We start from the raw sequence: 56,858 nt of genomic DNA, 5'->3' as shown, positions 1-56,858 counted from the left end.
CGCTGTCCTACTACCGCATCACCTTCCTGCGCGAGCTGCCCGGGCTGTACGACGACATCGAGGCCGACATCGCCGCCCAGTACCGGCCGGCGGGGGCCGATGGTGCGGACGGCGCGGACGGCGCGGACGGCGGGCCGCAGCTGCATGCCATCGCCGCGCCCTATGTGCAGATGGGCAGCTGGATCGGTGGCGACCGCGACGGCAACCCCAACGTCAACGCCGCCACCGCGCGCCACGCGCTGGCGCGCCAGGCCACCACCATCCTCGACTTCTACCTCGACGAAACGCACGCGCTGGGCGCCGAGCTGTCGGTGTCGACGCTGATGGTCAAGTGCACGCCGGCCCTGCAGCTGCTGGCCGATTCCTCCACCGACACCTCCGACCACCGCAGCGACGAACCGTACCGGCGCGCGCTGATCGGCATCTACGCGCGCCTGGCCGGCACGGCGCGCGCGCTGGGCGCGGCCAACATCCTGCGCAAGGAAGTGGGCCACGCCGAGCCGTACGAGAACGCCGCCGCCTTCGCGGCCGACCTGCAGATCCTGATCGATTCGCTGAACGCCAACCACGGCGCCATGCTGGTGCAGCCGCGCCTGTCCACGCTGCGCCGCGCGGCCGACATTTTCGGCTTCCACCTGGCCTCGCTGGACATGCGCCAGAGTTCGGACGTGCACGAGCGCGTGCTGGCCGAGCTGTTCGCCAAGGCCGGCGCCGCGCCCGACTACGCGGGCCTGGACGAGGAAGCCAAGGTGGAACTGCTGCTGGCCGAACTGGCCCAGCCCCGGCTGCTGTACTCGCCCTATATCACCTACTCGGCCGAAACCGGCTCCGAACTGGCCGTGCTGGGCGCGGCGCGCGAAATCCGCCAGCGCTACGGCGCGCGCGCCATCCGCAACTACATCATCTCGCACACGGAAACCGTGTCCGACCTGCTGGAGGTGCTGGTGCTGCAACAGGAGACCGGGCTGCTGCGCAGGACCGCGGGCCAAGGCACAGGCGGCAGCGCAGCCGACCTGATGGTGGTGCCGCTGTTCGAGACCATTCCCGACCTGCAGCGCGCGGCCGGCATCATGGAGCGCCTGATGGCGCTGCCGCTGGTGCGCCAGCTGATCGACGCGCAAGGCGGGCTGCAGGAAGTCATGCTGGGCTATTCCGACTCCAACAAGGACGGCGGCTTCCTCACCTCGAACTGGGAGCTGTACAAGGCCGAACTGGGACTGGTGGAGGTATTCGCCAGGGCCGGGGTGAAGCTGCGCCTGTTCCACGGCCGGGGCGGCACCGTGGGCCGGGGCGGCGGCCCCAGCTACGAGGCCATCCTGGCGCAGCCCAAGGGCACGGTGAACGGACAGATCCGCCTCACCGAGCAGGGCGAAATCATCGCCTCCAAGTTCTCCAACGCGGAAATCGGGCGGCGCAACCTGGAACTGCTGGTGGCCGCCACGCTGGAGGCCAGCCTGATGCCGCCGGCGGCGGACGACGCCCAGCGCGCGCAGCTGGCCGGCTTCGAAGCCGTCATGGCGGAGATCTCCGGGCGCGCCTACCAGGCCTACCGCAACCTGGTGTACGAAACGCCCGGCTTCACCGACTACTTCTTCTCGGCCACGCCGATTGCCGAAATCGCCGAACTGAACCTGGGCTCGCGGCCCGCCTCGCGCAAGTCCACCCGCCGCATCGAGGACTTGCGCGCCATCCCGTGGGGCTTTTCCTGGGGCCAGTGCCGTTTGCTGCTGCCCGGCTGGTACGGCTTCGGCAGCGCCATCGGCTCGTGGATCGCGGACGGCGATGAGACGGAACGCGTGGCGCAGCTGCGCGCCATGTTCCAGCACTGGCCCTTCTTCGCCACCCTGCTGTCCAATATGGACATGGTGCTGGCCAAGACCGACCTGGCGATCGCCTCGCGCTATTCGCTGCTGGTGCAGGACGCGGAACTGCGCGCGCGCATCTTCAAGCGCATCACCGACGAGCATGCGGCCACGCTGGCCTGCCTGGAGCGCATCACCGGCGCCAGCGAGCGCCTGGCCGGCAATCCGCTGCTGGCGCGCTCGATCCAGAACCGCTTCGCCTACCTGGACCCGCTGAACCACCTGCAGGTGGAGCTGATCAAGCGCCACCGCTCGGTGGCCCACGAGCCCGGCAAGGTCGACGAGCGCGTGCACCGCGGCATCCACTTGTCGATCAACGGGGTGGCGGCGGGATTGCGCAATACGGGCTAAAGCCGCTGAATTATTGCCAATCAATAATACACATTCCCCAACCGTATTTATTATTTCCCCACAATATATTTTATTGCTTTAAATAAGTTGAATAAAATACTGTCGAATTTCTTTACAGATTTTTTCTTATCAAACGAGGCCAAAATTAAAACATGAGCATATTCAAGCTTTTATGATGCTAGGCTCGCTTTATGCTTATATCCCGATCAGTGAACGGTTGGTTTCAAATCACAAGGAGGGTATAAAAATGAAGCGATACTTAGGGGTTCTGCTGCTTACTGCGATGTGGACCGCCACCACTCAGGCGGCCGTCCTCTCCCTTACAACGGCAAACAGCTCAGGCACAATTAACAGCGCCACGTTTACACAAGTGGCGCCCCAGCCAACCGGTTCCGGCGTCATCGATTCCTTTGTCCGCATCAGGGATAACCAGGACATTGTCCAGGGCTATAACACGACGGTATCCAATACATATCAGAACGATGGCACCAACACCTTTAATCACGAAATTACCGTGGGGCAAGTAGGCCTGATTGATACCAATGGGGCTGCGGCGGGCGGCGAGGTCATGAGATTCCTTTTGGACATCAACCAGACGGGCGCCAATCCGTTCTTGACCTTGGACGAAGTGCAGATTTTCCTTTCCACCACGGCGAATCAATCCATCGAACCGATACTGGCGGACGGCGCCTTGCTGCCACTGGCCAATGCGACCACCGTGTATCAGATGGATGCCGGCGGCGACAACCGCGTTGAACTCGACTACAGCCTTAACAGCGGTAGCGGCAGCGGGGACATGACGCTGGATATACCGCTCTTCATGCTCACCTCCGCATTCGCGACGGGAGGCTACAACACGCTGGAAGCCCAGAATGGCGCGTTTATTTACCTGTACTCAAGGTTCGGCAGCGTCAACGAGAATAACGACGGGTACGAGGAATGGGCGCACTTCCAGGGCAATCCGATCGGCGAACCGCCTTGCGACCCGGCAGTCCAGGATTGCGGACCACGGGAGCTTCCTGAACCGGACAGCCTCGCGTTGATGTCGTTGGGCATGCTTGGCGCGGCCTTTGCCGCCAATCGCAGCCGCCGCCGGGGTGGCCGGCGCGGATGACGGCCCAGAATGAAAAAACGCCGGTCACAGACCGGCGTTTCATTGCTTGCGTGTTGAATGTTACTTATTGACCTGGATCGACTTGCTGCTGGTGTTGCCAGCCGCGTCACGGGCTACGGCCTGGATGGTATGCGCGCCACCCGATGCCTTGCGGCTGTTCCAGGTGTAGTTCACCGTGCCATTGCCGGTTGCTTTGAGCTGGCCATCGATATACAGGTTGACGACCGACAAGGCAACGTTGTCGCTGGCGCTGATGCTGATGCTCACATTGCCGTTCACCGTCGCGCCGTTGACCGGGTTGTTGATATTGACCACCGGTGCGGTCAAGTCGACCGAACCGGCCGTGTTGGCCACGGTGACGTTGATGGTGCTCGATGCGGAGTTGCCTGCCGCGTCATATGCCTTGGCCACCAGGGTGGTGGCGCCGTCGGCGCGGGTGGTGGAATCCCAGCTGAAACCGTAAGGCGCCGCGATGTCCGTGGCCACCAGGTTGCCGCCGGCGTACAGTTCGACGCGGGTCACGCCGACATTGTCCGACGCCGTGACGTTCAGCGCGATCAGGCCTGTCACCGTGCCGCCAGACGTGGTGAACGCAACCGTAGGCGCCTGGTTGTCGGTGGTGGCGGCTGCTTTTGCCGCTGCCACGGCGCGGGCGGCGTTAATGCGGCCATAGCCGTAGTAGTCGTCGCGGCCGGCCGCACCCTTGTCATCGGCGGTCGAGGTCAGGATCGAATCCACCTGGGCGGGCTGCAGCGCCGGGTTGGCCGACAGCATCAGCGCAACCACGCCGGCGGTCAGCGGGCTGGAGAACGAGGTGCCGTTGACGGCAGCGTAGCCGCCACCCACGGTGGTGGTCCAGATCCCGGCGCCGGGCGCGGCGACGTCGATGTACGGGCCATAGCTCGACCAGCTGGCACGCTGGTCCGAACCATCGGTGGCGGCGACGGTGATCATCGTGTTGGTGTTCGGGCTGGCATCGTAGGTGCCGGCATTGCCGCCGGCGGTGACAACCACGCCGCCTTTGTTGCGCATGTATTGCGCGGCGCTCTGGACAGCGGCCACGTCGTCCACGCCGTAGCTGATGTTGGCCACGCGCGCGCCATGGTCGGCAGCCCAGATCAGCGCGTTTGCCACGATGCTGTAGTAGGTAATATAGCCGGACGGGTCGCTGATGCGCATCGGCATGACTTTGGCGTTCCAGGCAGCGCCGGCCACGCCGGCCGAGTTGTTGCCGATGGCGCCTGCGACACCCGCCACCTTGGTGCCGTGGCCGTAGACGTCGGCCGTATTGCTGCTGTTGTCATAGAAATTCCAGCCAGGAACGATGCGCGCGGCCAGGTCCGGATGCGAAGCTTCCACGCCGGTGTCCAGAATGGCGATCGTGATGCCGCTGCCGGTTGCAACGTCCCAGGCTGCCGGGGCCTGCACCATCGGCAGGTGCCATTCGTTGCCGTAGTACGGATCGGCCGGGGTTTGGCGCATTTTGAGCACGCCGTCGAGCTCGGCGGATTTCACGTGCGGGTTGCGGGCCAGCGCCTGCATCAACGCCTGCTCGCGTCCCGGCGGCATTTCCACCACATAAATATTCGGTCCGCTGCCGTCCGCTGCGCTGTCCTTCGCCGGCTTCCCGCCGGTCAGCTTGCGGCTGCCATTGCCGCCGTGCGTCTTGATGATCTTGTCGAATTCCGCTGCCGGCAGGCCGGCACGGGTGGTCACCAGAATGCGGCCGCTGGCCCACTGCTCCGGCGGAGCTGCTTGTGCGGTGACAGGAAGTGCTGCCAGGCTGCTCAGTGCAACGGCGGCGGCGATGGCGAAGCGCGATTTTGCGAATTTGAAGGCGGTGTTGGAGGCGGCGATGGTCATGGTGGTTGTCCTGATTTCAAATTAAGGCTGAAACAGGACTGCTGGTACACCCGCTGAACCCACTGCGCCGCCGAGACCGGGTCTCGGGCGCACACTAGCTCCCACCCTCCGTGGCGAACACGGAGAAGTTGCGTTTGTTCTGGCAGTCCTGCCGTCATAGGGACCGGAATCCCTTTAGACCGTAGACTTTGCGTGCCATGCTTTCGCATGGTTTGCCCTTTTCAGATTGCTGCTTAGATACGAGTGCACGATTTGCTGGTAAGCAACCGCTTGCACCAAAGTACTTTTTTTATGCTGCAAATTGGTCTGAAGTCTTGCAAAGTAGGGTTTGCGTGATTTTACCCAAAAGAAAAAAATAACCGATTGCAAGAGGCTCACAATTATGCAAAGCAACTTTCAAGATAAAAGTTATATTATTAATTAATTGATTAGTTTGACTTGCCAAAGCGGTGCTGAAGCCGGCATGCGAAGGCGGGCCTGAACGCGGCTGCGAAGATATTCTGGGGAGAGGGCGGCGTGCTTCATGGCTATCTTCCTGTGCTTGAATATTTTCAAAGACAGGGCTGCACAACCATGCGGTAACACGGCCCGGCGGCCCGATGGGCGCGAGGGGAACGATCTTACACCACACTGCCTGGCAGCCCTGCCGTCATGGGGTCATAAACCCGTTAGACCGATGGCTTTGCGCCCCCCGTTTTCGCGGGGTTTGCCGTTTTTCAGACTTCGAAACGAATAGTAAACCAGAAGTTTATGTGTGGCAATTGAATATATGCACGAATACTTTCAAATGGATAGTCACAGTTAATTAGGATATGAGTATCTTTACCATATTAATTTCCGGAGAAAAATAAAGATGACCATTCTATAAAACATTGGAGGGGAATTTAATAATGACCGATTATCCATGAATATTTCCCGTTAGAAATATAAATCAAAACGTTGGAATGGGATTGGCGCCGCTGGCCCGCTTGTAAGACGTGCCGTCGAACACGTAACGCGCCGCCGATGCGTTTGGTGATGCGCACCACGTTGTCCTCATCGGCGGCGGCTTCAGCGGCCGCCAGGCTGGCGGGGGGTAGCCACACGCTCCTCGCCCTCAAAGTCCATCGCCAGGTCGGCGTAGCGCGCCCCGGCCTCAGGCGGCAAGACGCGCCAGCGAGCGCGCACGTCCCAGCATTCGGCCACGCGGCCGCCGCAGGTACCTTCGGTGTCCGCCAGCACTTGCCCGTCCGGCCCCATCAGCTCGCGCGGCTGCGGGTCCGCGACGTCGAACAGCGACAGGAACATGGAGGTGTAGCCCTGCCATGTGCCGCCGCTTTCGGCCGCCAATCCAACCCTGCCCGGCGCCAGTGTTACCCAGCTCAGCGTACCGACGTTGCCGAACACCCCCAGAGCCGCGAAGTTTTCATGGCGGCGCAGCACGCGCCAGGCGCCCTGCCCTTGCCCGGCCCCCTCCTGCTTCAGCACGAAAATGCTGAGCAGGCCCGGGGTGGCGTGCGCGGTCTGGGCCTCGCCTGCATCGTTGCACGCCTCGCCGTTAAACACCAGCACGGTTTCACCGCCGGGCAGCACGGTGGAGGCGACGCGCGACAGCAGGTACAGGCCTTGCGATCCGGGCTGGTCGGGATCGTTCAGCGCGGCCACCACGCCGCCGTCCTTGGCCGTGGCATAGTCGCCGAACAGCGCCTTGAGCAGCGGCGCGGCGTCAACGCCTGCCATGGCCAGGTCGGGCGAAACAGGCCCGGGGCTTGGCGGCGCGGCGGCCGGGATGGCTACCGCTGCGGTGGCGGTGGCCGGCACCTCCCGCCGCGCGACTGTCACCTGCGCCTCGGTGCCCCTGGCGGCGCCGCCCCAGCTGGCGTGCATGTAATTGGACAGGGCCGCCACTTCCTTGCCGGACAGTTTGCCGGCGAAGCCGGGCATCTCCTGCATGCTCTCCTTCTGCCCGAAATGCTGGGCCCGGATGCCGTCCAGCGTGACGGCGATCAGGTTGTGCGCGTCGGCGCTGCGCACCGAGGTGTTGCCCTTCATCGCCACCGCCGCGTGCGGCTTTATTGATGACGAGTTCCAAGCCGAAGAAACTCCAGTAGGACTGGCGTCGAATATGCAGGAAACTATGGCATGCCTCGCCCGCGATAGAAAAATAATAAGAAGGTATAATTTAACGATGTTTGCAGAGGGCATCTTCTTTCAGGCGTTTCCCATCGCCGCCGGCATCGCCGGCCTGGCGCTGTGGCGCCACGCTGCGCGCGCGCGCCGGGCCGCCGAAACCGAACTGGCCAGCGTGCGGCAGCGCCTGGCCGCCAGCGAGCGCGACGCGGCCGTGGTGGCGCACAGCGAGCGCCAGTTGCGCGACATCCTGGCCCGGCTGCCGCTGGCGCTGTTTGTGAAGGATGCCGATTCCCGTTTCGTGATGATGAACGCGGCCTGCGAGGAGGCCTTCGGCCAGACTTTCGCCACCCTGGCTGGCACCCACGGCGGCGAGCATTACCCGGCCGAGCAGCAAGCCGGCTTCCTGGCCGCCGACCGCGCCGCTTTCGCCTCGCGCAAGCTGTGGACCGACGAGGAGTGGGTGTGGCACGCCGGCCTGCGCCAGGACCGCCGCCTGCTGACCTACAAGCAGCCGCTGTACGGCGAGGACGGCCAGCCGGCGCTGCTGATCGGCATGTGCGTCGATGTGACCGAACGGCGCGCCGCCGAGGAGGCGCTGCAGTCGAGCCTGCGCCAGCTGCGCGAACTGAGCGACCAGCAGGAAACCGCGCGCGAACGCGAGCGGCGGCGCCAGGCGCAATGCCTGCACGACGACCTGGGCCAGAGCCTGATGGCGCTCAAGCTGGACGCCACCCTGCTCGGCAGCGCGTCGCAGGCGCGCCATCCGCGCCTGCACGCCCACAGCATGCGCGTGCTGGCCACGCTGGACTGCGCCATCGGCGCGGTGCGCACCCTGATCAACGACTTGCACCCCAGCACGCTGGAACTGGGCCTGCCGGCAGCCACCGACTGGCTGCTGAAGCAGCAGGAACGGCGCAGCGGCATACACTGCCAGCTGCACCTGATCAGCGACAGCGCCGCGCTGGCGCCGCCGCAAACATGGGCCATCTTCCGCATGATCCAGGAGGCGCTGTTCAGCATTGAAACCTGCGCCAAGGCCACCCGGCTGGACGTGTCGCTGGACCTGCGCCCCGGCACGCTGCTGATCGTCATCAGCGACAACGGCCTGGGCCGCCAGGCAAACGGCAGCCGCAGCGCCACGCTGGCCATGCTGGCGCTGCGCGAGCGCGTGGCAGCCTACGGCGGCGAGCTGGGCGAAGACAGCGCGCCCGGGCGCGGCACCACCCTCACCATCATGCTGCCCAATCATGAAAAACGGGAGGCCGCAGCCTCCCGTCCGGGTCCATCCGTGCGCGCCTGACGGCGCATCCCGCCGGCTTAATGCGTGGTCAGGAAAGTCTTCAGCTTGTCCGAGCGCGACGGCTGGCGCAGCTTGCTCATGGCCTTCGCTTCGATCTGGCGGATGCGTTCGCGCGTCACGTCGAACTGCTTGCCCACTTCTTCCAGCGTGTGGTCGTTCGACATTTCCACGCCATAACGCATGCGCAACACCTTCGCTTCGCGCGGGGTCAGCGAGTCCAGCACTTCCTTGATCACGTTGCGCATCGACGCGTGCAGCGCGGCGTCCAGCGGGGCCAGCGTGGTGTTGTCTTCGATGAAGTCGCCCAGTTGCGAATCGCCGTCCTCGCCCATCGGCGTTTCCATCGAAATCGGCTCTTTGGCGATCTTCATGATCTCGCGCACCTTGTTCTCCGGCATTTCCATCTTGACCGCCAGCGTCGCCAGGTCCGGCTCGCTGCCGGTTTCCTGCATGATCTGGCGCGAGATGCGGTTCATCTTGTTGATGGTCTCGATCATGTGCACCGGCACGCGGATGGTGCGCGCCATGTCGGCGATGGAACGCGTGATGGCCTGGCGGATCCACCAGGTGGCGTAGGTCGAGAACTTGTAGCCGCGGCGGTATTCAAACTTGTCCACCGCCTTCAGCAGGCCGATATTGCCTTCCTGGATCAGGTCGAGGAACTGCAGGCCGCGGTTGATGTACTTCTTGGCGATGGAAATCACCAGGCGCAAGTTGGCCACCGTCATTTCGCGCTTGGCGGTGCGGGCGCGCTTCTCGCCGGCCGCCATCTGCTTGTTGATCTTGCGCAGGTCGGCCAGCGGCAGCGCCACGCGCGCCTGCAGGTCGATCATTTTCGATTGCAGCTCTTTCACGGCCGGCACGTTGCGGCCCAGCACCGCGCTGTACGGATAGCCCGCATCGACTTCGCCGTCCACCCAGTCCAGGTCCGTCTCGTTGCCCGGGAAGACCTTGATGAAGTGGGCGCGCGGCATGCCGCAGCGGTTCACGCACAGTTCCAGCACGGCGCGCTCGATGGAACGCACTTGCTCCATCTGGCCGCGCAGCGTGTCGCACAGCTTTTCCACCACCTTGGCGGTGAAGCGGATGCCCAGCAGCTCGGCGGAAATGACTTCCTGCGCCTTGTTGTAGGCCGGCGAACCGTAGCCGCCGGCGGCCTTGCGCATTTTCTCGAACTGCACTTCGATCACTTCGAACTTCTCCAGCGCGCCCTTCTTCAGCTGCACCAGCTGCTCGGTGGAGAAGCCGGCCGCGCCGCCGTTGGCGTCGCCGTCTTCTTCTTCGACTTCTTCCTCTTCTTCCTCGTCCTCGTCCGACGCGGCGGCATGCGCATTGGCAGCAGCGGCCGGCGCCGGCGCGTTGCTGGCTTCGTTCAGGTCGACGAAACCGTCCACCACTTCGTCAACCTTGGCTTCGTCGTTCTCGATCTTCTTGGCCAGCGCGATGATTTCCGCGATGGTGGTCGGGCAGGCCGAGATGGCCTGGATCATGTCCTTCAGGCCGCCCTCGATGCGCTTGGCGATCTCGATCTCGCCTTCGCGCGTCAGCAGCGCCACGGCGCCCATTTCGCGCATATACATGCGCACCGGGTCGGTGGTGCGGCCGAAGTCGGAGTCCACGGTCGACAGCGCGGTGGCGGCGGCGGCCTCCACTTCGTCGTCGCTGGTGACGGCGGCCACGTTGTCGGTCAGCAGCAGGCTTTCCGCGTCGGGGGCGCGCTCGTAGACCGCGATGCCCATGTCGTTGAAGGTGGCGATGATGCCTTCGATCGCCTCCGGATCGATGATGTTTTCCGGCAGCTGGTCGTTGATCTCGGCATAGGTCAGGAAGCCGCGGTCCTTGCCCATGTTGATCAGGTTCTTGATCTGCAGGCGGCGGCGTTCCAGGTCCTCGGCGGTCACGCCTTCGGTGCTCAGCGCGTCCAGCCCCTTGGCCTTGCGCTCGCGCGCTTTCGACACAGCCTTCAGCTCGGCGCGCTCGACGGCGTTCAGCGCCGCCACTTCATCGTTTTCCGGCGTGAATTCGCTCGGCTTGCGGCCACGGCGGCCCGGCACTTTCACGCCCGGCAGCAGGTAGCCGGAGGTGTCGATGGTGGCCAGGGTGGCGGCATCGGTCACCTGGCTCACGGCCGGGGCGGCGCCCGGCGCCACCACCACCACCGGGGCCGGCTCGGCCTTGGCCTTGGCGGCGCGGGTCTTCACCACCACCGGCTTGGGGCCGGCCGGCGCGGCCAGCGACACGGCGGCCGAAGCGGCGCCGGCCTTGCGCGCCACCTTGACGGTGGCTTTCTTCTCTTCCGCAACCACGTCGGCCACGGCATCGACGGCCGACGTGCTCATTTCAGCCAGCTCGGCCACGTCGGCGGCGGCGTTGTCGGCACCGGCCACGGCGGCCAGGCGCGAACGCGTCTTTTTTACAACGGTAACTTTGCCGGCAGCCTCTTGCGCATTGTCGATGACATAAGATAAAGTGGTCTTAGGTACAGCCAGTTCCGCCGTTTTAGCGCGGGGGGCTTTAGTGGACAGCGTGAGGGTTTTCGGCGTTTTCGTCATTACAAATATCTCTCAATGGCAGACCCGGGGGCCGGCGGCGCGTAGTGAAAACAATGCCACCCGGGCCGGCAAGGGTCCGATGGCGCGTAGGGGTGCTGGAATGAAAAAAGCCCGTTCGGACGGGCTGGCAACTACGTACAGTGCAGAGCGGGAAAAGGCAGAGTAACTCCTGTTTCAACCTGACGGGCACGGTGCTTCATTTGGTGCGTCGGCAATTATAGCGCGTTTCGGGCCGGCGCGCACGCGCAAAATTGTGGTTAAAATAACATTTTAGCGGATTTGGCAATGCACTCCCCTGCCCAGCGTGATATGCTGGCGGCTCTCTGCTTAACCTGTGATGTCGATGAACACTAGCCTTACCCCTGAGCCAGCGGCTGAAGTTGCCACCCCGGTTGTAATCAATCCGGTCGTTGCCGCCCCGGCCAATCCTGCTGCGGCAAGCCCGGACGCCGGCGCGCCGGCGCTGACCGCCCGCACCCTGCTGAAACAGCTGCAGCAGCAGTTCCCCCCATTCCGCGATTGCCTGCCCCTGTCGATCGGCATCGACAAGCAGATCCTGGCGCAAGTGCCGGGCATCGACAAGAAGCTGATGCGCACCGCGCTGGGCATCCACACCGGTTCGCAGCGCTACCTGCGCGTGATGGAAAAAGCCACCGTGCGCTACGACCTGGACGGTACCGCCGGCGCCGAAGTGACCGATGTGCACCGCAAGCACGCCAAGGAAGTCTTGAAGGAGCGCCTGAAGAAGGAAGCCGACCGCAAGAAGGCCGAGCGCGATGCCGCCGCCGCCGAGGAAGCGGCCCGCGTGCGCCAGGACAAGCTGGCCCAGCTGACGGCCAAGTTCTCCAAAAAAGGCTGATGAGCGACACCGCTGCGGTCTCCGCCGAGTCCGCGCCCGAGCTGCCGCCTTATGTCGGCATTACGCTGGCCGAAGTGCGGCTGGTGAAGACCGCCGCCGACGCGGAGGAAGCGCAGGCGGCGCTGCTGGCGGCCGACGCGGTGGGCTTCGACACCGAATCCAAGCCGACCTTCCAGAAGGGCCAGAGTTCCGACGGCCCGCACCTGATCCAGCTGGCCACCGACCGCCTGGCCTACCTGTTCCAGATCGGCGCCGCGCCCTCGCCGGCGCTGCCGGCGCTGAAAGCGGTGCTGGAATCCGAACTGACGCTGAAGGTGGGCTTCGGCCTGTCCGACGACGTGCGGCGGCTGCGCGCCAAGCTCGGCATCGAGCCGGCGCGCGTGGTCGACCTGTCGGTGGCGCTGCGCGGCGGCCAGCGCAACGACCTGGGCGCGAAAAGCGCGGTGGCCAAGTTCTTTGGCCAGAAGCTGCAGAAATCCAAGAAAATCTCCACCACCAACTGGGCCAGCGCCCGCCTCAGCGAGCGCCAGATCCTGTACGCCGCCGACGACGCGCAAGTGGCGCTGCGCGTGTACCGCCACTGGATCGCCGCCGGCAACGTGCTGCCGCCGCAGCGCCCCGCCAAAGCGCGCCGCCCGCAGCGCCGCCGTCCCGTGGCCGACGCATCTCCCGCCGGCGACAGCTAACACCGGATCAAGCTGCCCAGCGTGGCGATGGCCGCTTCGTGCGCGGGCGTCCACGGATGGCCGTAGTTCAGCCGCAGGCAATTGCGGAATTCGCGCTTGGCCGAGAACATCGGCCCCGGCGCGATGCCGATGCCGTGCTCCAGCGCGGCGGCGTGCAGCGCCAGCGCGTCCGCGCCGTCCGGCAGCACCACCCATAAAAAGTAACCGCCCTCCGGATGCGTGACGCGCGTGCCGGCCGGGAAGTGCCGGGCCAGCGCCGCCAGCATCTGCGCCTGCTGCTGCTTCAATGCGCTGCGCAGCTGCCGCAGGTGGCGGTCGTAGCCGCCCTGGCCCAGGTAGTCGGCCAGCGCCAGTTGCGACGGCATGGCGGCCGCCAGGCTGGTGCTCAGCTTGAGCCGCTCCACCGCCTGCGCGTAGCGCCCGGGCGCCGCCCAGCCCACGCGGAAGCCCGGCGCCAGGCATTTCGAGAACGAACTGCAATGCAGCACCAGCCCCTGCCTGCCCGGCGCGTCGTAACGCTTGGCCAGCGCCGGGCGGCGCGCGCCGAAATACAGCTCGCCGTAGACGTCGTCCTCGATCAGCGGCACGCCGTGCGCGGCCAGCAGCGCCACCAGCGCCTGCTTCTTCTGGGCCGGCATCAGGCTGCCCAGCGGATTCTGGAAACTGGTCATCAGCCAGCAGGCGGCGGGACGGTGGCGCTGCAGCGCCTCGGCCAGCGCGCCCAGTTCCATCCCTTCGCGCGGATGGGTGGCCACTTCCACCGCCTTCAGCTCCAGCCGCTCCAGCGCCTGCAGCGCCGCGTAGAAGCTGGGCGACTCCACCAGCACCGTGTCGCCCGGCCTGGCCACCGCCTGCAGGCACAGGTTCAGCGCTTCCAGCGCGCCGTTGGTGACCACGATGTCGGCAGCCGGCACCGCCGCGCCGTCCAGCTGGTAGCGCAGCGCGATCTGGCGCCGCAGCTCGCCGTTGCCGGCGCCCAGGTCGGCCACCGAGCTCCACGGGTCCAGCCGCCGCATGCTGGACGCCACCGCGCGCGCCAGCCTGGGCAGCGGAAACAGCTCGGGACTGGGGAAGGCGGAGCCGAACGGCGCCGCCTGGCGCGCACGCGCCGCCTCCAGCACGCCGAACACCAGCCCGCTGACGTCCACGCTGCGCGGCGCGCCGTCCGGGCGCGAGGGCTCGGGGTCGGGCTGGGGGGCGGGCTGGGGACCAAGCTGAAAGCCGGGCGCAGCGGCCGCGCGGGCCGGCGCCACGTAGTAGCCCGAACGCGGCCGCGACTCGATCACGCCGCGCGCCTCGAGCAGGTAGTAGGCCTGGAACACGGTGCCGGGGCTGGCGCCGCGCCGCGCGTGCTGCTGGCGCACCGACGGCAGCCGCTCGCCCGGCAGCAGCACCTGCCGCGCCACCATGTCTTCGATTTCCTGCGCCAGCGCTTCGTACAGTTTCAAACTGATCCTCGGTTTTATTGCGATTCTGAGCCTGTCAAACTTGGCAACACAGGCGTATCCTGTCCCCTGATTCCCATCCAAAAGCTATTTTAACGGGACACCCATGCACACCACCTTATCGAGCATGCTCGCGCGCTCCTGCGGCGCCGCGCTGCTGGCCTGCGGGCTGGCTGCGGCGGCGCCCGCCGGCGCCGCGCCGGCCGCCCTGAAAACCCTGCCCGACACGCTGGAGCAGCGCGTGGCCGCCTGCACCGCCTGCCATGCCGCCAAGGAGCGCAGCGACGCCTACTTCCCGCGCATCGCCGGCAAGCCTGCCGGCTACCTGTACAACCAGCTGCTCAACTTCCGCGAAGGCCGCCGCCAATATCCGATGATGACGTATATGGTGGACCACCTGCCGGACGCCTACCTGCGCGAGATCGCCCAGTACTTCTCCGAGCTGCACCCGCCCTACCCGGCGCCGGTGCCGAATGCGGCCACGCCGGCCATGCTGGAGCGCGGCCGGGTGCTGGTGCACCAGGGAGACGCGGCCAAAAAGGTGCCGGCCTGCGTGGCCTGCCACGGCGCGCAGCTGACCGGCGTGGCGCCCGCCATCCCTGGCCTGCTCGGCCTGCCGCGCGACTATGTCAACGCGCAGTTCGGCGCCTGGCGCAACAAGGTACGCCGCGCCCACGCACCAGATTGCATGGCCGAGATCACGGCCCGCCTGTCGGACGCCGACGTGGCCGCCGTTTCCGGCTGGCTGGCTTCGCAGCCGGCCGACGCGCAAGCCCGCCCGGCCGCGTCCATCGCCATGCCGCTGCCGCTGGAGTGCGGCAGCGCCGGCGTGGCGCAAGGTTCTCCCGGCGCCCCGGGCATTGCCGGCGCGCCGGCAGCGGAGGCCCGGCCATGAAAAAGCTGCCCATCATCGCCATCGCCGTGCTGGTGCTGGCCACCGGCGCCGGCTTCATGCTGTACCCGGCCGACGATCCGCTGCCGCCGCTGAGCAAAACCGCCGCGCTGCCGCAAGCCGAGCGCGTGGCGCGCGGCGCCTACCTGGCCAGGGCCGGCGACTGCATGGCCTGCCACACGCCGCGCGGCGGCGCGCCTTACGCCGGCGGACGCGCGCTGCAAACGCCGTTCGGCAGCGTGATCTCGCCCAATATCACGCCCGACCGCGAAACCGGCATCGGCCAATGGAACGCGGACGACTTCTGGCGCGCCCTGCACAACGGAAAATCGCGTGGCGGCCGCATGCTTTACCCCGCCTTCCCGTACACCAGCTACACTCACGTCACGCGCGACGATTCGGACGCGCTGTTCGCCTACTTCCAGAGCCTGGCGCCGGTGAAGCAGGCCAACCAGCCGCACCAGCTGCGCTTTCCCTACAATCAGCAGCTCGGCCTGGCGTTCTGGCGCGCGCTGTACTTCCGCCCCGCCGCCTTCCGTTCCGACAGCGCGCAGAGCGCGGACTGGAACCGGGGCGCCTACCTGGTGCAGGGCCTGGGGCATTGCAGCGCCTGCCACAGCACGCGCAACGCGCTGGGCGCGTCCGGCGACGGCCTGTCCGGCGGGCTGATCCCGGTGCTGGGCTGGTACGCGCCGTCGCTCACCTCCGACCGCGAGGCCGGCCTGGGCGACTGGGCGCAGCAGGACGTGGAGCAGTTGCTGAAAACCGGCATCTCGCCGCGCGCGACCGTGTTCGGACCGATGGCCGAGGTGGTGCGCGAGAGCTTGCAGCATCTGAGCGATGCGGACGTGCAGGCGATGGCGGTGTACCTGAAAACGCTGCCGCGCCAGGAGCCGCCGGAGCGCTATGAGCGCAGCACGGCGCCGGAAGCACGCGCCCAGCTGGAGGCCGGCGCGCGGCTGTACACCGCCCATTGCGTGGAATGCCACGGCGTGACCGGCAAGGGGCTGCCGCCGCACTATCCGCCGCTGGCGGGCAACCGCGCGCTGCTGATGGACGAGGCGGTCAATCCGATCCGCATCGTGCTCAACGGCGGCTTCGCGCCCGGCACGGCCGGCAACCCGCGCCCCTACGGCATGCCGCCGTTCAGCCACAAGCTGAACGACAGTGAAGTGGCGGCCGTGGTGTCCTATCTGCGCAGCGACTGGGGCAACAACGCGCCGCCGGTCAGCGGCAACGACGTGAACCGCTACCGCGCCGTGCCGCTGGACTAAGCCGAACCGGATGCCTCAGCCCAGCAGGCCGAGGCGGTCGGTGGTGGCGTTGCGCGCGTCTTCGAGGGCGATCTTGCCCTCGTCCAGCAGCACGCGCAGCGCCGCGTTCATGGTGTGGCAGCCGTCGCCGCCCTTGGTCTCCATCCAGTCGCGGATGCCGGCGATGCTGCCGTTTTCGATCAGGCGCGCCACGTCCGGGTTCATGGTCAGGCACTCGGTGGCCAGGTGGTAGCGGTTGCCCTCCACCGACGGCAGCAGCGCCTGGCACAGCACGCCGCGCAGCGCGTGCGCCAGCGCCTGCTGCTGCGGCTCGCTGTTGCCCAGCATGCGCAGCATCTTCTGCAAACCCAGCTCGGTGGAGCGCGCGTGCAAGGTGGCCAGCACCAGCGGGCCCGATTCGGCCAGCGCCAGCGCTTCCTGCGCCGTCTGCGCGTCGCGGATCTCGCCGATGACGATCACGTCCGGCCGCTCGCGCAGCGCATCCAGCGCGCCCAGGTAGAAGCTTTCCACGTCGCCGTCGAAGCCCACTTCGCGCTGGGTGACGATGCAACGGCGCTGCGGGATCAGGGTCTCGACCGGGTCCTCGATGGTGATGATGTGGCCGGAACGGGTCTTGTTGATCTCGTCCAGCATGGAGGCGATGGTGGTGGACTTGCCCTGGCAGGTGTCGCCGATGATGAGCACCAGGCCGCTGGTCAGCTGGGAAAACTTTTGCTCGTTGGCGCGCAAGCCCAGCTGCGCCAGCGCATGCGGTTCCTTGGGGAAGCGCCGGATCACGCAGCCGAGCCGCTTCTTGCCCTGGAAGGTGAAGCAGTTGGCGCGGATGCGCGCCGTGTGCAGGTCGATGGAACGGTCGAAGGCGCGGTCCTGGATGCGTTCGCGCCAGTTCGGCTCCACCACCTCGAAGAATTCCTCCAGCTCCTCGCGCGTGATGGGCGAATCCGTCACCGCCACCAGGCCTTTGGGCTGGCGCAACAGCAAGGGGCTGTTCTGGTGGATCAGGATGTCGCTGAAGCTCAGCCTGGAATTGAGCAGATGCAGGATCTGCTCGACCAGGGTGCCGAAGACCGGATGGTCTTCGTTTTCTTCATAGCTGAGGGTGCGGATCTGCGAAGACTGGTGATGTTCCATCGTACTCTACTCTCCGGGTAAAAAATGTCGCCTGGAAAGATTATACGGGACGCTTGGGGAATTCAAAGCCTGTTTTGAGGTCCATGTAGACCTTTACGCCACCCTTGTTGACAACCGACTTGGCCGGCGGGGGCACCCCGGCCAGTTCGCGCGTGAACACCGGCAGGCCTTCGCCCTTGCGCAACTCCTCGTCGGCGCGCTGGAACACGTTGGCGCAGCCGGTTTCGGCCAGCAGGGCCTGCACGATGGGCACTTTCCAGGCGTCCACGGCGCCCGATTGGAAGCTGCACAGCAGGAAGCCGGCCGGGCCGCCGTAGTAGTCCACCACCAGGCCGGGCAGGCCGTCCTCCTCGGCGTGAATCAGCTGCATCAGGTCTTCCGGGCCCAGCTTGGCCACGGCTGAGGCGCGCTTGGCGATGGCGGCCTTGACGCGGCGCTTCATCATGGCGTGGTCCACCGGTTCGTCTTCGCGGAAGGTCCAGACACGGGCGCGGATTTGCACCGCGTGGGCATTGTAGGCGGCGCGCGCCAGGAATTTGCGGGACGACGACTGCACGGTGGCGGTGGCGCCGGCCTTGCCTTTTTCCTGCGGCCGGCCTTCGACGCGCTCGATGGCGGTCGGATAAATCCAGGGGTCGCCGGCCAGCAAGCTCTTTTCCTTACCCTGTTTGATGGTGATGATCAGCATGTATTTCCAATGTAGTTACAGCCAGCATGATACCGCATGGCGCGCGCCGCCCCCTGCGGATTGCATTCTGTTCCGCCCTCCGCGCAGTCTGTCGCATGGGGCGGGCGGCGGCGCCGGGCTTTCCCTACTATCCCACCATCGAACAAGATTCACGACAAGATCAACCAGGAGACCACAACATGGCAATCAATCCGACCGTCCGTTCCGCCCTGCGCAAAGCCGCGCGCACCACCCTGCTGGCCGCCAGCGCCCTGGCTGTCATCGTTCCCGCCGCCCAGGTGCAGGCCGGTCCGTTCAGCTGGCTGGGCGGCGGCGAGCGCGTGCAAGGCAGCGGCAAGATCACCAAGCAGACCCGCGACGTCGGTCACTTCACCGGCCTGGCGCTGGCACTGCCGGGCGACGCCGAAGTCCGCCTCGGGAACACCGACAGCATCACTATCGAAACCGACGACAACCTGCAGGCGCTGGTGGAAACCGTGGTGGAGAACGAAACGCTGCGCGTGCGCCCGGTCAAGCGCAACATGCGGCTCGATACGCGCAGCATGAAAATCATCGTGCAGGCCAAGAGCCTGGACCGTATTTCCGTGGGCGGCTCGGGCACGGTGGACGCCGAGAACCTGAAGGGCGCCAACCTGACGTTCGACGTGGGCGGCTCGGGCGCCATCAATGTGCGCGGCATGGAAAGCGAATCGGTGTCGGTGTCGCTGGGCGGCAGCGGCAGCCTGAAGGCGAGCGGCACCACCGAGCGGCTGAAGGTGTCGATCGGCGGTTCCGGCAAGGTGAACATCGGCCAACTGGCCGCGCGCGACGCCTCGGTCAGCATCGGCGGCTCGGGCCAGGCTACGGTGTGGGCCAAGCAGTCGCTCAACCTGAGCGTGGCCGGCTCCGGCGACATCGGCTACTACGGCGATCCGCAGATCAGCAAATCCATCATGGGTTCGGGCAGCGTCAAGCGCCTGGGCGCCAGCCCGCAGTAAGGCAAGACAGGTTACTCCAGCCCGGCAGGCGCACAACCCGCCGGGCTGCGTTATTTGGCGTTGAACAGCTGTTGTACGGAGGCGCCGTCCAGCAGGCGGTTCAGCCACTCTTCCAACTGCCGGGAGTCGGCTGATTCGATCTGTACCGAAACACCGGGCGGCACCGGCAGCTGCTGCCGCTCAAGCAGCCGCTCCAACGTTCGCCGAAGCGCCTCCTGCTTACCCAACTCGCGCCCTTCAGCCTTGCCTTCCGCCTTGCCTAGCGCCTTGCCTTCCGCCTTGCCTTCCGCCTTACCTTCCGCCTTGCCTTGCGCCTTGCCTTCCGCCTTGCCTAGCGCCATTCCTTCGGCCCTGCCTAGCGCCATGCCTCGTGCGCGGCCTTCCGCTTCGGCCTTGGTTTGAATCTCCTGCTCACGTTTTTTCTCACGAGCTTTTCGGTCTTCAATGACCGACTCCATCCACTCATCGAGCGACAGGTTTCCCATAGCAAATTCCTCCTCCAGCGAAAAGTCCGGCGCGCGCTCCTTGCGTTGCATGCAACTGGACAGCCAATGCAAGATGCTTCGGCGCAAGGGCTGTGTACTTCCAGCCTGCAACCATTCCCCCACCGAATTGACGACTTCCGCACAAGCCCGCCTGGAACGCGCTCGTTCCAGGCTGAACAATGCAGCAACGATGTTGCGCTCAGCGACATCCAATCCAGCTCCCACTTTTCTTTGATCTATCAGGAGGTATTTTAGTTCCGGCTGAAAAGGGGCCAGTCCTTCAGGCTGCGGCAGCCTCAGCCCGGACAAGGAATGGCTGGCAGTCCAGCGCCGACTGCCGCTGTACAACACGATGGGCAGCACGGGCGGTAATTTTCCGCGCCGCTTCAGTTTGCGCTGCTTGAGCAGGTCCTGATACAACAAGCCGATGTATACCTGCATCCGCAGGGCCATCCAGCGGTCGCAACTGGACTGGAACTCCAGTAGCAGGTAGACGTAGATGCATTCACCGCCCACGCGCAGACGCCAGACCATGTCATCATGCCTGTGTTCACCATTGTCACCGACATAGCTGGCATTGACGCGCTCAAAAGCAGCAACTTCCAGATCCTTCGCCCACGCATATGGCACAAAGCCGCGCAACAAGTCCCGCATCAGCTCGGGATGCGCAAACAGCTGTTTGTAGCCAGTGTCATGGTCTGCCTTCATGGCCTGATTCTAGGGCGGCGCGCAGGCGCGCGGCGGCCTGCCTGAGCAAGCCTTGAGCGGTCTCAAGCGGCGATGAAAAACGCCCGGCGCGGGGCCGGGCGGGGGAACTTACAGGTCGAACTTCAGTTCCGCGACCAGCGTGCGCTGGGTGTAGGGGTGGAAGGCCCAGTACTTGCGGTTGTTCAGATTGTCGATGCCTAGCGCAGCGCTCCATTGCGTCGTGAAACGGTAGCGCACCCGCAGGTCTGTGACGAAGTAGTCGGACACGCCGGTGTAGGTTGCGCCGTTCGGGTCGCTGTTGTCCAGCGTGCCGTACTGGCGGCCGCTGTAGCGCGCGCCGAAGCTGGCGGTCCACCTGTCGCCCACCCGGTAGGACGCCAGCAGCGTCGCCCGCCAGTCCGGCACGCGCGGCTGACGCTTGCCTACGCTGGCCGGCAGCCTGTCGTTGCGGGCGATCCTGGAGTCGGCATAGGTCATGCTGCCGGTCAGCGACAGGCCGCGCACCAGCACCTGGTCCGCCTGGTAGGCCAGCTCCAGCCCCGTGGTGCGGATCTCGCCCACGTTCTGCACCGTGTTCACGGTTGGCGTCAGCGCTTGCGAATACAGCGCGTCGCGCGTGTTCTCGTGGAACGCGGTGGCGCGCAGGGTGCCGCGCTCCAGCATGCGCTCGGCGGTCAGCTCGCCGGTCCACGACTTCTCGGCGCGCAGCGAGGGATCGGTGTTGACGATCCTGCCGTCCACGATGGAGCCCTGGAACAGCTCCGCCGCCGTCGGGTTGCGCACGGCGCGGCCGGCGGACGCCTTCAGTGTCCACAGGTCCGACGCGCGGTAGGCCAACGCCGCCTTGGGCGACCAGCTGTTCTCGCTACGCGAGGGGAAACCCAGCAGGCCGCTGGTTCCCGGCTGGGCCGCCAGGCTGGCCGCGCTGGAGATCTCGCCGCCGAACGCTTGCCAGCGCTCGAAGCGCAGGCCCAGCGTGGCCTTCCACGGCTCGCCGATGCGCCAGGTGTCCTGCGCGTACACGCTTTCCAGGCGCGTCTCGCCGTTGAAGGTGGAGACGTGCTTGCCATCGCCCGCGCCGATCCAGTCCGGGCTGCTGAAGACATGCGTGCGCAGCTTGGCGCTGTCGCGCTGCAGGCCGAAATCGACCACGTGCGCGGCCGGCCGCCACGTGCCCTTCAGCGCCAGCGTATTCCAGCCGCTGCCGCCCATGTCCGTGACGTTGCCCTGCCCGTTCGTGTCCAGGTCCGGCACCGCCACGGTCGGCGTGCGTACGCGGTCCCTGGCGTAGTCGTACAGGCTGGCCGCCACCTCCCAGCTGAACACGCCCCGGCTGTGCTGCTTGAGCGAGAAGCCGTGCATCACGTGTTCCAGGTCGCCCCGGCTGGGCGCGAAGTCCGACGGCAGCAGGCTGTATCGCACGCCGCCTACGTTGACGTCACCCTTGTAGACCGGGTTGCCGGCGGCGTCGCGCAGGTAGGACCGCGAGGTGCGCTCGGCGTTGTTCTTCCACCATCCCAGCGTATAGCTGGCGCGCAGGATGGGCGACACGTCGTAGGCCAGCTTCACTTTCGCGTGGTCCTGCACGGTATGGATTTGATTGGTGGCGCCCAGTATCAGCCAGTCCCTGTTGACCGGGTTGCGGTCCGCAATGGCGCCCGTCACCGGCACGCCGCCGCCCGGCGCCCCTTGCGACAGCAGCTTGTTGGCGAAACCGATCGGCTGGCCGTTGCTGTCCAGGCGCGACACATCCACCCACCACGACCAGGCGCCCTGCCGGTTGCCGATCGACGCGCTGCCCTGCTTGCCGTAGTGGCGGCTGTCGCTGCCATACTGCTTAAAGCCCTGGCCATAGCCGGACAGCTTCACGTGCGCTTCCAGGCGGGCCGGCATGCGGGTCTGGAAATCCACCACGGCGCCGGCCGAGTTGCCCGGATAGGCCGCCGAGAACGGCCCGTACAGCACATCAACGCGCTCGATTTCCTCCGGCGTCACCATGCCCCAGCGCGGCGTATAGGTGGCGCCATTGCCCAGCAAATTGGACAGCAGGATGCCGTCCGCGTACACCAGCGAGCGCGCGCTGTTGCCGGTGCCGGAAGCGCGGCTTGCCAGCACGGCATGGTCGTAGTCGCCGATATAGCGCTTGCGCACGTTCAGGCTGGGCCGGTACTTCAGCGCATCCTCGCTGTCGCTGGCGTTGATGCGTTCTTCGATCTGCGCGCCGGTGATGCCTTCCATGGTGGTGGGGATCTGCGCCGGCAGCGAGCTTGGGCGGCCGCCGTTGACGGTGACCACTGCATGATCGGCGCGCGCAGGACAAATCACGGACGCAGCAGCGCCCATCACCGCCAGCATCACTGCCAGCGGCTTGCGTTTCAACTTGTTCATGGTGACCTCAGTGCTGGTGGGCGGCGCCTTCGGCCGGAACCACGTCCAGCACGGGTGCCGGCGCCAGTACTTTGACGCCCGCTTCGCCGGGAAGTTCATCCCACGCCATGCTGCCCTTCACGCACTCCTGCACAACCTTGAAATACAGCTTGCCCGGCTCCGCAGGCAGCTTGGCCTGCACGGTGAATTCGTCGAAATGCCCGTCCTCCAGCGGCCCGCCGCGCCACGTCACTTCGCGCACGGCGGCCGTGATCTTGCGGCCGTGCGATTCCACCGGAACCGACAGCTTGCCTTCCATCGTGCGGATTTTCCAGCCCGGCTTGGGCATCGGCTTGGCGCCGGTGACGGACTCGGGCAGCATCACGGTGACGGCCCTGGTTGGGCTGCCGTCGCAGCTGTGGCCGACGCGGAAGGTCAGCTTCTGGTAGCTGGCCGCCAGGCCGGTGGCTTGCTCCAGCGTGACGTGCGCTTGCGCCGGCGCCGCCAGCAATGCGCCCGCGGCAGCAGCCATGAAAACAAGGTTCATCTTCATGGCGGCCCTCACTTGGCGGAATAGGTCAGCGGCCGCACGGCCACATTCAGCTCGATGGTTTCGAGCTTGTTGTCCTTCTTGCGTACCACCAGCGTGAGCGGCACGGTCTCTCCCTCTTTCAGCTGGCGCTTCAGCTGCATCAGCATGATGTGGTAGCCGCCGGACGCCAGCTCCACGGTTTTGCCGGCAGGGAGGTCGATGCCTTCAACCTGCTGCATTTTCATCATATTGTTTTCCATCGCCATCTGATGGATTTCGGCGATGCCGGCCACGCTGGAGCGCACTTCGACCAGGCGCGCGTCCTGCGCCGATTGCAGCTGCATGAAGGCGCCGCTGGCTTTGGCGGCGGGCACGGTGGCGCGCACCCATGGGTCTTTGACGGTGACTTGTGCGTGGACTTGGGCGCAGGCGGCGGCGAACAGCAACGCGGTTGCAAGGAATTTGGTTTTCATATCTACCTCTGAAACGATTACGGGATGCGCCCGGGGCGGGTAAGGCCAAGGGCGCAGATGTAAAGCTGATTCAGACTTGCACGGGCGGCCCGCGCGGGCGCGACGCCGACCAGGCCGCAAGCGGCCGCGGTGCGCGATAGAACAGGAACGGGTGAAGCTGGGACTGTGCCGCGAACGGCAGGCCGGACGCGGTGGACGGCGGCATGCCGAAGGAGCCGGCGTGGGTGACGCAATAACCGCAGTCCTCGCCCATGGACATGGCCTTCTTGCCGGCCTCGTCCTCCATCAGCAGGAAAGCGGCCGGCAGCGGCTTGCTCTTGTCGGCGCGGCAGAATTCGAAAGCGGCCGGATTGCCCTCGGCCATGGCGTGCGAAATCGACGGCGCGAGCGCGTTCATCAGCACCGCGATCACCGCGATCCAGATCCACAGCGCCTGGTGTTTCCACCTGTTTGCCAATCTCGTTTGCATGGTGCGAAATTATACAGCAGCTAGCGCCCCGCCGCTTCCAGCGCGGCCGACAGTTCCTGCGCGGCCTTCCAGCGCTGCGACGGTGCGGGATGCGCAAACTGTTCGAAATTGGGCGCATGGCTGGAGCGCGCCAGCTTCTGGAAGTAGCGCGCCAGCAGCGGCGCCTGCCAGCCCGCGCGCCAGGCCAGCTTCAAGCCTTCGCGGTCGGCCTCGGTCTCCTGCTGGATGCCCAGCGGCGCCAGCTTGCGCATCAGCGCCGCATCGTTGTCGACCGCGTCCTGCAGTTCGGCGAAGGGCCGGCCGCGCCAGGCCGGCTCGATGCGCATCGCTTCCTCGTATTCCAGCAGGTTGTGGCGCAGCACGGCGTGGCAGATTTCGTGCGCCAGCAGCATGGCCAGTTCGGCGTCGCCCAGCACCAGCTTGTGGACATAGGCGCGGCTGATCAGCAGCTTGCCGCCCGCCATGGCGTAGGCATTCTCGTCGCCTTCGGGCGCGGTGTGGACTTCCCACTGCCAGGCGGCGGACTCGGGATAGTCGCGCGCCGCTTGCGCGATGAGCGGCTGGGCGATGCGTTGCACGCGCTGGTGGAAAGCGGGGTCGGCGTCGAGCTGGTGCCGTGCCTGCAGCTCGCGCATGTGGCTGCGGTACAGGCGCTCGGCGCCGGCCATGACTTCACCCTGCGTCAGCGCCGCGGCGGCGCCCGCATAGGCGAGGAACAAGAGTGCGGAAAAGTAGCGGCGCATGGGCACATTCTGCCACAGCGCCGCAGGCGGCCGGGCTTTAGCGCTCGCCCTTGAAGGTCTCGCGCTCGATCAGCACGGTCTCGGCGCCGTCGGTGAGCCAGATCTGGCCGTCCTGGATGGTGCATTGCAGCTGCATGGTGCGCTGGGCCATCTTGGCCAACTGCTCGGTCGCGTCGGACTGCAGGTTGATCACGCTGAGGTTCTTGGCGCGTTCGACCTTGTTGGCCAACGCCTTCCACCAGATATGGCTGGTGGCGTTGTAGCTGTACACCACCACCTGCTCCGAACGGCCTGCTCCCTTCAGCAGCTTCTTGTCGTCCGGCTGGCCCACTTCGATCCACAACTGAATGGCGCCGGTCAGGTCCTTCTGCCACAGGTCCGGCTCGTCGGTGTCGAACAGGCCCTTGGTGAAGGTCAGGTGCTCGTGCGCGTGGATGGCGAACGCCAGCAGGCGCACCATCATGCGTTCATCGGTCTCCGACGGATGGCGCGCCAGCGTCAGCAGGTGCGTGTCGTAGTAATTGCGGTCCATGTCCGCAATCGATAATTCGGCTTTGTAGATTGTTGCTTTGAGGGCCATTGCTAACTTCTATGTCCAATAGGGGTTATTTAAAGATGACGGTTTTGGAACCGTTCTGCAGCACGCGGTGTTCCGTGAACCACTTCACGGCGCGCGCCAGCACCACGCACTCGACGTCGCGACCGATGGCCGACAGCGTGTCCGCCGTCATGGAGTGATCGACGCGCTCCACGTCCTGCTCGATGATCGGGCCTTCATCCAGATCGCTGGTGACGAAGTGCGCGGTGGCGCCGATCAGCTTCACGCCGCGGTGGTGCGCCTGCGCGTACGGCTTGGCGCCCTTGAAACTGGGCAGGAAGGAATGGTGGATGTTGATGGCCTTGCCCTTCAGCCGCGCGCACAGCTGCGGCGACAGGATCTGCATGTAGCGCGCCAGCACCACCAGGTCCACCTGGTGGTTGTCCATCAGTTCGATGATGCGCGACTCCTGCGCCAGCTTGGCCTCTTCCGGCGCGCCGGCCGCCAGCGGCAGGTAGTGGAAGGGAATGTTGTAGCTGGCCGCCAGCTGGTAGAAGTCCATGTGATTGGACACGATGGCCGGGATCTCCACCGGCAGCAGGCCGCTCTTGTAGCGGAACAGCAGGTCGTTCAGGCAATGGCCGATTTTCGATACCATCAGCATCACGCGCGGCTTGACGCGCGCGTCGCGCAGCTTCCAGTCCAGCTGCATGGCTTCGCCCAGCTGGGCGAAATCGGCGCGCAGCTGCTCGTCGTTCACGCCCGGCTCGTCCAGCGAAAAGTGCACGCGCATGAAAAACAGATGCGATTCGGCGTCGCCGAACTGCGCGGAGTCTATGATGTTGCAACCGTGGTCGGCCAGGAAGCCCGACACGCGGTGCACAATACCGCGCTGGTCCAGGCAGGACAGGGTAAGGATGTATTCTGGATGCGTCATGACAGAAAATTTTAGGTTAGACGAATATCAACCCGCTATTGTCGCACGCCTGCGCGGCAGTTCCATCAATTTGAAAAATAGCACGATCGTTCAATTCTAAGTTATAGTTAAAGAACTCACTATTTGGAGACATAAAATGACCTTGGAGAACCTGCAATTCCGCCTGGCCAACCGTCCGGTAGGCATGGCGAAAGCATCCGACTTCCAGCAAGCGGCCGAACCGCTGCGCGAACTGGCCGACGGCGAAATCACCGTCAAGACGCTATACCTGTCGCTGGACCCGGCCATGCGCGGCTGGATGAACGACGCCAAGTCCTATATCCGCCCGGTGGCCATCGGCGAAGTGATGCGCGCCGGCGGCGTGGGCGAAGTGGTGGAATCGAAGTCGCCGAAGTACGCGGTGGGCGACATCGTGTCCGGCGGCATCGGCGTGCAAGCCTACTGGCAAGGCGCGGCGGACGACAAGAGCGCCTCCTTCTTCAAGATCGACAGCCGCCTGGCGCCGCTGACCACCTGGATGAATACCCTGGGCATGCCGGGCATGACGGCCTACTTCGGCCTGCTGGAAGTGGGTCAGCCGAAAGCCGGCGAAACGGTGGTGGTGTCCGGCGCGGCAGGCGCCGTGGGCCAGACCGTGGGCCAGGTGGCCAAGCAGCTCGGCTGCCGCGTGGTCGGCATTGCCGGCGGCAAAGAGAAATGCGACTTCGTGGTCAATGAGCTGGGCTTCGATGCCTGCATCGACTACAAGACCGGCTCGGTGCGCGATGGCCTGAAGGAACATTGCCCGCAAGGCGTGGACGTGTATTTCGACAACGTGGGCGGCGATATCCTCGACACGGTGCTGACGCGCATCAACATGAAAGCGCGCATCGTCATCTGCGGCGCCATTTCGCAGTACAACAACACCACCCCGGTGAAGGGCCCGGCCAACTACCTGTCGCTGCTGGTGAACCGCGCGCGCATGGAAGGCATGGTGGTGTTCGACTACGCGGACCGCTACCATGTGGGCGTGGCCGCGCTGGCGGGCTGGCTGAAGGAAGGCAAGATCAAGAGCAAGGAAGACGTGGTCCAGGGCCTGGAAAACTTCCCGCAGGCATTGACGATGCTGTTCGAAGGCAAGAACTTCGGCAAACTTGTGCTTAAAGTCGCCTGAGCGCCAATCTTGCGGAACTAACCGCCATGACGCTTCTCTAATTGACGGAGCAGCCAGCTTGGCTGCCCGTCACACGTTCACTACGACAAGGAGAAGGGTCATGGCTACAAATCAAGGCGATCAAGGCAAAGGCGGCGGCACCAAGGGCACGGCAAAACGCGGCTTCGCAGCGATGGATGAAGCGCAGCAGCGCAGCATCGCCAGCAAGGGTGGACAGGCCGCGCACCAGAAAGGCACGGCGCACGAGTTCGACTCCGAGGAAGCGCGCCGCGCCGGCCAGAAAGGCGGCGAAGCCGTCAGCCGCGACCGCGAGCACATGGCGGAGATAGGCCGCAAGGGCGGTGAAAGCCGCCAGTCCGCCAACCGCGCGGCGGGCAACCGCCAGGGCGGCAGCGGCACCAAGACGGACGGCAAACAGTAAGGCGGATGCGCCGCCCTTTTCGCACTGCCCCCCCTCTTAAGCCAGAGGCGCGCACTGCACCATAGCGTCCGCCGTGTTTCATCGTGCTGGGCTAGAATCGGCAGGCCCGCTGGCATGGGCCAGCGTTTGCTACCGATTCTACCCACCATCACGAGGCAAACATGACTGCAAGCTCCAAACAAGGCGGCGACGCGCTGACCACCCCGACCGACCTGGGCTCGAAAGCCCGCAAGGAAGTGACGCTGGGCCTGAACCGCCTGCTGGCGGACGCCTTCACGCTCTACATCAAATGCAAGAACTTCCACTGGCACGTGAGCGGCCCGCATTTCCGTTCCTACCACCTGCTGCTCGACGAGCAGGCCACCGCCGTCTACGCCATGCTGGACCCGGTGGCCGAGCGCGTGCGCAAGCTGGGCGGCAGCACGCTGCGCTCGGTGAGCCACATCGCTGAACTGCAGCGCATCAAGGACAACAACGCCGAGTATGTGGACCCGGTCGCCATGCTCAACGAACTGCGCGAGGACAACCAGCAGCTGGTGAAGTTCATGCGCGAAGTGCACGAGATCTGCGACCAGGACAACGACATCGCCACCGCCAGCCTGCTGGAAAACTGGATCGACGAAGCCGAACAGCGCATCTGGTTCCTGTTCGAATCGACCCGCTAAGCCGGCACGCTTAAGCGGGCACGCCCACGATCACGCTGGAGGCCTTGAACAGGGCCGTGGCCTCCATGCCCACCTCCAGCGCCAGCGCCTCGCTGCTTTCCAGCGTGACGGTGGCGCCTATGGTGGCGCCGCCCGGCAGCGCAATGCTCACGTCCGCGCTGACCGCGCCCGGCACCAGGCGCGACACCACGCCCTGCAGCTGGTTGCGCGCCGACAGCCGTGCGCCGTCCGCCCGGGTGGCGACGATCACCGAGGAAGCCTTCACCAGCGCGAACGCGTCCGATCCCACTTTCAGCCCCAGGCTGGCGGTGCTCTCGTGCGTGATGATGGCGACGATCTGCTGACCGCCGGCGATGGCGATGGTGATCTCGTCGTTCACCGCGCCAGTCCTGATGGCGGACACGGTGCCGGCAAAGTGGTTGCGCGCGCTGGTTTTCATTTTCATGGTCTGGATCAAAAGGAAATCGTCGGCCAGCGCATGCGACTGGCGGCTCAGGTGTTCCACGAACAGGCGGTGTTCGCGTTCGATCTTGTGGAAGTTCTCCACCAGCTGCGCGCCGCGCTTGGTCAGCCGCGTGCCGCCGCCGCCCTTGCCGCCGGCAACCCGCTCCACCAACGGCTCGCCGGCCAGGTTGTTCATGGCTTCGATGGCGTCCCAGGCGCCCTTGTAGCTCATCTTCACAGCCTTGGCGGCCTGCGTGATGGAGCCGTGCTCGGCGATGCTGGCCAGCAGCGCCACCCGGTTCGAACCGCCCAGGTGTTCGCCGCCCACCGTCATCCAGACCTTGCCCTGCAAAGCCAGTTCGTCATTTGCCATCACAGCCCTCCGTGGTGGCTTCGACGATGGCGCCGTCCGCCATCGTCAGCACATGCCCGCCGAAGACGCGCGCATCTTCCGGGTCGTGGGTAATCATCAGCATGGGGATGTCCAGGCGGCGCTGCAAGGCGTCCAGCTCTTCGCGCATGCGCACGCGCAGCACCGGGTCGAGCGCGGCGAAGGGTTCGTCCAGCAGCAGAGCGGCCGGGTCGGCGATCAGGGCGCGCGCCAGCGCCACGCGCTGCCGCTGCCCGCCCGACAGCTGCGACGGAAGCTGCTGCGCCACCGCCTGCAGCTGGAACGCCTCCAGCCAGTACTCCAGCCGCTCGCCGTCCACGCGCGGCGCCGGGTTGGACCAGCCCAGGTTCAGCCGGCCGCGATGCAGCCCGAACACGATATTCTGCCGTACGTTCAGGTGCGGGAACAGCGCATAGTCCTGGAACAGATAACCCACGCGGCGGCCCTGCACCGGCAGGTTGATGCGCGCGGCGCTGTCGAACAACAGGCGTCCGCCCAGTTCGATGCTGCCGGCGTCCGGCGTGATCAGTCCCGCCACGGCTTTCAGCAGCATGCTCTTGCCGGCGCCGGACGCGCCGTAGATAACGATACGGCGGCTGTCCGAGCGCAGGCGCGCCTTGAGCGTGAATTCGCGCGTGCCGGCGCGCAGGGTCTTGGCGATGTCGAGCTGGATCTGCATATTCTGTCCGTCAGGCGCTGCGGGTGGGCGTAAGCTTGTTGGCCAGCGCCAGCACCGCCACGCAAGTGACCGAGGTGATGATGACCAGCAGGTTGGCGGTGTCGTCCTGCCCCGCCTGCACCGCCTCGTAGACGGCAATCGACAGGGTCTGCGTCTTGCCGGGAATGCTGCCCGCCACCATCAGCGTGGCGCCGAATTCGCCCATGGAGCGGGCGAAGGCCAGCAGGGTTCCCGCCAGCACGCCGCGCCAGGCCAGCGGCAAGGTCACGCGCAGGAACACGCCGATGGCCGACACGCCCAGCACGCGGGCGGCGTCCTCCAGTTGCGTGTCCACCGTTTCAAACGCGGAGCGCGCCGCCTTCAGCACCAGCGGGAAAGCCACCACGGCGGCGGCGATCACCGCCGCCTGCCAGGTGAAGATCAGGTTGATGCCAAAGTGCTCCTGCAGCCAGTGGCCTATCGGGCCGTTGCGGCCGATCAGCACCAGCAGGTAGTAGCCCAGCACCGTGGGCGGCATCACCATCGGCAGGGTCAGGATCGCGTCCAGCATGTCGCGGCCGGGGAAGCGCGCGCGCGCCAGCAGGTAGCCCAGCGCCACGCCGAACACCACGTCCAGCAAAGTGGCCCACAACGCCACCTTCAGCGACAGCGCCAATGCGATCCATGCCGGCTCCATTGCTTACGGGCGTCCGAAACCGTATTTGGCCAGGATGACCTGGCCGGCCGGCGCCTGCGCGTAGGCCGCGAATCTGGCGGCGCCGGCGGCGTTCGGCGCCGTGCGGATGGCGGCGATCGGGTACAGCACCGGCGTTCCGGTCGACACCGGCAGCGCCACTTTTACTTTGTCCTTCATCACCAGCGCATCGGTGGCGTAGACAAAGCCGGCATCGACTTCTCCGCGCGCCACATAGTCCAGGCTGTGGCGCACCGAGGCGCCGAAGATCAGCTTGGGCTCGACAGCGGCCCACAGGCCGGCCTTTTCCAGCGCCTGCTTCGCGTAGCGTCCTACCGGCACGCCGGCCGGGCTGCCCATGGTGACCTTGCCCACGGCGGGCAGGCGCAGGTCGGCCAGACTCTTGACCGGCAAGGTGCTGGCGGCCGGCACGATCAGCACCAGCGAGTTGCTGACGAAGTTTTTGCGGCTGCCGGCGGCCAGCAACCGCTGCTGCTCGGCCTTGTCCATCGCTTCCTGGTCGGCGGACGCGAACACGTCCACCGGTGCGCCCTTGGCGATCTGCGCCACCAGCGCGTCGGAGGCGGCGAAGTTGAGCAGCACCTTGTCGCCGGGGTGCGCAGCCTCGTAAGCCTGCGACAGTTCCTTGAATGCGTTGGTCAGGCTGGCGGCGGCGGACACGGTGATGTCCGCAGCGCCGGCCGCGCCCATGGCGGACGCCAGCGCGGCGGCGAGGCAAATCTTCTTCGGCATCAAGCACTCCTTCAGGATGGAAAACCGCAATATACTCGATTATATAGCGGAATATGATACATTCTCGCCTCCCCACCCATCCGGCAATCCGTATATATGCAGCCCCTGAAGTACCTCAGCGCCTATTCCGAGCAAATGCAGCAGCAAGTCCAGCAACTGATCGCGCAGGACAGGCTGGGCGAAGTGCTGAAAAAGCGCTACCCGAGCGCGCACGACATCCGCACCGACAAGGCGCTGTACCAGTACGTTCAGGATTTAAAGACCGAGCACCTGCGCAACGCCGCGCCGATCGACAAGGTGGCGTTCGACAGCAAGATCCACGTCATCAACCACGCGCTGGGGCTGCATACGTCGATCTCCCGGGTCCAGGGCGGCAAGCTGAAGGCCAAGCACGAAATCCGCGTGGCCACCATGTTCAAGGAAGTACCGCTGGAATTCCTGCGCATGATCGCCGTGCACGAACTGGCGCACGTGAAGGAAAAGCAGCACGACAAGGCGTTCTACAAGCTGTGCACGTACATGGAGCCGAACTACCACCAGTACGAGTTCGACCTGCGCCTCTACCTGACGCAGCTCGATATCAGCGGCAACAAGCTCTGGTAATGCCCGGGTAGCCTAGACGAAGCGCTGCAGCAGCGCGCCCGGCTCCGATTCCACCATCATCATGGCCGCGTGCTGCGGACGGATGAAGCCCTGTTCGGTGGCGTGGCCGATGAAGCCGACCAGGCTGTCGTAGAAGCCGTCCACGTTCAGCAGCCCTATCCGCTTGCTGTGGATGCCAAGCTGGGACCAGGTCAGCATTTCAAACAGCTCTTCCATCGTGCCCATGCCGCCCGGCATGGCAATGAAGCCGTCCGACAGCGAGGCCATCATGGCTTTGCGCTCGTGCATGTCCTTGACCACGAACTGGCGCGTCAGGCCGGTGTGGGCCACTTCGCGCTGCACCAGCGCGGTCGGGATCACGCCCGTCACTTCGCCGCCCAGGCGCAGCACTTCGTCGGCGGTGATGCCCATCAGGCCCACATTGCCGCCGCCGTACACCAGCGACAAATTCATCTCCACCATGCCGCGCGCCAGCGCCCTGGCGGCTTCCGCATAGCGCGGCGAGGCGCCGCCATTGGCGCCGCAGTACACACACAACGATTTCACGCTTACTCTTCCTCGATCTCGGCTTTCGCCAGTTCCACATCCAGCCGCTCGTTCGCATCGCGCGCTTCGTGCGCGGCCGCCTCTTCGTACAGGGCGACAGCTTCGTCCATTTTCTTCTTGCCGTCCAGCATGGCCAGCGCATTGGCATATTCGATACGCGCTATAGCACTGTCCGGATTGAGTTCGAGCGCCTTCTTGAACAGCTTGTAGCCCTCTTCCTTTTTTGCGCCGTAGGTCAGCCCGCCTATCATGGCGCCCACCTTGTCGACGATCTCGGCATGGTAGCTGCCCAGCGCGATATGCGCGTCGGCGTGCTTGGGGGCCAGCTTGATGGCCGTGTCCAGGCTGTTCTTGACCTTGGCGCCGATGCCTTGCGCCAGCGCCTTCACCACCGAGATGCCTTGCGCGTAGCGGCCCAGCGAGTAGGCGTGCCAGTACCAGGCGGCAGCGTTCTTGGGCTGCTCCTGTTGCTGCTGTTCGCAGCGCTCGGACACTTCCAGGAACATGGCCAGCTTTTTCTTCTCGCTCGGTTCCAGATAGGTCGCATAGATGCAGATGGCGCGGTGCGCCACCGAGTAGCCGTCCGCGCCTTGCGCCAGGCCCAGCTCGGCGGCCTGTTCGAAGTTGCCGGCATGGTAGGCGATCCAGGCTTGCACCAGTTCAGCCTTGGCCGGAAAAGGCTCGGCGTCGTTGGCGTGCAGGCGCGGCCAGGCCTTTTTCAGGCTGGCCGCCGTGTAGACGTATGCGTCTTCCGGATAGGGGAAGGTCTTCCATGCCATGCTTATCTCCTCAGGTTATCTTTTTTAAGTATTCTTCCGACAGTTTCTGGAACAGCAATTGGGTTTCATTGCGCAGATAGGGACCGATTTGCGACAGCACCTGGTAGCAGCCGCGCGCCAGCGCGTCCGCCATCGATTGCTGCTCGCTGTATTTGCGCGGATTGCGCACGTATTCGTAGGACAGCCAATACGTCGCCACCACCACCATATTGGTGGACATGGCGTCGATTACGGCGTCCGACGCTTCCAGCGAGCCTTCGCTGCGCAAGTCTTCGCACAGCTGTTTGGCGACCTTGATCTTGTGCGCCAGGATCTGCTTGAAATGCAGTTCCAGTTTGCGGTTGCGCGACAGCAGGTCGTTCAGGTCGCGGTAAAAGAAACGGTAGCGCCAGATCAGCTCAAACATCAGGTGCAGATACAGCCACACGTCCTCGATATTCGAACGGCGCCCGGCCGGCACCTGCAATATGCGTTCGATCTCCCCTTCGAATTGGGTGAAGATGGAATTGACGATGTCGTCCTTGTTTCGGAAGTGGTAATACAAGTTGCCGGGAGAGATATTCATCTCTTCCGCGATGACCGTCGTCGTAATGTTGGGCTCGCCGAATTCGTTAAACAGGCGGAGCGATAATTCGAGTATGCGCTCCCGGGTACGGCGAGGTGCTTTCTGTAGCATGGCGGATGGTCTTTGTTTTTCTTCCCGCAAGGATAACACCGATGCCAGGCTTTTAGAAACGGCGTACCGGTCAGCGGCCATGGGCTACTTTCAGGTAACGCTCCAGGTCCGACAACGCCGCGTCCAGCCGCCCCAGCGCCTTGCGGCGGGGACGCTGGCGCACCAGCGTCAGACTGCTGTCTTGCAGCACACTCAGCTTGAGCCGCATGCCGTGCCGCGCCAGCTTGGGCGCCAGTTCGTGGCGCTGCTGCCACAGCATCAGCCGGGTGTTCTGGTAGGCCTGCTCGCAGGTGCGGCGGCGGTTGTTGTAGCTGAACATATTGGTGAAGAACAGTTCGGCATCGTCCTCGCTGGGCTGGAACAGCAGGATGTCCACCTCGGGGTGGCTGACCTGGTAGCTGGCCAGGCCGGTTTCCAGGCGCGAGTGCAGGATCGAGCGCACGGTCTGCGACAACACGTCGAGCAGGCCGCCATTGGTGAGCTTGCGCGCGCCCTGCTTGAAGCGGGCGTTATAGGGCACGATGGGGTTCACGCACAGCAGCAGGTCCACGCCGTGCTCGAGCGCGATGGAACCGTGCATGGTCTTGCGCAGCGCGCCGTCGACGAAGTGGTGGCCGTCGATTTCCACCGGCGGGAACAGGCCGGGCACGGCGGAGCTGGCTTGCACGGCGACCGAAATCGGCGTGTCGTCCCGGCCCGGTTCGCCGAAGCAGACGGCTTTGCCGGTGTCGAGGTCGGTGGCCACGATGCGCAGCTTGCGCGGCAGCTGGCGGAAGTCGTTGCTGCAGCCCTTGGCGGCGAAAGCGGCTTTGAGGAAATTGCCGATGGCGTCGCCGGACAGAAAGCCGGCCGGCAGCGCCTCGGTCAGGCGCTCGAAAGACGATGCCAGGCTGCCGCGCTGGCGCGCATAGTGCAGCGCGCCGCCGGCCAGCAGGCCGGGCAGCACGCGGGCGCGGCGGCCGAACTCGCGCAGGGCGGGACGCAGCAGGGTTTCGGGTTTGAACAGCATGGCGCCGGCGGGCGCTTGCACGTCGTCGACATCGCTCTCGATGAACAGGCGGCACATCTGGTGCGGCGTGTAGCCGTTGGCCAGCGCCGCGCTGATGATGGCGCCGGCGCTGACGCCGACGTAGATTTCTGCGTCGTTGAGGTCCAGGCCGTCGATCGCTTCGGCGATCGCGGCCAGCGCGCCTATCTCGTAGACGACAGCGAGCGGACCGCCGCCGGCCAGGGCCAGCCCGACCTTGGGTGTTGCGGCCGATCTTGCGGCCGATGCTGTGGCGCGCCCGGCGGCGGGTTTTCTAGGCATAGACTTTCATTTGCAGCATTCCCTCGGACCCGGTCCGCGAACGGACCGGGGGAGGAGGACCGAGGGAACTGTTTCAGCCGGCTTGAACTTAAGCGGCTTTGTTGGCGGCGCTTACCGACTCGGCGGTAGGGAAAGCGATGGCGGCCGCCTTGGGGGCGGCCTTCGGCTTGGCAGCAGCCTTGGCGACTGGTTTGCTCGCCTTGGCGGCCGGCTTGGCGGCGGCTTTCACTGCAGGCTTGGCGGCGGCTTTTTTGGCGACTGGCTTGGCGGCAGTCTTGGCTGCCGGCTTAGCAGCTGGTTTAGCGGCGGCCTTGGCGGCAGCTTTCGGCGCGGCTTTGGCGGCAGGCTTGGCGGCCTTGGCTGGCGCCACTTTCTTGCCGGTCAGCGCTTCCACGGCCTTGGTCAGCGCTTCCACGCGGGCGTTCAGTTCCTGCACGTCCTTCTGGGTCGGCACGCCGATGGTGCCCAGGGCACGCGATACGCGGTCTTCGAACACCTGCTCCAGCTTGTCCCACGAACCGGCGGCCTGCTTGCTCACGCCAGACACCGTCTCGCGCACTTCGGAAACTTTGTCTTCCGCCAGGTCACGGGTGCGCTGCTGCAGCGCGTTGCCCTCTTTTACCAGCTTGGCGAACACACGGCCGCCCTCTTCCTGCGCCTTGGCGAAAGCGCCCAGGCCGGCTTGCCAGATCTGCTGCGCGGAATTGCGAACGGCACTCGCCAATTGCTTGTCGTCGGCATTGGCCAGGGATTTCAGTTTCTTAACCATAGTGGGCTCCATTGGGACTGTCGTTTAATCGGATCGTTCCTTCGATGAAAACATTCTAGGCTCCATTTCTAGAGATGGGCTTCTAATGGGGTAGAGCGGCCGTTCTAATCGAGCTTGCAACAGCGCTTGCCATTTATTGCCTATCCTGTAATGATTGTTCGCGGCAAAACCCTAAGAATAAAGGAGAGACTTAATGCACTATTTTGTTACTGGCGCCACCGGGTTTATAGGCAAGCGCCTCGTGAAAAAACTGCTGGCGCGCAAAGGCAGTGTTGTGTATTTCCTGCTGCGCGAAGGCAGCCGCGACAAGCTGGCCGGCCTGTATGAATACTGGGGCACCACCAAAGCCCGCGCCATTCCTGTATTCGGCGACCTGCGCAGCGCCAAGCTGGGCGTCTCCAAGGACGACATCAAGAAGCTCATCAAAACGGTCGATCACTTTTATCACCTGGCCGCCGTCTACGATATGCTGGCCGACGCCGACGAACAGACCGCGGTGAATGTGGAAGGCACGCGCAACGCGGTCGATTTCGCCAACGCGATCCAGGCCGGGATACTGCACCACGTCAGCTCGATTGCCGCCGCCGGCATGTTCGAGGGCATTTTCCGCGAAGACATGTTCGACGAAGCCGAGAATCTCGACCATCCTTATTTCGCCACCAAACACGAATCCGAGAAAATCGTCCGCAATGAAACCAAGGGCGCGTGGCGTGTATATCGTCCCGGCCTGGTGGTGGGCGATTCCAGGACCGGCGAAATGGACAAGATCGACGGCCCGTATTACTTCTTTAAACTGATCCAGCGCATCCGCCAGCTGTTGCCGCCATGGATGCCCACGATCGGCATTGAAGGCGGCCGCATCAACATCGTGCCGGTGGACTACGTGGTCAACGCGATGGACCATATTTCCCACCAGCCCAAGCTGGACGGGCGCGCCTTCCACCTGACCGACCCGGAACCGATGCGCGTGGGCGAAGTGCTGAACACCTTCTGCCGCGCCGCGCACGCGCCCACCATGAGCATCCGCATCAACGCCGCGCTGTTCGGCTTCATCCCGAAGTCGATCAAGAAAGGCGTGTTCGCGCTATCGCCGGTGCGCCGCGTGCGCGACGCGGTGATGAAGGACCTGGGCCTGCCGCCGGACCTGATGACCTTCGTGAACTACCCTACCCGCTTCGACAACCGCGACACCGCGCAGGCACTGAAGGGCACCGGCATCGCCTGCCCGCCGCTGGAGAAGTACGCGGCGCCGGTGTGGGATTACTGGGAGCGCAACCTGGACCCGGACCTGTTCATCGACCACACCCTGCGCGGCCAGGTGGCCGGCAAGGTGGTGCTGGTGACGGGCGGCTCGTCCGGCATCGGTCTTGCGGCGGCGCACAAGCTGGCCGAAGCGGGCGCCATCACCATCATCTGCGGGCGCGACGAAGACAAGCTGCTGGAAGCGAAGAAGGAAGTGGAAGCGCGCGGCTTCGAGCTGATCACCTATCCGGCCGACCTGTCGGACATGGCCGACTGCGACCGCTTTGCGCAGGTGCTGATCGCCAACCATGGCGGCGTGGACGTGCTGGTGAATAACGCCGGCCGTTCGATCCGCCGCGCCATCGAGGCCAGCTACGACCGCTTCCACGATTTCGAGCGCACCATGCAGCTGAACTACTTCGGCGCGCTGCGCCTGACCATGGCGCTGCTGCCGTCGATGACGGCCAAGAAGCGCGGCCACGTCATCAACATCTCGTCCATCGGGGTGCTGACCAACGCCCCGCGCTTCTCGGCCTATGTGGCGTCCAAGGCTGCGCTGGATGCGTGGACCCGCTGCGCCTCGTCCGAGCTGCAGGATCTGGGCATCAAGTTCACCACCATCAACATGCCGCTGGTGCGCACGCCGATGATCGCGCCGACCAAGATCTACCAGAACGTGCCGACGCTGTCGCCGGAGGAAGCGGCCGACCTGATCGCCGAGGCCATCGTGTGGAAGCCGGTGCGCATCGCCACCCGCGTGGGCATCTTCGGCCAGGTGCTGCACGCGCTGATGCCGCGCGTGGCGCAGATCGTGCTCAACACCAGCTTCCGCATGTTCCCCGATTCGGACGCGGCCAAGGGCGGCGACGGCAAGAAGCCGCCGCAGATGTCGTCCGAGCAGATCGCCATGCAGCAGCTGCTGCGCGGCGTGCACTTCTAAGCCTCCCCGCCCCCGCGCACCGGAACGCTCCGGTGCGCGTCTGCAATCATGCAGTCATAATTGATTGCTAACATTCTGTACTTGACATGACAGCGGCTCCGCGATCGCGCAGGCGCCACCACATCCAAGGACGGCACATGATTTCTGCAGGCAGACGCAAGTTTCTCCGATTCGCCGCCGCCACCGCCGGCACCAGCGCCACGTCGATGTTCCCCGGCCTGATCGGGGAAGCGCTGGCCATACCGGCCAACAACGCCACCGGCACCCTGGCCGACGTCGAGCACGTGGTCATCTTCATGCAGGAAAACCGCTCCTTCGACCATTACTTCGGTACCCTGTCCGGCGTGCGCGGCTTCGACGATCCGCGCGCGATCGACCTGCCGAGCGGCCATCCGGTCTGGTACCAGCCCAACAGCGCGGGCGGTTACGTGCTGCCGTTCCATTTCGACGCGCTCAACACCAGCGCCCTGTCCGTCGGCACCAACCATTCCTGGAAAGGTGCGCAGACCACCTGGCAAGGCTGGGACGCATGGGTCAAGCAGAAAACGCCGCAAACCATGGGCTATTTCGACCGCGGCGACCTGCCTTTCTACTATGCGCTGGCCGACGCCTTCACCATCTGCGACGCCTACCATTGCTCCATCTTCGGGGCCACCGATCCGAACCGCATGTATTCGCTGACCGGCAGCAACCAGGGCTGGATGGGCGCGATGGGCAGCCTGTACAACATCAGCCCGTCCGGCTACTACAACAACGACCCGGCCCGCGACGACATCTCCGCCGCCGTCACCGGCAGCGCGCCCAATTGGCGTACCTATGCCGAAGTACTGGAAGCGAACCAGGTCAGCTGGAAGGTCTACCAGGAATGGGACAACTACGGCGACAACTACCTGGCCTACTTCAAGAACTTCCGCGTCAACGCGGACGGCAGCCGCCTGTCTTCCAGTTCGCCGCTGTACCAGAAAGGCCGGGCCCTGGCTCCCGGCTCGACGGAAGCCAACTCGCCCGGCACCAAGGGCGACTGGCTGGTGCAAGCCTTCGCCAGCGACGTGCGCAACAATGCGCTGCCCCAGGTATCCTGGATCTGCGCGCCCAACGACTATACCGAGCACTCGCCGAACTCGCCGAACGCGGGCGAGAATCTGACGGCCCGTCTGCTGGCCGCGCTGGTGGCCAATCCGGCGGTCTGGTCGAAAACCGTGTTCCTGTTGTGCTATGACGAGAACGACGGCTTCTTCGATCATGTGCCCTCCGAGCTGGCGCCGCTCAGCGCCGCCATGGGCAAGACCACGCTGGCCGACATCGGCGCCCACGAAAACTACCAGGGCATACCGGTCGGCCTCGGGCCGCGCGTGCCCATGCTCGTCATTTCCCCTTGGAGCAAGGGCGGGCGCGTGTGCTCCGAGCTGTTCGACCACACCTCCAAGCTGCGCTTTCTGGAAGAATGGCTGGTGGCGGGACGCGGCAAGGACCGCGCCGCCGTGCGGTGCGGCCTGATCTCGCCGTGGCGCCGCACGGTCTGCGGCGACTTGACGTCCGCTTTCAACTTCGGCGCACCCAACGCTGCCTGGCCCGCCAGCGTGCCGAAAACGGCGGCCTACACGCGCGTCTCCGGCAAGCCCTACCCGGCGCCGCCCACCGTGCAGACCCTGCCAAAGCAGGAGCCTTGCCCGACCGTCACCGGCACCCGCTACGCCTGCGCCCTGCCTTATGAGCTGCACGTGCACGGCCGCGCCGTGGCCGCCAGGCAGTTTGCGCTTAGCTTCGGCAACAGCGGCAAGACTGGCGCCGCCTACCGCGTCTATTCAAGTTTGCGCACCGACGGCCCTTGGTATTACACGGTGGAGGCGGGCAAAAGCATAGAGCAGGAAGTATGGAACTGGAGCGGCGCCACCTATGAGTTGAGCGTCCATGGCGCCAACGGCTTCCTGCGCCAGTTCAAGGGCGCCACCGCGCTGGCGGCCGGCGCCCGGCCGGAGCTGCAGACCGTCTACGACACCGCAAGCGGCGACATCGAGCTGGTCCTGTCCAATCTGGACGGCCTTGCCGCCTGCACCTTCTCCATCACGGACAACGCCTACGGCGCTGCCCAGTCCGAGTACGACGTGGCGGCGGGCCAGCAGCTGGCGATCCACTGCGCGCTGGACAACAGCTTCGGCTGGTACGACTTCAGCATCGGCTGTAAACACGACCCATTATGGCTGCGCCGCGCGGCAGGCCACGTCGAAGACGGCCGCCCCAGCCGCACGGACCCGATGATAGGCACCAACAAGGTGAAAATCACCTTCGACACCAGCACGCCGTATGTGAGCAAAGGCGCCGCCGCCGTGTTCACCTACGCCGCCCCGGCTGGCAAGACCGATCCGAAAAACTGGATCGGCATCTACGCGCCCGGCACCTCGCCCGGCAAAGGCAGCGCCGCGCTGTGGGCCTATGCGCCCGACGCCAGCGGCTCCGCCTCGTTCAACACCGCTGCCCTGGCCGTGGGCGAGTACACCGCCTGGTATCTGTACCAGGACGGCTATGCGGCGCTGGGCGGCCCGGTCAGCTTCAGTGTCGCCCAGCTGACGACGGCCACGGCCAGCGTTCCGAAGGGCGCACCTGTCGCCTTCAGCTATGCCGTGCCGGCAGCCAAAGTCACCAGCACCAACTGGATCGGCATCTGGCCGGCAGGCGCCACGCCGGGCAGCGGCACCTATCTGACCTGGCAGTACGTGACCCTGGCGAACGGCAATGCCAGCTTCGACACTGCCAAGCTCGCGCCGGGCAACTACTCGGCCTGGTGCCTGTACAACGACGGCTACGGCCTGCTGGCCGGTCCCTGCAATTTCACGGTCGCCTGAACGGCGCAACCCAGGACAACACAATGAAAACAATCGTACACTCCCTGTTCGGGTTGATGCTGGCGGTGTCGGCGCCCCTGGTCCAGGCCGGCGTCCTCGCCTTCGACAGCCGCGCCGCCTTCAACGCCCAGGGCAGCATCGCCTACAACAGCAATTTCGACGATTTCGGACGCGGCTATCATTTCCCAGGCTACGGATACACGCGCGGCGACGTCAGCTACCTGTCGGAGGAAAACCTGATCGTCGGCGCCGGCACGCCCTACTCGGTCGGCGCCAGCCGTGCCGTGATGAGCAATGAATACTGGTCGCCGCTGGAAGCCCGGATAGCCGGCGCCACCGCCTACACCCTGCTCGGCTTCGACGCTGCTGTCACCCGTGGCGTGGTCGGCGTCACGGTCGACACCAACCAGGGCAGCTACCGCTTCGACGGCGTGGCGTTGCCCGATGGCTCTTCGGCCTTTGCCTTCCTGGGCTTCCGGGCCGATGGCTTGAACGAGTACTTCACCGGCTTCCGCATCGAGACCCAGGGCGTGGGCCATCTTGCCGGCGTCACGGGCGTCGCCGTCGGTACCGCGTCGGCCGTACCTGCGCCGCCCAGCATGGCGCTGCTGCTGGCCGGACTGGGCTTGATCGCCGCCCGGCGCCGGCGCCGGGGCTGACTACGGTTCTCACGCCGAGCCGCCATCGGCGCTAGAATGTGCCGATGGCGCCGAAAATCCTCTGGGTTGCATTGCCGCTGCTGCTGTATGCCGTCTGGCTGGCAGCAATGCGCTGGCGCGGGCGTACGCCGGGGCGGCTGGCCCTCAACGTGCACACCAGCGTGCTGCTGCTGTGCTATCTGCTGAGCACTGCCGGGCTGGGTATTTTCTGGGTCGCCAACCAGCAGTTGCCGGTGTTCGACTGGCACTACCTGTTCGGTTACGCCACGCTGCTGCTGGTCTTCATCCATCTGTGCTTCAACTTGCCGCTGGTGCTGAACTGGCTGCGTAACCGTGCGCCGGCGGCGCGGCCTGCCTCGGCCGGCACCGTCCCGCGCGGCGCGCCGGCGCTGGGCATGCCGCTGGCGGTCCTGGCCGCGCTGGCGGCCGCGTTCTTCCTCGGCATGCGCCATGGCGCGGGCGACCTGCCGCTGCAGGCGGGCGCCGGGACCGCCTCGGATGCAGGAGGCGCAGGAAACGCAGGAGGCGCGGGGGGCATCGGCGGCGCGGCGGCGGTACTTCGCTACCACGAATTGTCGTCCGAGTCGCGCCGCAGCGTGTTCCTGCGCGCGCCCGGCATCGAATGGGGCGATGCGCCGGAGCCGTTCAAGCGCTATCCGAACGCGCGGCAGGTGGCGCTGCCGGCCGCCAGCCCGGCCTCGCAGCCGCTGCAGGCGGCCATGCGCGGCCCGGCGGCCACGCCGCAGCGCCGTCTTCGGCTGGACGAACTGGCGCAGATCCTGCACCTGGCGGCAGGCGTGACCGCGCATCGCGGCGGACGGGCGTTGCGGGCTGCGCCTTCTTCCGGGGCGCTGTTTCCCAGCGAGCTGTATGTGGCGGCGCGCACCATCGACGGGCTGGCTCCCGGCCTGTACCACTATGGGCCGGAGCAGCACCGTCTGGCATGGATCGGCCCGCTGCCGGCCGCAGCGGACGGCTTGGGTGCGCCCGCCGCGCAGGACGCGGATGCATTGCTCGTCCTGAGCGCGGTTTTTCGCCGTACCGGCTACAAGTATCACAACCGCGCTTACCGCTATGCCGCTGCCGATGCGGGCCACTTGCTGGAAAACCTGCGCATTGCGGGCCACCAGGCAGGCATGCACGCTACGCTGCTGCCGCAGTTCGACGAGGCCATGGCGGCGCGCGCGCTGGCAATCGACGGCGTGGAGGAAGGCGTGCTGGCGATGATGGCGCTGCGGCGGTCCGGCCCGGTGCCGGTGCCCGGCACGGAGCGAGCGCCAGCCGCGCAGGAGTATTCGGCAGCGGCGGCGCCGGCAGCACCAGCGGCGCCAAGGTCCGCGCCCTCGCCCCCGCCCGCGCCACAGGCAGCGCAAGCAACGCTGGGCGCGACTGGTGTGATTCATCAGGCAACGTCGCTGCGGCTGCTGCCCCGCGCCGGGGAGGACACGGAAGCCGCTGCGCCGCCATATGGCCGCCTTGCTGCGGACGCCCTGCCGCAGGGCGCGCTGCGCTTGCCCGCGCCGGTTGCCGCACCCGCAAGCGCGCACGCCGTCATCGCGCAGCGGCGCAGCGTGCGGCGCTATACGTCCGGACCGGTGCCGCTGGCCGCGCTGGCCACCGTCCTGGAGGGCATGGCGCAAAACCCGCAGCTGTCGGACGCGATCCGCATCGACCTGGTGGTGAACCGCGTGGCGGGCCTGGAGCCGGGCGTCTACCGCTATCTGCCGCAGCATGCCCTGCTGCCGGTAACGAAAGGGGACTTTGCCGCCCGCGCCCAGCAGGCGGCGCTGGCGCAGGACGTGATCGGCGGCGCGGCCGTGGTGCTGGTGCTGTCCGCCGACACCGCCGGCACGCTGGCGCAAGGCGCGCGCGGCTATCGGCATGCGTTCCTGGAAGCGGGCATGGTGGGCGAACGCTGGCTGCTGGGCGCCGTCGCGCAGGGGCTGGCGGCCTGCCCCGTGGGCGCCTTCTATGACGACGAAGCCGCCGCGCTGGTGCAGGCGCGCGGGCGCTGGGTGCTGCACTTCGCCGCGCTGGGCCAGCCGGCCAAGTGACTAGGGCGTGCCCTTCCCTTGCAGGCGCACGTCGGGCGGCAGCGAGGTGGACGGCAGCCAGTACTGGTGCAGCCGCAGGAATGTACCGTCGCGCTTCATGTCGCGCAGCGCCGCGTCCCAGGCGCGCACGGTTTCCGGCGCCGTATCCCTGGAAAAGCCGAAATAAACGTCGTCCACGCTGAGCTGCTTGACCAGTTCCGCGTCGTCGGGCGCGTAGCCGGCTTTCTCCAGCGCCGGCCCCACCAGCTCCTCGCCGTCGAACCACAAGTCGAAACGCTTGCTCATCAGCATGCGCGCCCCTACCTCCGAGCTGACCGGTTCGTCCGTGACGTTGTAGCCGAAGCTGCGCGCGCGCTGCACGAAGATGCTGCCGCGCCGCGCGGCCCCGCGCAGCTTGTAGATGCCGTCGCCCAGCGCGCGCAGTTCGGCGCCCCGCCCTTTCAGCGCATACGCCGATACGTGCGCGACGAACACCGGGCCGACGAATACCAGCCGCCGTTCGCGCTCGGGCGTGCGTACCACGGACAGCAGCAGCACGTTGGCTTCGTTCATGGCGATGGTGTTGGCGCGCGCCCAGGGGATGATCTGGACCGGCTCGCGGCCACCGGTGCGCTGCTGGATCTGCTGCGCCAGGTCCACCGCAAAGCCGGACGGACGGCCGCGGTCCATGAAGCCGATCGGCTTGCTGTCGATCGTGTAGATGCGCAGCGGCGCGGCAGCCCGGGCTTGCGCGGGGCGTGCCGGCACCAGCGCAAGTACCAGCGCCAGCACCGGCGCCAGCATCAGCGCCAGCCCAAACCAGGCGTGCGCCCCGCGCCGGCGCACGCTGGCGGCCACCTCAGGCCGCTTGAACGGGCTGCTGCCCGTGCAGCTGGCTGTGCAGGCGGAAGCCTTCACGGATGTTCTCGCGCAGCACCGCGCCCTTCCACGGCTTGGTGTAGAAACGGTCGATGGCGCCGTGGTTGATGGCGGCCATGATGGGCGTCAGGTCCGCATAGGCCGACAGCATGATGCGGAAGGTGTCCGGCGCCAGGTTCTTCACCCGTTCCATGAACTCGGTGCCGCTCATCAACGGCATGCACTGGTCGCACAGGATCACCTGCACCTGGTGCCGCGCCAGCACGTCGAAGCCTTCGGCAGCCGTCTGCGCGGTGAGGATGCGGTAGCCGTCCTGCGACAGGAAGTCGCTCAGCACGTCGAGCATGAAGGCGTCGTCGTCGACGATCAGCAGGGTTTGCTGGTCGACCTGGTTCTCGTCCACCGGCGCCTGCAGGTATTTGCCCTCCCTCAGCATGGCCTCGAACTCGTCCTCCGGCAACGGGCGGCTGAAGTAGTAGCCCTGCATCTCGTCGCAGTTGTGGCGCCGCAGATAGGCCAGTTGCGCGTCGCGCTCCACGCCTTCGGCGATCACCTGCAGCTTCAGGCTGTGCGCCATGTTGATGATGGCCAGCACGATGGCCGCGTCGTCCGGGTTGCTGGTCACCTCACGCACGAAGGCGATGTCGATCTTCAGCTTGTCGATCGGGAAGCGCTTCAGGTAGGCCAGCGAGGAATAGCCGGTGCCGAAATCGTCGATGGAAATCTGGATGCCCAGCTTCTTCAGGTTCTGCAGCACCGTGATGGTTTCCTCGGCGTTCGACATCAGCGAGCTTTCGGTCAGCTCCAGCTCCAGCAGCTCGGGCGCGATGTCGTGCTCCTTGATGGCGCGCATGACCTCCTCTTCCAGCCCGCCCACGAAGAACTGGATGCCGGACACGTTGACCGACAGGTGCACCGCGCCGATGCGGGTCTTGCCCCATTCGGCGATCTTGCGGCAGGCTTCGTTCAGCACCCAGGTGCCGACCCGCACGATCAAGCCGGTTTCCTCCAGGATCGGGATGAACAGCGCCGGCGACACCATCCCATGGCCCGGCCGCTTCCAGCGTATCAGCGCCTCGGCCCCGCTCAGACGGCCGCTGCTGATGTCGATCTTGGGCTGGTAGTACAGCACGAACTCATTGTTGTCGATGGCGCGCCGCAGCGCGTTCTCCAGGTCCAGCCGCGCCAGCGACTGCGCGTTCATCTCGGCGGTGAAGAAGCGGAAGGCGTCGCGCCCGGCCTCCTTGGCGCGGTACATGGCGGTGTCGGCGTACTGGATCAGGGTGTCGGCGTCGCTGCCGTCCTCGGGAAACACGGAGATGCCGATACTGGCCGTCACCGTCACCTCGTGGCCCTTCAGGTCGAAAGGCTTGCGCATCGCCTCGCGGATCTTGTCCACCACCGCGATGGCGTTCTGCGCCCCTTCCGGCAGCATCAGGATGGCGGCGAATTCGTCGCCGCCGAAGCGGCCGATGGTGTCGCGCACGCGCAGGCAGTCCACCAGGCGGCTGGAGAACTGGCGCAGCAGCTCGTCGCCGATGGTGTGGCCCAGCGTGTCGTTGATGTTCTTGAAGCGGTCCATGTCCAGGAACAGCACCGCCAGCGCCCACTTGTGCTCGCCGGCCTGCTGCAGCGAGTGGCTCAGCGAATCGTAGAACTGGCTGCGGTTGGGCAGACCGGTGAGGGTGTCGAAGTGGGCCAGCTTGAGCAGGCGCTGCTCGGCCTCCTTGCGCTCGGTGATGTCGCGCGCCACCGCCACCAGGATCCAGTTCTGGCCCGAGCGCAGCGTGCGGCGCTGCACTTCCACCGACAGCGGCGAGCCGTCCTTGCGGGTCAGCAGCAGCTCGGCCATGGCGCCGCTCTGGTCGCCGGCCAACAGCTTGTCGTACAGGTCCTCCAGGCGGCGCAGGTCGCCGTCGATGGACTTGTTCGGCCCCACCTTGAGGAAGTCCTCGCGCAGGTAGCCCAGCATGCGGCAGGCGGTCGCGTTCACGTCCACGAAGCACATGCCGGCGCGGTCGACCAGGAAGATGGCGTCGGCGGTGGCGTCCATCGCCAGGCGGAAGCGGCGCAGGTCCTCGTCCAGGCGGATGCGGGCGTTCATGTCCAGCTGCAGCTGTGCGTGGTGGCGGCGAATCTCGTCGTACAGCAGCAGGTTTTCATAGGCCACCGAGATCTGCGCGGCCACCGTGGCGGCCACCCGCTCGTCCACTTCGCTGAAGCTGTCCGCGCCCAGCTTGTCCACCAGGTACAGCCAGCCGTGGGTGCGCTCGCGCGAGGCGATCGGCACGCCGAGGAAGGAATGCACCGGCGGATGGCTGTCCGGCAGGCCGATCGCTTGCGGGTCGCCCGGCAGCGCGTCGATGCGCACCGGCTGGCGCTGTTCCAGCAGCCCGCCCAGCACGCCGGCGCGCGGCGTGGAGGCGATCAGGCGCGCCTGCTGGCCCACGCCGCAGGCGGCGAAATGGCTCAGCTCCTGCGCGCCCGATTCCAGCACGCCGATGCAGGCGTACTTGGACACGCAGATGTTCTGCGCCACGCGGCATCCCACCTCGATCAGCGCCTGCGGGTCGCGCTCGGCGCCCAGCTCGATGCCCAGCTCGATCAGCGCGGTCAGCCGCAGGCTCACCGCCTGCAGGCTGGACAGGGAGCGCGACAGGCGCTCGGTCATCGACGTCAGGTGCTCGGCGCCGGGCTCCCGCCCGTCGCCGGTGCTGGCCAGCTGCGAAATGAGGGCGCTGCTCGACTCCAGTTCGCCCAGGTATTCGGCCACCTTGTGGTCGATGTCCAGGAAGCGCCCGCCGCTGGGCGGCTCGGGCGCGAACTGCGGCACGCTGTCCTCCTCGTCGGGCGTGACGCCCAGCGCTTCGCGCACCGTGCGCAGGATCACGTCCGGGTCGGACGGCTTGGGCAGCACCCAGCGCACGCCGCAGGCCTCGGCCACGGCCATGGCCTCGCGCTCGCGGTAGGTGGCGGTGTAGAAGATGATGGGCACGTGCGCCGTGTCCGGATTGCTGTGCATGCGCGTGACGAACTCGTAGCCGTCCATGTTCGGCATCAGGATGTCCGAGATGACCAGGTCGGGCCGCTCGGCGCTGACCATCTTCAGGCCCTCGGCGCCGTTGGACGCTTCCAGCAGCCGGTGGCCGCCGTAGCCCAGCAAGGTCATCAGGAACTCGCGGTTGAGCACGTGATCGTCCACGATCAGGATCGTGGCAATGTCGTTTTTAGCCGGGGGTGACACTTCCCCCGGCAAAAAAGACTCGATCTGGGTGACGAAGGTGTCCGGCTCGATGGGCTTGCCGATGTAGCCGTCGAAGCCGGCCGCCAGCAGCCGCTCGCGGTCGCCCACCATGGCCAGCGCGGTCACCGCCAGCGCCGGGATGGACCGCAGCGCCGGGTCCTGCTTGAGCTGCGCCACCACGCCGTAGCCGTCCAGCTTGGGCAGATGCACGTCGCAGATGATCAGGTCGGGCAGCTCGCGCCGCGCGGTGGCCACGCCCTCCTCCCCGTCATGCGCCATCAGCGGCGTATAACCGAAGGCGTTGAGCAGATACACCATCAACTCCATATTGGTCGGATTGTCTTCTATGATAAGGATGCGTGCGGACACGTTTGCGCTCCCGGTTAAGTCGATTCTTCTCTATACGGCATCGTGCGCCGCTTCCAGCGGCACGGCAAGCGTAAACACGCTGCCGCGCCCCTGCCGGCTCGCCACACTGATCTGCCCGTTCAATAACTGCGCGAGCTGCAAGCTCAACTGCAATCCCAGGCCCGTGCCCTGGAACCGGCCCGGACCGCCGGCGCCGCCATCCGGCGGACTGAAGGCCCGCGACAGCAGGCGCTGCTGGTCCGGCGCGATGCCGACCCCGGTATCGCTGACGCTGACCGTGGCGCACGCGCGCCCGTTGACGTCGGCCGTGTCGAGTTCGATGCGCACCGCGCCGCTGTCGGTAAACTTGATGGCGTTGTTGACCAGCTTGCTCACAATCTGCTGCATGGCGCGGCGGTCGCAGCGCACCTTGATATCGTCATGCGGCGCGTTGAAATCGAACTGCAGTCCCTTTTGATGCGCTTGCGGCTGAAATACCGGAAGTAGCTCCGCGATCAAGGCGTGGCACTCCAGCGGCTCCAGCTTCAACTCCACTTTACCCGAAGCGATCTTGCTCAGGTCAATCAAATCGTTAATCTGCGCCAGCAGCTGGCGCGCGCTGGCCTGCACGGTGCGCAGCTGGCGCTCCTGTTCCCGGGTGAGCGGTCCGGGCAGCTTCATCAGCATGGTGCCGGCAAACCCGATGATGGCGTTGAGCGGCGTGCGCAGGTCATGCGACATGCTGGCCAGAAACAGGTCGGTGGCGCGGTGCGCGTTATTCAGCTCGGTAGCCAGCTCGCTGTGCTTTTCCTGCAGCGCGAGGTCGAGGCGCTGGCGGTCGCGCCGGCAGCGCACGGTGCACAGCAGCAGCGTGCGGCCGTCCGCCGCGATGGTTTTTGCCGCGCAGTCCACCGGCAGCGGCGTGCCGTCCCGGTGCCGCCACAGCGCTTCATAGCGCGCGTGGCCGTATTCGAGGATGTGCTGCTCGATGGCCGCGCCATCGTCTTCCTGCCCGGGCGCCAGCACCAGCTGGGCCAGCCGCCGGCCCAAAGCATCGGCCTGGGCGTAGCCGAACATGGCTTGCGCGCGGCTCGTCCAGCATACTATCTCCCCGCCCGGCCTCGTCACGATGACGGCTTCAGGCAATTCCTCCAGGATCAGCTTGGCGAAGTCAGTTGGCATCGTTTTGCCTTGTGCTGGGCATGCATGCATCACCATACAGCAACCGAACGCGTGGATTCTCACCAATAGTCACACTACAACGACAGGCGGGGACGCTATGAATTGCCGCTTCTCAATGCAGTCTACCTAACACGGGCCGGACTGTCTATTTTGTTTCCAGAGCAGCACCATCACGCGACAGTTGGGTCACTTCGTCCAGTACAAAGCGCAGCGTTGCTGGGTGCGAACCGATCGCCACGTGGCCGATGCCGCCCAGTTCCACGTTGCGGGCGCCCGGCAGGCGGGCGGAATCCTGCGGCGCCACGATGTTGTCGTGGTGCGACCACAGGGAAACGATCAGCGCGCGCACTGCCGGCGGCTCGGCGGCGGCCAGTTCCGCCAGCCAGCCCGAATTGCGCTGCATCTGGCGCGCGTTCAGGCCGGGGCCGAAGCCGGCCAGCGCGGTGCCGTGATGCGGCGTGCCGAGGGTGATCACGCGCGCCACGCGCGCGCTGCCGAAAGCGCGCAGGTGGGCGCGCGCGGCCAGGCCGCCCATGCTGTGGCCGACCACGATGGCTTGCGGCCGGCCGGTGGCGGCGCACAACTGCTGCAAGGCGGCGTCGATCTGCGGCGCGTAGTCGTCGATGCCGGCGCCCAGCGGTTCCAGGTCCACCGTCATATAGCTGACGCCGCCCTGCCGCAGCCGCGCCGCGAGGCGGCTCCAATAGGCGCCGTTGCAGGCATAGCCATGCAGCAGCAGGACGGGCAACTGTGCAGGACCGGCGTCATGCCCGGCGAGATGCAATGTGGTGCGCGGACGCAACATGGTCCACGTCTGCATCGTCATGGACGAGGCGAATTCGCGCGCGAACATGCGCAGGAAGCCCGCCGGCGCGAGGGCGTGCGGCGCCGGGACCGGGCCGCCCGCGCGGCGCGCCATGCGGAAATTATTACCGGAAATTACCATCCGGACCAGCACCACGCCGGCCAGGCCCAGCGCCAGCGCGGCCGGCCAGCCGGGGCCGGACCAGCCCAGCCGAGGCCCCAGGTAGACCGCCAGAGCCGCCACCGCCAGCGCGAAACACAGCTGCAGCAGCAGGATGGCGAGCATGACGCGGCGGGCCATGTCAGCCTCGGGCGGCCCGCAACAGCGGAGCGGTGGCGGTATCGGCGTTGTCCGCGGCGGCGCCAGGGTCCGCATGGCGCGGCGCCGGCTTGCCGCTGAGCTGTCCGGCCAGGCCGCTGGCCAGGCGCGCCACCATGCCGTAGATCGACAGCTGCGGATTGGCGCCGATCGAGGTCGGGAACAGCGAACCGTCATGCACCGACAGGTTGGCAACGCCATGGTAGCGCCCCTTGCCGTCCACCACGCCGTGGCGCGCATCGGCCGCCATGCCGCAGCCGCCCATCACGTGCGCCGACACCACCCGCATCAGCAGATTCTTGAACGGCAGCCCGTTGATGGCCTCGCGCGCCTGCTTCCAGCTGGTGTAGCTCTGCGCCAGTTCATGCACCGGCAGCACGCTGCGCGCCCCGGCGGCAAACTGGATCTCGGCCATGGACAGCAGCGCACGGCGCGCGCCGTCCCACACGAAGGGCGTGATGCGGTAATCCAGCACCGGGGCGCCGTGGCGGTCCAGCGCCACGCTGCCGCCCGGCGCGTCCGCATGGAAGCCGTCGCGCAGCAGCGCCAGCAAGCCCTGCACGTGCGGGAACTGGCGCATCATGGCCGCGTGCTCCTCGCCGAAGCCGGCCATGGTGGTCGACAGCAGCAGCGGGTGCAGCGGCGGCGCCTCCAGCTTGTAGCCCATAGCGCCGTCGACGGCTTGCGTCTCCAGGAAATGGTCCGAGTAAATCGACTGCGGCGCGCCCGCGTAGCCGTCCACGCGCTGCTCGAACAGGCCGGACGAGATGATGGTCGGATGCAGGAACGTGCGCTTGCCCAGCAGGCCGTGCGGATCGGGCGCGCCCGAGCGCAGCAGCAGGCCGGGCGTGTTGATGGCGCCGCCCGCCGCCACGTAATGGCGCGCCTTCACCGTCACCCGCTTGCCGGTGGGCGCCAGGCCGTCCGCCGTGAGCGCGGTGGCCAGCAGGTGGTCCACCGCGCCGTTGCGGAACACCAGTTGTTCGGCGCGCACCCGCGTCAGCAAGGTGGCGCCCCGCTCCAGCGCGGACGGGATGGTGGTCACCAGCATCGACTGCTTGGCGTTGGTGGGGCAGCCCATGCCGCAGTAGCCCAGGTTCCAGCAGCCGTTCACGTTGCGCCGGATGGACGCGGTGGGTATGCCCAGCCGGTCCGCGCCGCGCCGCAGCAGGTCGTTGTTCTCGTTGGGTGGTACGTCCCAGGCGCCGATGTGCAGGCGCCGCTCCATCATGGCGAACCATGGCGCCATCGCCTCCGGCGTGTAGTCCGCCAGGCCGAAATGGCGCTGCCAGTAAGCCAGCGTGGACGGCGGCGTGCGGAAGCTGGAGGTCCAGTTCACCGTGGTGGAACCGCCCACCGCACGGCCCTGCAGGATGTTGATGCCCTTGTCGCGCGTCTTGCGGGCGCCGGCCTCCTGGTACAGCGTGGGATAGGCGTCCGCCTCGCGCATCTTGAAATCGCTCGACGACTTCAGCGCGCCCTCCTCCAGGATCAGCACCTTCAGCCCGGCCATTGCCAGCAGCTCGGCCGTCACGCCGCCGCCGGCGCCGCTGCCCACCACCACCACGTCCGCCTCCAGCGTGCGGTCGCCGTCCAGCGCGGCGCCGTCGATCACTTTCCAGCCGGCGGCCAGGCCGGCGCGGATCGGGTCCGGTATCACATTCGGCTTTGCGTTTTGGCTGGCACTCATCAGCTCAGCTCCTTGAGCGGGCCCGGATAGCCGGTGGCGGCCCAGCTGGCCGGGTCGGCATACCAGGCGCCCAGCACCAGGTCGTGCAGCGCGTGGTAAGCGGTCTGCAGCATCTGCAGGCGGTGCAGGCGCCAGTCCTGCAGGAAGGCGGCGGCCTGCGCCGGCGTGGTTTGCTCCCAGGCCGGCACGCCGGCCAGCAGGCGGCGCGCGGGCGCCAGCGCCAGCAGGCCGAACAGGTCCTGCACTTCCTTCTGGGTGCTCAAAGGCAGGCTGGCCACGGCTTGCTGCACGCCGTCCGTGGTGCGGGAGATGGCGGCGTCGCGCGCGGCTTCGGCCTGCGGCAGCATGGGGCCGACGATGGCCGGAATGATGGCCACCAGCACGGCGCGCGCCTCGCCGTCCAGCACATAGCGCTGCAGCGGCGCGGCGCCCTGCACGGTGCGGTACAACGCACCGCCGGCAGCCAGCGCCAGCGCGCCCAGCACGCCGGTCTTCAAGAAGGTTCTGCGGTTCGGCATGTCTCTGATATTCCGGTATTTTTTTGCAGTGTACGCCAAAGATCCGCGCGTCCCGCGTGCAAAAATAGAGCCACGCATCTATTTGCTTCTGGTAAAAATTCACCATGAAGAACGAACATCTCGCAAGCCCGCTGGAACAGCAGCTGCGCGCCGCCCGGCTGGAGCGCCAGGCCGCCGGATGCGATCCGGCCCTGCAATCGGCGCGCCTGGCGCTGAAAACCTTCCAGGCCGCCCGCCTGGCGCGCACCCATGCCGACCTGCTGGCCGCGCCCGACACCCGCCAGGCCGCCGGGTTTTTCCTGGAAGAGCTGTACGGCACCCACGACCTGAGCCAGCGGGATACCGACCTGGAGCGCATCGCCCCCACCATGCAGCGCGTGCTGCCGGCCGACGCGCTGCAAACCATCACCGAAGCGATGCAGCTGGACGCGCTGGCCGAGCGCCTGGACACGGCCATGGCCCGCCTGCTCGGTCCGCAGTTCAGCGAAGCCGCTTATATAGAAGCCTACCGCCAGGCCCTGGGCCGCGCCGAGCGCGAGCGGCAGCTGGACCTGGTGCAGGCGCTGGGCGATTCGCTGGGCCAGCTGGTGCGCGTGCCCATGCTGAGCGGCACCCTGATGCTGATGCGCGGCCCGGCCCGGCTGGCCGGCCTGGGCAACCTGCAGCAGTTCCTGGAGCGCGGATTTACAGCCTTCAAGCGCATGAAGCGGCCGCGCGAGTTCGTCGCCGCCGTCACCGGACGCGAGCGCGCCATCATGGAACGGCTGTACGGCGGCCAGGCGGCGCCGTTCGATATTGGGTGAGCTTACTTCGTCTTGTCCGCGAGTTTGTCCGTGATCTTGCGCGCAATGCCGCGCAAAATGTTCACTTCCTCGGTTTCCAGCTGGGTGCGGGAAAACATGCGCTTCAGCCGCGGCATCAGCTTGCGCGGGTTGTTCGCGTCCAGGAAGCCGATCGCCACCAGCGCCTGTTCCAGGTGCGCATACATGCCGTCGATCTGCGCCAGGCTGGCCGCCTCGCCCTGAAAGCCGATGGCGGGTTCGGCGGGAGCAGCGGCCACGGCGATGGCAGCCAGGGCCGCCATCCTGCATTCATACACCAGCACCTGGGCCGCCTGCGCCAGGTTCAGCGAGGAATAATCCGGGTTGGCCGGGATATTGATCAGCGCATTGCACTTTTCCACGATTTCGTTCGGCAAGCCGAAGCGCTCGTTGCCGAAAATCAGCGCCGCGTGCAGCTCGGGGCCGGCCGCCGCCTGTTCTGCGAACTGGCGCGGCGCCAGCACCGGCGGCGAGTACTCGCGCAGGCGGGCCGACACGGCGGCGGCGAAATTGATGCCTTCCAGCGCCTCGGCCATGCTGCAGACGATGCGCGCCGAGGCCAGGATATCCTGCGCGCCGCTGGCGAACGCCACCGCCTCCTCGTGCTCCAGCATGCCTTCAAAGCGCGGCGTCACCAGCACCAGCTCGCTGAAACCCATGGTTTTCATGGCGCGCGCCACCGAACCAATGTTGCCAGGACGACTAGTTTCGACCAGAATTATTCGCAGGCGGTGAAAAAGAGTCGCTGTATTTTGAGGCTGCATCATTTAAAATAGCGCCACTACGCGCGTTCGAGATGGATTTCGGTGGCATTCTAACCATTCCAACCCGTTCCCGCACCGCTCTTTCTCACAATCGCTTTTTCACATTGCTACACGCCACCCTGCCTGGATGCACCGCGCCCGGCGGGCAGCAGCGTTTTTTTCACGGAAGCTACCATGCACCCAATGCTCAACACGGCTATCAAAGCCGCCCGCCGCGGCGCCGCCGTCATCAACCGCGCCAGTTTCGACCTCGACCGCGTCATCGTCAATGAGAAGCAACACAACGACTTCGTCACCGACGTCGACACCGCTGCTGAACAGGCCATCATCGAAGTGCTGAGCAAAGCCTATCCCGACCACGGCTTCCTGTGCGAAGAATCCGGCGCCTCCGCCAATGTGAACGACGAGACCGAGTACCTGTGGATCATCGATCCGCTCGACGGCACCACCAATTTCATTCACGGCTTCCCGCAGTACGCCATCTCCATGGCCCTGCAGCACCGCGGCGTCATCACGCTGGCCCTGGTCTACGACCCGGTGCGCAACGACCTGTTCACCGCTGAAAAAGGTTCGGGCGCCTTCCTGAACGACAAGCGCATCCGCGTGGGCAAGCTGGACCGCATCGCCAAGGCCCTGCTGGGCACCGGCTACCAGGCCGGCAACCCTGCCGCGCTGACCGAATACCTGAAAATGTACGGCATCATGGCCGAACGCAGCCACGGTGTGCGCCGCGCCGGCTCGGCCGCGCTGGACCTGGCCTACGTCGCTTGCGGCCGCCTGGACGGCTTCTACGAAAAAGGCCTGAAGCCGTGGGACATCGCCGCCGGCGCGCTGCTGGTGTCGGAAGCGGGCGGCATCATCGCCGAGTTCAACGGCGAGTCCGACTACCTGCACAAGGGCAACGTCATCGCCGGCAGCCCGAAGGTGTTCGGCCAGATGATCGGCCTGTTGGCTGAATTTGCCTGATGTTTGCCGGACTTTAGTTGGCAATGAAATAATTTAAGTAACTTTGTTACAAAATAAAAGGGGCTGCGGCCCCTTTTTCATTTCCCTGCCGCAACTTGAACGACAACTAGCTGTTATACTCGCCGCAGCGGCACCTCGACCAGTCCATGGCCGCCACCCCGAGTAAAAACTGATTGCCTCCGACTGGCGCCCAAAAGGCGACGAGCCGATCTTAACTAAAAGTCATCATGTCATTTTCTACCCTTGGTCTGTCTGACGCCCTCGTCCGCGCTGTCGCCGAAACCGGTTACACCACGCCGACGCCTATCCAGACCCAAGCGATTCCGGCTGTACTGAACGGCGGCGACCTGCTGGCCGGCGCACAGACCGGCACCGGCAAGACCGCCGGCTTCACCCTGCCCATCCTGCACCGCCTGTCCACCGACGCCAACGGCGCCAAGCAGAGCAACCGCACCGCCGCGCGCCCGATCCGCGCCCTGATCCTGACCCCGACCCGCGAACTGGCGGCACAGGTCGAGGAAAGCGTGCGCGTGTACGGCAAGTACACCAACCTGAACTCCGCCGTCATTTTCGGCGGCGTCAGCATCAATCCGCAGATCAAGCAGCTCAAGCACGGCGTCGACATCCTGGTCGCCACCCCGGGCCGCCTGCTGGACCACATGATGCAAAAGACCATCGACCTGAGCAAGGTCGAGATCCTGATCCTGGACGAGGCCGACCGCATGCTGGACATGGGCTTCATCCGCGACATCAAGAAAGTGCTGGCCGCGCTGCCGCCGAAGCGCCAGAACCTGCTGTTCTCGGCCACCTTCTCGGACGAGATCAAGGCCCTGGCCGACAACCTGCTGGACAGTCCTGCCACCATCGAAGTGGCGCGCCGCAACTCCACCGTGGAAGTGATCGCGCAAAAGATCTACCCGGTCGACCGCGACAAGAAGCATCCGATGCTGTCCTACCTGATCCGCACCCACAAGTGGACGCAGGTGCTGGTGTTTACGCGCACCAAGCACGGCGCCAACAAGCTGGTGGAACAGCTGGGCAACGACGGCATCGGCGCCATGGCCATCCATGGCAACAAGAGCCAGGCTGCGCGCACCCGCGCGCTGGCCGAGTTCAAGGACGGCACGCTGCAAGTGCTGGTGGCCACCGACATCGCCGCGCGCGGCATCGACATCGACCAGCTGCCGCACGTGGTGAACTACGACCTGCCGAACGTGCCGGAAGACTATGTGCACCGCATCGGCCGCACCGGCCGCGCCGGCGCCACCGGGGAAGCGGTGTCGCTGGTGTGCGTGGACGAGCACATCATGCTGAAAGACATCGAAAAGCTCATCAAGCAGACGCTGCCGCGTGAAGTGATCCCCGGCTTTGAGCCGGACCCGAACGC

Annotated in this window: 49 protein-coding genes and 2 riboswitches (2 of these 51 cut by a window edge); of the genes, 19 read left to right on the top strand and 30 right to left on the bottom strand. The window is 65.9% G+C overall.

What is annotated here, in order from left to right; genetic code table 11:
- On the top strand, window positions 1-2,213 hold the 3' portion of the coding sequence (gene ppc / locus AC56DV_RS20935; protein WP_496316157.1) for a phosphoenolpyruvate carboxylase. The gene continues 658 nt to the left of window position 1, outside the view; the window shows 2,213 of its 2,871 coding nt (coding positions 659-2,871); its start codon lies off the left edge, out of view; it ends in the stop codon at window positions 2,211-2,213.
- Between the two features lie 247 nt (window positions 2,214-2,460).
- Complete coding sequence (locus AC56DV_RS20930; protein ID WP_496316156.1) at window positions 2,461-3,327, top strand: PEP-CTERM sorting domain-containing protein; 867 nt, start codon at window positions 2,461-2,463, stop codon at window positions 3,325-3,327.
- Window positions 3,328-3,387: 60 nt separating this feature from the next.
- Here AC56DV_RS20930 and AC56DV_RS20925 read toward each other — a convergent pair whose 3' ends face one another.
- Both AC56DV_RS20925 and AC56DV_RS20920 read right to left on the bottom strand, forming a co-directional pair.
- Window positions 3,388-5,190: a S8 family serine peptidase gene (locus tag AC56DV_RS20925; RefSeq protein ID WP_496316155.1), complete on the bottom strand. Its 1,803-nt coding sequence runs from the start codon at window positions 5,188-5,190 to the stop codon at window positions 3,388-3,390.
- Between the two features lie 138 nt (window positions 5,191-5,328).
- A riboswitch (cyclic di-GMP riboswitch) is annotated at window positions 5,329-5,417 on the bottom strand.
- Window positions 5,418-5,823: 406 nt separating this feature from the next.
- Window positions 5,824-5,911, bottom strand: a riboswitch (cyclic di-GMP riboswitch).
- A 329-nt stretch (window positions 5,912-6,240) separates the two neighbouring features.
- Window positions 6,241-7,221 (bottom strand): hypothetical protein, encoded by a 981-nt coding sequence (locus AC56DV_RS20920; RefSeq protein ID WP_496316154.1) that lies wholly within the window; start codon window positions 7,219-7,221, stop codon window positions 6,241-6,243.
- Window positions 7,222-7,357: 136 nt separating this feature from the next.
- On the opposite strand from AC56DV_RS20920, the gene AC56DV_RS20915 reads away from it, so the two are divergent.
- Entirely contained in the window at window positions 7,358-8,602 is a 1,245-nt protein-coding gene (locus tag AC56DV_RS20915; protein WP_496316153.1) for a PAS domain-containing sensor histidine kinase, read from the top strand.
- A 17-nt stretch (window positions 8,603-8,619) separates the two neighbouring features.
- On the opposite strand, the gene rpoD is transcribed toward AC56DV_RS20915, so the two are convergent.
- Window positions 8,620-11,154: an RNA polymerase sigma factor RpoD gene (rpoD, locus tag AC56DV_RS20910; RefSeq protein ID WP_496316152.1), complete on the bottom strand. Its 2,535-nt coding sequence runs from the start codon at window positions 11,152-11,154 to the stop codon at window positions 8,620-8,622.
- 343 nt (window positions 11,155-11,497) lie between these two features.
- On the opposite strand from rpoD, the gene AC56DV_RS20905 reads away from it, so the two are divergent.
- Window positions 11,498-12,013, top strand: coding sequence for a ProQ/FINO family protein (locus AC56DV_RS20905; RefSeq protein WP_496316151.1), 516 nt, complete (start codon window positions 11,498-11,500; stop codon window positions 12,011-12,013).
- Complete coding sequence (locus AC56DV_RS20900; protein WP_496316150.1) at window positions 12,013-12,699, top strand: 3'-5' exonuclease; 687 nt, start codon at window positions 12,013-12,015, stop codon at window positions 12,697-12,699. The genes AC56DV_RS20905 and AC56DV_RS20900 overlap by 1 nt, the downstream gene beginning before the upstream one ends.
- Here AC56DV_RS20900 and AC56DV_RS20895 read toward each other — a convergent pair.
- Complete coding sequence (locus AC56DV_RS20895; RefSeq protein WP_496316149.1) at window positions 12,696-14,147, bottom strand: aminotransferase-like domain-containing protein; 1,452 nt, start codon at window positions 14,145-14,147, stop codon at window positions 12,696-12,698. The genes AC56DV_RS20900 and AC56DV_RS20895 overlap by 4 nt on opposite strands.
- Window positions 14,148-14,250: 103 nt before the next feature.
- On the opposite strand from AC56DV_RS20895, the gene AC56DV_RS20890 reads away from it, so the two are divergent.
- Both AC56DV_RS20890 and AC56DV_RS20885 read left to right on the top strand, forming a co-directional pair.
- Entirely contained in the window at window positions 14,251-15,039 is a 789-nt protein-coding gene (locus tag AC56DV_RS20890; RefSeq protein WP_496316148.1) for a c-type cytochrome, read from the top strand.
- Window positions 15,036-16,310, top strand: a complete 1,275-nt coding sequence (locus AC56DV_RS20885) for a c-type cytochrome (RefSeq protein WP_496316147.1) — start codon at window positions 15,036-15,038, stop codon at window positions 16,308-16,310. The genes AC56DV_RS20890 and AC56DV_RS20885 overlap by 4 nt, the downstream gene beginning before the upstream one ends.
- A 15-nt stretch (window positions 16,311-16,325) precedes the next feature.
- Here the strand turns inward: AC56DV_RS20885 and AC56DV_RS20880 are convergent, their stop codons facing one another.
- Together AC56DV_RS20880 and AC56DV_RS20875 are read right to left on the bottom strand one after the other, a co-directional pair.
- The gene (locus tag AC56DV_RS20880) at window positions 16,326-17,441 is read right to left on the bottom strand and encodes a type IV pilus twitching motility protein PilT (protein WP_496316146.1); all 1,116 of its coding nucleotides are present in this window, start codon (window positions 17,439-17,441) and stop codon (window positions 16,326-16,328) included.
- A gap of 40 nt (window positions 17,442-17,481) precedes the next feature.
- Window positions 17,482-18,129, bottom strand: coding sequence for a class I SAM-dependent rRNA methyltransferase (locus tag AC56DV_RS20875; RefSeq protein WP_496316145.1), 648 nt, complete (start codon window positions 18,127-18,129; stop codon window positions 17,482-17,484).
- A 179-nt stretch (window positions 18,130-18,308) separates the two neighbouring features.
- Here AC56DV_RS20875 and AC56DV_RS20870 point away from each other — a divergent pair, with 179 nt between their 5' ends.
- The gene (locus AC56DV_RS20870) at window positions 18,309-19,106 is read left to right on the top strand and encodes a head GIN domain-containing protein (RefSeq protein WP_496316144.1); all 798 of its coding nucleotides are present in this window, start codon (window positions 18,309-18,311) and stop codon (window positions 19,104-19,106) included.
- Window positions 19,107-19,156: 50 nt separating this feature from the next.
- On the opposite strand, the gene AC56DV_RS20865 is transcribed toward AC56DV_RS20870, so the two are convergent.
- The 8 genes from AC56DV_RS20865 to purU all read right to left on the bottom strand — a co-directional run bounded on the left by AC56DV_RS20865 (window position 19,157) and on the right by purU (window position 26,358).
- Complete coding sequence (locus tag AC56DV_RS20865) at window positions 19,157-20,299, bottom strand: Rpn family recombination-promoting nuclease/putative transposase (protein ID WP_496316143.1); 1,143 nt, start codon at window positions 20,297-20,299, stop codon at window positions 19,157-19,159.
- Between the two features lie 108 nt (window positions 20,300-20,407).
- Window positions 20,408-22,687: a TonB-dependent receptor gene (locus tag AC56DV_RS20860; RefSeq protein ID WP_496316142.1), complete on the bottom strand. Its 2,280-nt coding sequence runs from the start codon at window positions 22,685-22,687 to the stop codon at window positions 20,408-20,410.
- Between the two features lie 7 nt (window positions 22,688-22,694).
- A complete protein-coding gene (locus tag AC56DV_RS20855; RefSeq protein ID WP_496316141.1) occupies window positions 22,695-23,219 on the bottom strand; it encodes a YcnI family copper-binding membrane protein in 525 nt (174 codons plus the stop codon).
- An 8-nt stretch (window positions 23,220-23,227) separates the two neighbouring features.
- Entirely contained in the window at window positions 23,228-23,671 is a 444-nt protein-coding gene (locus AC56DV_RS20850; RefSeq protein WP_496316140.1) for a copper chaperone PCu(A)C, read from the bottom strand.
- 70 nt (window positions 23,672-23,741) lie between these two features.
- Window positions 23,742-24,128: a DUF2946 domain-containing protein gene (locus AC56DV_RS20845; RefSeq protein ID WP_496316139.1), complete on the bottom strand. Its 387-nt coding sequence runs from the start codon at window positions 24,126-24,128 to the stop codon at window positions 23,742-23,744.
- 32 nt (window positions 24,129-24,160) lie between these two features.
- Entirely contained in the window at window positions 24,161-24,883 is a 723-nt protein-coding gene (locus tag AC56DV_RS20840; protein WP_496316138.1) for a M48 family metalloprotease, read from the bottom strand.
- 37 nt (window positions 24,884-24,920) lie between these two features.
- Window positions 24,921-25,463: a YaeQ family protein gene (locus AC56DV_RS20835; protein WP_496316137.1), complete on the bottom strand. Its 543-nt coding sequence runs from the start codon at window positions 25,461-25,463 to the stop codon at window positions 24,921-24,923.
- Between the two features lie 25 nt (window positions 25,464-25,488).
- Window positions 25,489-26,358, bottom strand: a complete 870-nt coding sequence (gene purU, locus AC56DV_RS20830) for a formyltetrahydrofolate deformylase (RefSeq protein ID WP_496316136.1) — start codon at window positions 26,356-26,358, stop codon at window positions 25,489-25,491.
- Window positions 26,359-26,494: 136 nt separating this feature from the next.
- Between purU and AC56DV_RS20825 the strand changes: the two genes are divergently transcribed.
- The 3 genes from AC56DV_RS20825 (at window position 26,495) to AC56DV_RS20815 (ending at window position 28,597) form a co-directional block, all read left to right on the top strand.
- Entirely contained in the window at window positions 26,495-27,511 is a 1,017-nt protein-coding gene (locus AC56DV_RS20825; RefSeq protein WP_496316135.1) for an NADP-dependent oxidoreductase, read from the top strand.
- Between the two features lie 100 nt (window positions 27,512-27,611).
- Entirely contained in the window at window positions 27,612-27,932 is a 321-nt protein-coding gene (locus AC56DV_RS20820) for a KGG domain-containing protein (RefSeq protein WP_496316134.1), read from the top strand.
- A 161-nt stretch (window positions 27,933-28,093) separates the two neighbouring features.
- Entirely contained in the window at window positions 28,094-28,597 is a 504-nt protein-coding gene (locus tag AC56DV_RS20815; protein ID WP_496316133.1) for a Dps family protein, read from the top strand.
- 10 nt (window positions 28,598-28,607) lie between these two features.
- Here AC56DV_RS20815 and AC56DV_RS20810 read toward each other — a convergent pair whose 3' ends face one another.
- From AC56DV_RS20810 to modA, 4 genes are read right to left on the bottom strand one after another with little or no spacing between them, the layout of a single operon-like run.
- Window positions 28,608-29,414, bottom strand: a complete 807-nt coding sequence (locus AC56DV_RS20810) for a TOBE domain-containing protein (RefSeq protein ID WP_496316132.1) — start codon at window positions 29,412-29,414, stop codon at window positions 28,608-28,610.
- Window positions 29,404-30,111, bottom strand: coding sequence for an ATP-binding cassette domain-containing protein (locus AC56DV_RS20805; RefSeq protein WP_496316131.1), 708 nt, complete (start codon window positions 30,109-30,111; stop codon window positions 29,404-29,406). Before AC56DV_RS20805 ends, AC56DV_RS20810 begins: the two co-directional genes overlap by 11 nt.
- A gap of 10 nt (window positions 30,112-30,121) precedes the next feature.
- Window positions 30,122-30,787 (bottom strand): molybdate ABC transporter permease subunit, encoded by a 666-nt coding sequence (gene modB / locus AC56DV_RS20800; RefSeq protein WP_496316130.1) that lies wholly within the window; start codon window positions 30,785-30,787, stop codon window positions 30,122-30,124.
- A gap of 3 nt (window positions 30,788-30,790) precedes the next feature.
- A complete protein-coding gene (gene modA / locus AC56DV_RS20795) occupies window positions 30,791-31,537 on the bottom strand; it encodes a molybdate ABC transporter substrate-binding protein (RefSeq protein WP_496316129.1) in 747 nt (248 codons plus the stop codon).
- Window positions 31,538-31,633: 96 nt separating this feature from the next.
- Between modA and AC56DV_RS20790 the strand changes: the two genes are divergently transcribed.
- The gene (locus tag AC56DV_RS20790) at window positions 31,634-32,140 is read left to right on the top strand and encodes a YgjP-like metallopeptidase domain-containing protein (RefSeq protein WP_496316128.1); all 507 of its coding nucleotides are present in this window, start codon (window positions 31,634-31,636) and stop codon (window positions 32,138-32,140) included.
- A gap of 12 nt (window positions 32,141-32,152) precedes the next feature.
- Here the strand turns inward: AC56DV_RS20790 and AC56DV_RS20785 are convergent, their stop codons facing one another.
- From AC56DV_RS20785 to AC56DV_RS20765, 5 genes are all read right to left on the bottom strand, one after another.
- Window positions 32,153-32,686: an LOG family protein gene (locus AC56DV_RS20785; protein WP_496316127.1), complete on the bottom strand. Its 534-nt coding sequence runs from the start codon at window positions 32,684-32,686 to the stop codon at window positions 32,153-32,155.
- 2 nt (window positions 32,687-32,688) lie between these two features.
- The gene (locus tag AC56DV_RS20780) at window positions 32,689-33,465 is read right to left on the bottom strand and encodes a hypothetical protein (RefSeq protein ID WP_496316126.1); all 777 of its coding nucleotides are present in this window, start codon (window positions 33,463-33,465) and stop codon (window positions 32,689-32,691) included.
- A gap of 10 nt (window positions 33,466-33,475) precedes the next feature.
- Window positions 33,476-34,141, bottom strand: coding sequence for a TetR/AcrR family transcriptional regulator (locus tag AC56DV_RS20775; RefSeq protein WP_496316125.1), 666 nt, complete (start codon window positions 34,139-34,141; stop codon window positions 33,476-33,478).
- Between the two features lie 70 nt (window positions 34,142-34,211).
- The gene (locus AC56DV_RS20770; RefSeq protein WP_496316124.1) at window positions 34,212-35,450 is read right to left on the bottom strand and encodes a patatin-like phospholipase family protein; all 1,239 of its coding nucleotides are present in this window, start codon (window positions 35,448-35,450) and stop codon (window positions 34,212-34,214) included.
- An 88-nt stretch (window positions 35,451-35,538) separates the two neighbouring features.
- The gene (locus AC56DV_RS20765) at window positions 35,539-36,219 is read right to left on the bottom strand and encodes a phasin family protein (protein WP_496316123.1); all 681 of its coding nucleotides are present in this window, start codon (window positions 36,217-36,219) and stop codon (window positions 35,539-35,541) included.
- Between the two features lie 193 nt (window positions 36,220-36,412).
- Here AC56DV_RS20765 and AC56DV_RS20760 point away from each other — a divergent pair, with 193 nt between their 5' ends.
- The 4 genes from AC56DV_RS20760 to AC56DV_RS20745 all read left to right on the top strand — a co-directional run bounded on the left by AC56DV_RS20760 (window position 36,413) and on the right by AC56DV_RS20745 (window position 43,957).
- On the top strand, window positions 36,413-38,401 hold the full coding sequence (locus tag AC56DV_RS20760) for an SDR family oxidoreductase (protein WP_496316122.1): 1,989 nt from the start codon (window positions 36,413-36,415) through the stop codon (window positions 38,399-38,401).
- A gap of 137 nt (window positions 38,402-38,538) precedes the next feature.
- Window positions 38,539-41,244, top strand: coding sequence for a phosphocholine-specific phospholipase C (locus AC56DV_RS20755; RefSeq protein ID WP_496316121.1), 2,706 nt, complete (start codon window positions 38,539-38,541; stop codon window positions 41,242-41,244).
- A gap of 23 nt (window positions 41,245-41,267) precedes the next feature.
- Window positions 41,268-41,903, top strand: coding sequence for a PEP-CTERM sorting domain-containing protein (locus AC56DV_RS20750; protein ID WP_496316120.1), 636 nt, complete (start codon window positions 41,268-41,270; stop codon window positions 41,901-41,903).
- 44 nt (window positions 41,904-41,947) lie between these two features.
- On the top strand, window positions 41,948-43,957 hold the full coding sequence (locus AC56DV_RS20745) for a SagB/ThcOx family dehydrogenase (RefSeq protein WP_496316119.1): 2,010 nt from the start codon (window positions 41,948-41,950) through the stop codon (window positions 43,955-43,957).
- On the opposite strand, the gene AC56DV_RS20740 is transcribed toward AC56DV_RS20745, so the two are convergent.
- From AC56DV_RS20740 to AC56DV_RS20715, 6 genes are all read right to left on the bottom strand, one after another.
- Complete coding sequence (locus AC56DV_RS20740; RefSeq protein WP_496316118.1) at window positions 43,958-44,854, bottom strand: substrate-binding periplasmic protein; 897 nt, start codon at window positions 44,852-44,854, stop codon at window positions 43,958-43,960. It abuts the gene before it with no gap.
- A complete protein-coding gene (locus AC56DV_RS20735; protein WP_496316117.1) occupies window positions 44,796-48,428 on the bottom strand; it encodes an EAL domain-containing protein in 3,633 nt (1,210 codons plus the stop codon). The genes AC56DV_RS20740 and AC56DV_RS20735 overlap by 59 nt, the downstream gene beginning before the upstream one ends.
- 30 nt (window positions 48,429-48,458) lie before the next feature.
- The gene (locus tag AC56DV_RS20730; RefSeq protein ID WP_496316116.1) at window positions 48,459-49,589 is read right to left on the bottom strand and encodes a sensor histidine kinase; all 1,131 of its coding nucleotides are present in this window, start codon (window positions 49,587-49,589) and stop codon (window positions 48,459-48,461) included.
- A 145-nt stretch (window positions 49,590-49,734) separates the two neighbouring features.
- Window positions 49,735-50,694: an esterase/lipase family protein gene (locus tag AC56DV_RS20725; RefSeq protein ID WP_496316115.1), complete on the bottom strand. Its 960-nt coding sequence runs from the start codon at window positions 50,692-50,694 to the stop codon at window positions 49,735-49,737.
- A 1-nt stretch (window position 50,695) separates the two neighbouring features.
- Window positions 50,696-52,402 (bottom strand): GMC family oxidoreductase, encoded by a 1,707-nt coding sequence (locus AC56DV_RS20720; protein ID WP_496316114.1) that lies wholly within the window; start codon window positions 52,400-52,402, stop codon window positions 50,696-50,698.
- On the bottom strand, window positions 52,402-52,920 hold the full coding sequence (locus AC56DV_RS20715) for a hypothetical protein (RefSeq protein WP_496316113.1): 519 nt from the start codon (window positions 52,918-52,920) through the stop codon (window positions 52,402-52,404). Before AC56DV_RS20715 ends, AC56DV_RS20720 begins: the two co-directional genes overlap by 1 nt.
- Before the next feature lie 104 nt (window positions 52,921-53,024).
- Here AC56DV_RS20715 and AC56DV_RS20710 point away from each other — a divergent pair, with 104 nt between their 5' ends.
- Window positions 53,025-53,723 (top strand): DUF8198 family protein, encoded by a 699-nt coding sequence (locus AC56DV_RS20710; RefSeq protein ID WP_496316112.1) that lies wholly within the window; start codon window positions 53,025-53,027, stop codon window positions 53,721-53,723.
- Window positions 53,724-53,725: 2 nt separating this feature from the next.
- Here AC56DV_RS20710 and AC56DV_RS20705 read toward each other — a convergent pair whose 3' ends face one another.
- A complete protein-coding gene (locus tag AC56DV_RS20705; RefSeq protein WP_496316111.1) occupies window positions 53,726-54,508 on the bottom strand; it encodes an RNA methyltransferase in 783 nt (260 codons plus the stop codon).
- Window positions 54,509-54,688: 180 nt separating this feature from the next.
- Here AC56DV_RS20705 and AC56DV_RS20700 point away from each other — a divergent pair, with 180 nt between their 5' ends.
- Together AC56DV_RS20700 and AC56DV_RS20695 are read left to right on the top strand one after the other, a co-directional pair.
- Entirely contained in the window at window positions 54,689-55,471 is a 783-nt protein-coding gene (locus AC56DV_RS20700; RefSeq protein WP_496316433.1) for an inositol monophosphatase family protein, read from the top strand.
- A 227-nt stretch (window positions 55,472-55,698) separates the two neighbouring features.
- Window positions 55,699-56,858, top strand: the 5' portion of a protein-coding gene (locus AC56DV_RS20695; protein ID WP_496316110.1) for a DEAD/DEAH box helicase. It continues 265 nt past the right edge of the window; only the first 1,160 of its 1,425 coding nucleotides appear in the window; it begins with the start codon at window positions 55,699-55,701; its stop codon lies off the right edge, out of view.

It is taken from the genome of Massilia sp. BGA-UO-ETr-WB1 (genome assembly GCF_059567845.1).
Note: the sequence above shows the minus strand (reverse complement) of the source record. Positions and strands in the feature narration are given on the sequence as shown.

Bases quoted from the DNA above. Each gene is read 5' to 3' on its own strand.
- AC56DV_RS20930 (WP_496316156.1), top strand. From the start codon at position 2,461: ATGAAGCGATACTTAGGGGTTCTGCTGCTTACTGCGATGTGGACCGCC.
- AC56DV_RS20925 (WP_496316155.1), bottom strand. From the start codon at position 5,190: ATGACCATCGCCGCCTCCAACACCGCCTTCAAATTCGCAAAATCGCGC.
- AC56DV_RS20920 (WP_496316154.1), bottom strand. From the start codon at position 7,221: ATGAAGGGCAACACCTCGGTGCGCAGCGCCGACGCGCACAACCTGATC.
- AC56DV_RS20915 (WP_496316153.1), top strand. From the start codon at position 7,358: ATGTTTGCAGAGGGCATCTTCTTTCAGGCGTTTCCCATCGCCGCCGGC.
- rpoD (WP_496316152.1), bottom strand. From the start codon at position 11,154: ATGACGAAAACGCCGAAAACCCTCACGCTGTCCACTAAAGCCCCCCGC.
- AC56DV_RS20905 (WP_496316151.1), top strand. From the start codon at position 11,498: ATGAACACTAGCCTTACCCCTGAGCCAGCGGCTGAAGTTGCCACCCCG.
- AC56DV_RS20900 (WP_496316150.1), top strand. From the start codon at position 12,013: ATGAGCGACACCGCTGCGGTCTCCGCCGAGTCCGCGCCCGAGCTGCCG.
- AC56DV_RS20890 (WP_496316148.1), top strand. From the start codon at position 14,251: ATGCACACCACCTTATCGAGCATGCTCGCGCGCTCCTGCGGCGCCGCG.
- AC56DV_RS20885 (WP_496316147.1), top strand. From the start codon at position 15,036: ATGAAAAAGCTGCCCATCATCGCCATCGCCGTGCTGGTGCTGGCCACC.
- AC56DV_RS20880 (WP_496316146.1), bottom strand. From the start codon at position 17,441: ATGGAACATCACCAGTCTTCGCAGATCCGCACCCTCAGCTATGAAGAA.
- AC56DV_RS20875 (WP_496316145.1), bottom strand. From the start codon at position 18,129: ATGCTGATCATCACCATCAAACAGGGTAAGGAAAAGAGCTTGCTGGCC.
- AC56DV_RS20870 (WP_496316144.1), top strand. From the start codon at position 18,309: ATGGCAATCAATCCGACCGTCCGTTCCGCCCTGCGCAAAGCCGCGCGC.
- AC56DV_RS20865 (WP_496316143.1), bottom strand. From the start codon at position 20,299: ATGAAGGCAGACCATGACACTGGCTACAAACAGCTGTTTGCGCATCCC.
- AC56DV_RS20860 (WP_496316142.1), bottom strand. From the start codon at position 22,687: ATGAACAAGTTGAAACGCAAGCCGCTGGCAGTGATGCTGGCGGTGATG.
- AC56DV_RS20855 (WP_496316141.1), bottom strand. From the start codon at position 23,219: ATGAAGATGAACCTTGTTTTCATGGCTGCTGCCGCGGGCGCATTGCTG.
- AC56DV_RS20850 (WP_496316140.1), bottom strand. From the start codon at position 23,671: ATGAAAACCAAATTCCTTGCAACCGCGTTGCTGTTCGCCGCCGCCTGC.
- AC56DV_RS20840 (WP_496316138.1), bottom strand. From the start codon at position 24,883: ATGCGCCGCTACTTTTCCGCACTCTTGTTCCTCGCCTATGCGGGCGCC.
- AC56DV_RS20835 (WP_496316137.1), bottom strand. From the start codon at position 25,463: ATGGCCCTCAAAGCAACAATCTACAAAGCCGAATTATCGATTGCGGAC.
- purU (WP_496316136.1), bottom strand. From the start codon at position 26,358: ATGACGCATCCAGAATACATCCTTACCCTGTCCTGCCTGGACCAGCGC.
- AC56DV_RS20825 (WP_496316135.1), top strand. From the start codon at position 26,495: ATGACCTTGGAGAACCTGCAATTCCGCCTGGCCAACCGTCCGGTAGGC.
- AC56DV_RS20820 (WP_496316134.1), top strand. From the start codon at position 27,612: ATGGCTACAAATCAAGGCGATCAAGGCAAAGGCGGCGGCACCAAGGGC.
- AC56DV_RS20815 (WP_496316133.1), top strand. From the start codon at position 28,094: ATGACTGCAAGCTCCAAACAAGGCGGCGACGCGCTGACCACCCCGACC.
- AC56DV_RS20810 (WP_496316132.1), bottom strand. From the start codon at position 29,414: ATGGCAAATGACGAACTGGCTTTGCAGGGCAAGGTCTGGATGACGGTG.
- AC56DV_RS20805 (WP_496316131.1), bottom strand. From the start codon at position 30,111: ATGCAGATCCAGCTCGACATCGCCAAGACCCTGCGCGCCGGCACGCGC.
- modB (WP_496316130.1), bottom strand. From the start codon at position 30,787: ATGGAGCCGGCATGGATCGCATTGGCGCTGTCGCTGAAGGTGGCGTTG.
- modA (WP_496316129.1), bottom strand. From the start codon at position 31,537: ATGCCGAAGAAGATTTGCCTCGCCGCCGCGCTGGCGTCCGCCATGGGC.
- AC56DV_RS20790 (WP_496316128.1), top strand. From the start codon at position 31,634: ATGCAGCCCCTGAAGTACCTCAGCGCCTATTCCGAGCAAATGCAGCAG.
- AC56DV_RS20780 (WP_496316126.1), bottom strand. From the start codon at position 33,465: ATGGCATGGAAGACCTTCCCCTATCCGGAAGACGCATACGTCTACACG.
- AC56DV_RS20775 (WP_496316125.1), bottom strand. From the start codon at position 34,141: ATGCTACAGAAAGCACCTCGCCGTACCCGGGAGCGCATACTCGAATTA.
- AC56DV_RS20770 (WP_496316124.1), bottom strand. From the start codon at position 35,450: ATGCCTAGAAAACCCGCCGCCGGGCGCGCCACAGCATCGGCCGCAAGA.
- AC56DV_RS20765 (WP_496316123.1), bottom strand. From the start codon at position 36,219: ATGGTTAAGAAACTGAAATCCCTGGCCAATGCCGACGACAAGCAATTG.
- AC56DV_RS20760 (WP_496316122.1), top strand. From the start codon at position 36,413: ATGCACTATTTTGTTACTGGCGCCACCGGGTTTATAGGCAAGCGCCTC.
- AC56DV_RS20755 (WP_496316121.1), top strand. From the start codon at position 38,539: ATGATTTCTGCAGGCAGACGCAAGTTTCTCCGATTCGCCGCCGCCACC.
- AC56DV_RS20750 (WP_496316120.1), top strand. From the start codon at position 41,268: ATGAAAACAATCGTACACTCCCTGTTCGGGTTGATGCTGGCGGTGTCG.
- AC56DV_RS20745 (WP_496316119.1), top strand. From the start codon at position 41,948: ATGGCGCCGAAAATCCTCTGGGTTGCATTGCCGCTGCTGCTGTATGCC.
- AC56DV_RS20730 (WP_496316116.1), bottom strand. From the start codon at position 49,589: ATGCCAACTGACTTCGCCAAGCTGATCCTGGAGGAATTGCCTGAAGCC.
- AC56DV_RS20725 (WP_496316115.1), bottom strand. From the start codon at position 50,694: ATGGCCCGCCGCGTCATGCTCGCCATCCTGCTGCTGCAGCTGTGTTTC.
- AC56DV_RS20720 (WP_496316114.1), bottom strand. From the start codon at position 52,402: ATGAGTGCCAGCCAAAACGCAAAGCCGAATGTGATACCGGACCCGATC.
- AC56DV_RS20715 (WP_496316113.1), bottom strand. From the start codon at position 52,920: ATGCCGAACCGCAGAACCTTCTTGAAGACCGGCGTGCTGGGCGCGCTG.
- AC56DV_RS20710 (WP_496316112.1), top strand. From the start codon at position 53,025: ATGAAGAACGAACATCTCGCAAGCCCGCTGGAACAGCAGCTGCGCGCC.
- AC56DV_RS20705 (WP_496316111.1), bottom strand. From the start codon at position 54,508: ATGATGCAGCCTCAAAATACAGCGACTCTTTTTCACCGCCTGCGAATA.
- AC56DV_RS20700 (WP_496316433.1), top strand. From the start codon at position 54,689: ATGCTCAACACGGCTATCAAAGCCGCCCGCCGCGGCGCCGCCGTCATC.